We start from the raw sequence: 57671 nt of genomic DNA, 5'->3' as shown, positions 1-57671 counted from the left end.
AGCCCTTGTTGTCCTGAAAGCATATTGCCTAATGAGTAGATAACCAAACAATCGTTTATGCTTTCAATAGGTTGAATAACATGTGGATGATTGCCAATCACAATATTTACTCCTAACTCTGCTAATAAAGTGGCTATTTCTTTTTGTTCTTGTGTGGGAGTAAAGGTATATTCTATGCCCCAATGCATAGAAACAATCAATAAATCCACTTTTTCGCGAATGCTAGCAATATCTTGTCGCAGCATCTCTTTAGTGTATACATTAACGAGATGTTCTTTGCCTTTCGGAATGGGTATGCCATTTATGCCGTAAGTATAAGCGAGGAGGGTATAGGTAATCCCATTTCTTTCTAAGATTCTAGGGGTGTTTCTGTCTTCAAAAGATTCATAGCTTCCAGCGGTTAAGATGGGGTTGTCTTGTGATTGTTTTTTCCAATATTGCAATGAAGCACGTACGCCCTTTTCGCCTTTATCAAGCGTATGGTTGTTGGCTAATGAGATGAGATTAAAGCCTGCTTGCAACATAGAATCCCCAAACTCTTGCGGAGAATTAAATGTCGGGTAGCTACTTAATCCAAGCTCAATGCCGCCTAATGAGCTTTCTTGATTATAGAATGCTAAATCGTGCGCATGGATAATTGGCGTTAATAGAGCCAGCATATTACTGAAGTCATAAGTGAGTTTAGGCTTATTGGTTTGCCTAGAATCTTTTTTAGAATCTTCTAATATCGGCTCTGACTTTTGAGCATCTAAATATACTGGCGTATGCAGCAAGGCATCGCCACCCATAATGAGACTTAATTGTTTTAATGGTTCTTGTTGCGTTATAGTGCTATGGGATTCTGTTGGCAAAGCCTCGATTTGATTGATTGTTACTTGCTGCTTGTGGGTATTTTCCCATATAAATGGCAGAAACGTTATACCAATACATACAACACAACACCAAAGGAGTATGGCGTAGCGCAAATATATTCCTTAATAAATAATTGTTATCATTGTATCACGGTTTGTGTTAAATAGTTTTTAAGCTTTTAATATGGCTTGACTAACTCAATCAAAATATTTATTAGAAAAAACAAAGAACTAAAATAAATATATTACAATTACAGCATTCTGCTTTGTGAAACCCAAATTAAGGACATAAAATGCCCCAAACTATCACTGAAAAAATATTTAGCTACCATATAGGACGTAAGGTATATGCTGATGAAATTGTAGAATCTGATATTGATATGGTTATTGGAAATGATATTACAACCCCTATTTCTATTAGAGAATTTGAAAATGTTGGCGCAAAGAAGCTTGCAAAACCGAATAATTTTTCTATTGTCATGGATCATTTTATTCCAGCTAAAGATATTGCTTCTGCCAATCAGGCGCGTATTAGTCGAGATTTTGCATTAAAGCATGATTTGCAATACTTTTTTGATGAACGTGATATGGGAATCGAACATGCGCTCATGCCTGAAAAGGGATTAGTGGTAAGCGGTGATGTTATCATCGGAGCAGATTCTCATACTTGCACTCATGGTGCACTTGGCGCATTTAGCACAGGCATGGGAAGTACTGACTTGGCGTATGCAATGATTACGGGGAAAAATTGGTTTAAAGTTCCCCAAAGTATTAAAGTTGAATTTACTGGTAAGTTACAAAAAATGGTTAGCGGCAAAGATTTGATTCTCGAAGTAATACGTATCTTAGGTGTAGATGGTGCTTTGTATAGGGCATTAGAATTTTGTGGAGAAGGCATAGAATCTCTTAGTATGGACGATAGATTCTCACTTTGTAATATGGCAATTGAAGCTGGCGCAAAGAATGGCATTATTGCTGCAGATTCTATTACAAAGGCATTTTTAGAAGAAATGCGAACACTCAATAACGGATTGCGAAGTGAGCCTATTTTCCATTATAGCGATGCGCTTGCCCATTATATCAAGCATATTATTATTGATTTACATACGCTTGAACCTGTGGTTGCTTATCCTTTTCTTCCTAGTAATGGGAAAAGTATTTCAGAGTCGAGTAGAGACAAAATCGCTATACAACAGGCATTTATCGGATCTTGCACAAATGGACGTTTGAGCGATTTGAAAATTGCAAGCGAGATTCTAAAAGGTAAAAAGATTGATAAGCGTGTGCGACTAATTGTAACTCCGGGTACACAAAGAATCTATAAACTTGCCTACGAAGCAGGTTATATTCAGACGATTTTAGATGCTGGCGCGCTTGTGAGCAATCCGACTTGTGGAGCTTGTCTTGGCGGATATATGGGAATTTTGGGGGATAATGAAAGGTGCATTTCTACCACAAATCGAAATTTTGTCGGTAGAATGGGTGCGAGAAGCTCGGAAGTTTATCTAGCCAATGCCGCCGTGGTTGCTCAAAGTGCCATTGAAGGGGTAATTGCAGATCCAAGAAAATGATTGCTATTTGGAATCTTTTAGAGATTCATAAAAGTGAATATTTGTGGGTCAAAATTATAGTTCGTATAAAGTGTGTTTGTTGTTTGGTTGTGTCATTCGTAGAGATTAAGAGGTCATGAATAAAGATTTGTTGTTGAGTTCTTATTGTTTTTCTCTTCCTAAGAATCTTATTGCAACAACGCCTGTGTATCCTAAGGAATCAGCTAGGCTTCTCGTCTATCATAAGGATACACAAAAGATAACGCATACGTATTTTGAATATTTGTTTGATTTTGTTCCACGTGATTATTTGATTGTGTTGAATAATACGAAAGTTATTCATGCAAGATTCTATGCGTCTAAGCTCGCTAATCAATCTACAATTCAAATGCAAAACACATCAAAAGAGTTTCTTTATCACAAATCGCTTGGAAATACTAAACACTTAGTACAGATAAGGGGTAGGGCGAGTGTTCAGAATCTCTTTCTTGCTAACGATTTGCAAACTCTCATAGAATTATCACGGGTATGCGATGATGGATATAGGGAAGTAGTGTTCTATAAAATGCCTGCCCATGTTACCACATTACGTGTTGATTCTCGGGAGTTTTTAACTAATTTGCAGAATAAAACCATTATGCAAGATTCTGAAGTGATGGCATTTTTACAGCGATATGGGAAAATTCCTCTCCCTCCTTATATCAAGCGAAAAGTAACAAGGCAGGATTATAAAGATTATCAAAGTATCTTTGCGGATATAAATGGCTCTATTGCTGCGCCAACCGCAAGTTTGCATTTTTCAGAATCTATGTTGACATTTTTACAGCAGCATTACAATTATACATTTGTTACTTTGCATGTTGGTGCTGGGACATTTGCCCCGCTTCAGGTTTCGTCTATTTTGGAACACAAGATTCACAGTGAATATTGCAATCTCACACAAGAGAGCGCGCAAAAAATTATGCAGCATAACAATATCTTATGTGTCGGCACAACTGCGCTTCGTTGTGTGGAGTGGTTTGCTAATCTCAATGGACTTTCATTGGATAAGAATGTTTTGCATTCAATGAAATATAGCGATTGGCAGTTGTCAGGGGAAAATACATTATTCTTGCATCCTTTTAATCGTCCTCGTGTTGTGAGGGCTTTACTCACAAATTTTCATTTGCCGCAATCTAGTCTCCTCTTGTTGGTGAGTAGTTTGATTGGCAGAGAAGAAATGTTAAGAATTTACGCTGAAGCCATTCAAAAAGAATATAGATTCTATTCTTATGGGGACGGTATGCTGATTGTGTAGATTCTGAACTCGATTGTTCTACTGGTGGCATTACAACGTTACTTGAGATTCCAAGATAAATAAATCGTTCGCGATATTTTGGTGGATTGTACATCGGGACTTGTTAAGCTTTTTATTATTTACGTTGAGGTTATAAGAAATGCAATCAGAGAATAGATAGCTTCACTTCATAAATACAAAATGAATTTTGTTTCGTGCGCGATTTATATTTTAGACTTTTATTGAGAAAGTGTTATATTAGAGGCAGAATAATTATTTAAGTTAGAGCACACATAGCACATAAGGGATTATTGCCATGTTGGATTGATGGAATAAAGAGCTATTCCTATACATCTTAATTACATTAATTGTGCAACTCGAGATTTGCGCGATGAATATTAGAGCGATACTATAACAATTGAGACTAGGATTCAATTGTACCAGTATCGCTTTGTTCTGATTCTTCTTTGTTGCAAATACTTGCAAAGACGACTTTATCCTTACTGCCTAAACTGACGATTTTTACGCCGCTTGTATTTCGCCCAGCCTTTCGAATAGAATCCAATGGTACGCGAATCATTTTGCCAGACGAGGTAAGCACCATTAAATCTTGATTAGAATCATTAATGCTTAATACGCTGACAAGCTTCCCCGTTTTATCGGTAAGTCGCATAGCTATTACGCCTTTGCCTCCTCGATTGACGATGCTGTAACTTCCAGCCATTGTTTGTTTACCAATACCTAGCTCGCTAATGCTAAGCAATTTGTCTTCATCGTTTTTAATTGTTGTTGCCGCAATCACGCTATCATTTGGCATTTTAAAACGAATACCAGTAACACCTTTGGCAGCCCTCCCAATATCGCGGATAGAATCAGCACTGAAACGAATACATTGTCCTTCTTTTGTCGCAATAAAGAGCTCGCGTACATTGAAATCAACAATATTCGCCCCTATGAGCTCATCATTTTCTAAGAGATTAATCGCTCGTACGCCATTATTGCGTATATTTTTATATTCGCTAAGATTCGTACGTTTGACAATACCGTTTTTTGTGAAAAAGACAAGCGATTTATCTTCATTGAAATCGCTTGTTGTGATGGTTGTCATAATCTTCTCCCCTTCTTGCAAATCAATCAGATTGACAATAGCCTTTCCGATAGCTGTCCTCCCTGCCTCTGGGATTTTATAGACTTTTAACCAATAAAGCTGCCCTCTGTTGGTGATGAACATAATAGTATCATGAGTGTTTGCAACGAAAAAAGATTGTATGAAGTCATCATCATGAGTGTTTCCACTAATTTTACCTTTGCCACCACGATTCTGTTTTTCATAGGTTTTTAGCAAAACACGTTTTACATAACCTCTATGGCTTATGGTGACTACAACCGATTCATTGGGGATTAAGTCTTCCATATCAATGGAATCATAATTTTCTTCTATGGCTGTTCTGCGCGGACTTGTGAATTGTTTCTTTATTTCGAGTAATTCTTCTTTAATAATATTATTGAGTTTTGTTTCGCTCTTTAGAATGGATTCAAGCTCAATAATAAGTTGCATAAGCTCGCGATATTCTTTTTCGATTTTCTCACGTTCCAAGCCAGTTAATCTTTGTAGCGGCATTTCAAGGATTGCTTTGCTTTGAATCTCAGATAAATTATATTGTGTAATGAGCTCCTTTTGGGCAATGCTAGGGCTTTCACTCCCGCGTATTAGTTTGATAATCGCCTCAATGTGTTCAAGTGCAATTTTATAGCCTTCTAGGATATGTGCTCGTGCCCTTGCTTTTTCTAAGTCAAAAATAATGCGTCGTATAACGATTGTTTTGCGATGTGAGATAAAAACATCCAAAAGTTCTAAAAGCGTAAAAATTTTAGGTTCTTTTCCCTCGATAGCAAGGAGTATAATCCCAAAAGTCGTTTCCATAGCACTTGATTTGTAGAGATGGTTTAGTACGATTTCACTCATAGCTTCTTTTTTTAGTTCAATAACCAAGCGCATACCATCTTTATCCGATTCATCGCGCACTTCGGAGATTCCTTCTATAATTTTTTCTTTTGCAAGAGAATCGATTTGTTCAAAGAGACGCGCCTTATTGACTTGATATGGGATTTCATCTATAACGATTATGTCTTTTGTTTTTGTTTTTTCGATATGTACTTTTGCACGGATTCTAATTCTTCCACGTCCTGTTTTGTAAGCTTCTATAATACCCTGCTTGCCATAAATGATACCCCCTGTAGGGAAATCTGGACCATCAACAAACTGCAAGATATTCTGAATCTCCGATTCAGGATTATCAATGCGATAAATAAGAGCATCAATAATTTCATCGATTCGATGCGGTGGAATGGAAGTTGCCATACCAACGGCTATACCGTTGGAGCCGTTAATCAGGAGATTGGGTATTCTTGTTGGCAAAAGCGTAGGCTCTTGTCTTTGTCCGTCATAATTAGGAATAAAATCTACAGTGTCTTTTTCTATATCTGCAAGCATCATATCTGCAGCGAGTGTTGGACGAGCTTCGGTATATCTGTATGCGGCGGCTTTATCGCCATCAACAGAGCCGAAATTGCCCTGTCCATCCACAAGCTCTAAACGCATAGAAAAATCTTGCGCCATGCGCACAAGAGCATCATAGATAGCACTATCTCCATGTGGATGATATTTCCCCATAACCTCGCCTACGATATTGGCACTTTTTATATATTTTTTGTTATGGGTAAGCCCCAAGTTATGTTTCATTGCATATAAAATTCGTCTATGTACTGGCTTTAAGCCGTCTCTTGCATGAGGCAATGCCCTGCCAACAATAACACTCATGGAATAGTCTAAGTAACTCTCTTTTATAGAATCATCAATGCGAACTTGTTTAATGATAGTATTGTCAAACTGGTCCATACACTCTCCTTAAAGAGCAGAATTTTATCTCATAAATCCTTAATTCCCTTTTAAGATTTGAGAGTTAATGTAAAATTACGATTCTGCAAACTCTTATGGATTATTATCCTGCTGTTTTGCTTTGGAATTAAGTTTAGAAGTTTTTGAATGAAATGTTGTATTTGTTAAAGGTAAAGGCGCAATGTTTGTTTAGTGAATTCTGGATAATCCATAATAGAGAGGGGGATTTGTGCTGCTAATTTGGTTTGTGTATTAAAAATAATAGGAAATAAATAATTAATTTCCGAAGATTCTAAAGGATTATTTAAATCAAGCGGGCAATACACTAGAATTTTACTTTTGGTTGTAATGTGGAGAATCATTGTAATGTATTCTGGTATCGTAAAAGAATAATCTCGTAGTTTGTAGGGATTAACAAGGATTAATTCCATGTTTTCTTGTTGTATTGTTTTGCTGGATGCGTGATTGCATTCTATATCTGTGATGATGAAATTACGATGAGATGCCTTTGTGGTATCTGCGACATAAGAAGAGTTTAACCCCAAGGATTCTAGAATCTTTAATGGATTGTTAATGTTTGTTGCAGTGTAATTATCTGTATGAGGGATTTCTTTGGCAAAGTTATTGGCTAGCTTTTTATTTGTAGTGGGATTTTGAATATTTGTGCTTTGATTCTGCTGTTTAATTGCTTCATCGTGGCTATAATTTATAGTGTGGGTTGTTTGATTACAGGAAAGTGGATTCAGATCTGATTCTTTATGTAGCACTAAATCAGGGCTATTTGAATAGAAAAGTTTTGCAAATACAGAATCTACTTTTTCTAAAATTACTTTATTGTTTTGGTGCATGATACGATGACCGTTATTAATATTTGATTTAAGAGAATATAGAGTTTTCATGGTATATCCGTTGCGATAAATTCTTAAGAGCAAGCAAAATATGTGCCTTTTAGAAAAAAATTGTTATGTAGATTCTATTAATTGGAGTTTGTTTTGTTGTTTATTAATTAAAGATTTGAGTATAATAATTTCCATTTGGAATTTAGTATTTTAATAGTAAGGAATATTATGGTGAATAATAAAAAATACAGCTTATTGTCGTTTAGGAATAAGTTGGTAGGGGTATTTATTGTGTTGAGTATGGGCTTTTCAATGAGTTATGCTAAAGGTAAAGCGGAGGACTATATTCGTTACACCATTGAAAACACATTAACAAACAGCGCGCAACTTGAATGTGAAGGCGACAATCGTTCTGCAATTTGCACAACACCATCATATAGTCTTGAGGACATTGCAGACGGTCTTATGCTACGTGATTTACGTTACACTGTGAATTATCTGGATAGCCGCATTATTGAGCATGTAAACGGCAAGTTTGCTTTTTCTTCTGATGAGTCTGATGATAAAACAACAGAATTGTTTTTTCCTCAATCGTTTGAATGTCAAGAAGTAACTAGCCTTAAAACCAACAAAAACATAGTGCATGATTATCTCTCATGTCAAATTATGAATAATAACCTTAACTATGCACTCAAATTTCGATTGCACACTAGCACAACAGATACTATTGATGGCAAGAAAACAACTCTGACTAAAAAGCTCTTAACGACACTTCGAGGACATTTTGCGGATTTAATAGACGATAGAGACAGCTTTGCAGTGCCTATTATTTTGAGTTTCTTGCAAGAAACTGGTTTGACGATGCACAAGCTTGATGTTTCGCTTACATTTGACTACACTAATCTTTGCAATAAAGCGAATACCAACCGTTTAGGCAGTGAAGAATGTCGCGATTTTTATCAATATTTTGATAGCATGATTGTTGGACGGTTGTATGGATTTGCTATTGGCAGTGTTTATGCAAATGACAATCTGAATAAAAGAACAAAAGACTCATTGCTTAAATTGTTGAAGAATATAAAAGATTCTATGTTATTGATACCAGATTCTCGTGTTAAAACACTTATTTTTTCTTTTACAAATAGATATAAAACGGGATTTACTTTGCTTAGGGCTATTAAAGAGTTGCAACAAGGGACTAACGATGAGTTACTTGGAGCATGGTTGAATAATTATCGCATTGAAAGTGGAGTATTGCATAAGCGGTAAGAAAGCTTGTTAAAAAGCTATGAATGAATAGGAAGTTAGATTCTCTATTATTGATTTATTGATTGGAATTTTGGGAGCTCTGGAATTAAAATCAGCTTGGAATCTTGTGGGGAGATTTGAGAGTACTTAAAGTTAAATATCCTTTAGAATGAAATGTTCTTAAGGTATTCTTAGTTTTATTTCATGATTCCTTAGCTTAGATTCGTGCATTATTAAGCATTATTAGGTTTGTGCATTTTAAGATAAAGCAAAAAAGTAAAAGCATCGAGGGAGGAATATTGAATATTAGATACTAAAGAATAGTAAATATTGAAATGTTGATTGAATCTTGATATTAATATTCCAACATATTAAATATTCAATAGGGTTAAAAAACATTTTTTTTCTGATAGAGAGATGGAATACCAGATTGGTTAAGTTCTCTGTATTTATCGCATCCTTGTTGATAACCTAAGTCGCAAGCCTTACCATAAAATTCCTTTGCCAAAGACATATCATGCAATAATCCTTCTCCACTTTCATGCAGTAATCCTAATTGATAGCATGCTTCTGGTTGTCGGTGTTTACAGGCTTTTTTATAAAAATTATTAGTTATTTCGTAGTCCTGTCTCACTCCCTTGCCGTGATGATATAGCCAACCCATTTTAAAGCAGCTATTAATATTGTGTTTATTGCATGCTTTTTGATAAAAAGCTTTCGCCTCTTGATAATCTTTTTGTTTTTCGTAATAGATTCCAATATAGTAGCAACCTTGCATATCTTTATTCTCACAGGCTTTTTCAAAGAAAGGTTTTGAAATTTCGGTGGAACTTGCGTAGAAATATATTTCACCAATCAGAGAGCATTGTTTCTTAGGTGAGCATTCTTGCAATGTTTTTAATCCGTCTTTTATGATGATTTCGCAGGATTTGACTTTTTTTGCGAGACATTCTTCTAGGCTTATTTCCCAGAAATCTTGAGGTATTGAATTTTCTTTATTGATTCTGATGTGATATTTTTCATGTGTTTTTGTTAAGGCTATTTGAATAAAGATACATACGAGAATTGCAAGTATTTTCATAGTCTCACCTAAAAATATTTAAGTATGAAAATTAAGTTACTATATTTTACAATATTTTTAAACGATTTTTTGAGATTCAATAGAACACTAATGCGGGTAGAGTTTGCATATTGACACAATGACGTTTTTTGCAATATCGCTTATGGCACAAGAGTAATATAGGTGTTATTACAAAGTCTGCATGTAAAAAAAGTAACAGGACTTTTATTTTTTTCTTCATTAAATTGATAATTCACATAATCTTTTATAATTCATATTATATTAGTAAGAATTTAATAGTTTAGAAATTGTTTGAAGGAGCAATATTAATGAAAAATATAGATAACGATAAAGAGTTTTCGCAGAAGACTTTTAAGCCTAATCGTGATTTTGCTAAATCTGCACGTATTAAAAATATGTGTGAATACGAAGATTTATGTTATGAGGCGAATCATGACTATGAGAAATTTTGGGGCGATTTAGCCAAACAAAAAATTCATTGGTTTGAACCTTTTAAACGCGTTCTCAATGAGGATAATGTTCCTTTTTATAAGTGGTTTGAGGGGGGCAAGCTTAATGTTTCTTATCAATGTATTGATAGACATTTGAAAGATAAAAAAAATAAAGTGGCTATTATTTTTGAAGGTGAAATGGGAGATTATAAGGTAATTACCTATCGTAAATTACATGCTGAAGTTAATAAGACTGCCAATCTCTTAAAAAACCATTTTGATATTAAGAAAGGCGATAGGGTTGTGCTCTATATGCCAATGATTCCAGAAGTTGCTATTGTTATGCTTGCCTGCGCTAGAGTGGGGGCTATTCATAGCGTGGTTTTTGGTGGTTTTAGCCCAGAGGCTTTAAGGGATAGAATCCAAGATGCGGAGGCAAAATTGGTCATTACTGCCGATGGCGCATTCAGGAAAGGTAAACCTTATATGTTGAAACCAGCTGTAGATAAAGCTTTAGAGAATAATGCTTGTCCAAGTGTGAAAAAGGTGCTTATCGTAACAAGAAACAATGAAGACATAGAATATGTGCGAGGCAGAGATTATTCTTATAATGAGATGGTCGTACATGAGAGCAGTATTTTTGAGCCAGAATTAATGGATTCTGAAGACACTTTGTTCCTTCTTTATACAAGCGGCAGCACAGGCAAACCAAAAGGAGTGCAACACAGCACAGCAGGATATATTTTACATGCTCAACTCACTATGGAATGGGTTTTTGATATTAAAGATTCAGATAATTATTGGTGTACGGCAGATGTAGGTTGGATTACAGGGCATACTTATTTAATTTATGGTCCTTTAGCGTGTGGTGCTACTACGGTGATTTATGAGGGAACGCTTGCTTATCCCAATTATGGTCGTTGGTGGCAAATGATAGAAGAATATAAGATAGATAAATTCTATACTTCCCCAACTGCTATTCGCATGCTGCATTCTCATGCGGAACATGAACCAAAAAACTATGATTTAAGCTCACTTAAAGTTTTGGGCACTGTGGGCGAGCCCATTAATCCGACTGCATGGAAATGGTTTTATGAAGAAATTGGTGGGAGTAGATGCCCGATTGTAGATACTTGGTGGCAGACCGAGACAGGCGGGAATATGATTACCCCATTGCCAGGTGCTACGCCTATTCAACCGGGTTGTGCCACTTTGCCTTTACCCGGGATTATTGCTGAAGTTTTACACGAAGATGGGACTTCTGTAAAAGCGGGAGAACAAGGTTTGCTCTGTATTACAAAGCCCTGGCCTTCTATGATTCGTGGAATCTGGGGAGATTCTAAACGATATGAGGAAAGTTACTTTTCGCAAGTGAAAAGAAATGGAAAACCCGTATATTTTTCTGGAGACGGTGCCATTGTAGATTCTAAAGGTTACATTACTATTACTGGTCGTACAGATGATGTTGTGAATGTAAGCGGGCATAGAATTGGTACTGCAGAGATAGAATCTGCTATTGCAAAACATCCAAGTGTTGCCGAAAGTGCTTGTGTTAGTAGGCTCGATCCTATTACGGGAGAAAGTCTATTTGCTTATATTGTTTTGCACGATGGAGTCTCTGATAGTACTGCAGAAGAGCTTGAAATTATGAAAGAAATTAATAGCATACTTAGCAAGGACATCGGGAATATTGCAAAACTTGGTGCGGCTCTTTTTGTCCCCGGGTTACCCAAAACGCGCAGTGGTAAAATTATGCGCAGAGTCTTGAAATCAATTGCAAGAGACGAACAAGTAACACAGGATATAAGCACATTAGAAGACCCTAATGTTGTGGAGCAAATTATAAAAATTGCAAAAAATGCTAATTAATTTGACGAAGTGAGTGCGATTCTTATGCAAACTATGCAATTATTGATAAATCAGATAGATAATTACCTATTATTTTGCGTGAAATTATTATAAGAATCAATTATAGGGTAGCTACAACGTTATTTTAAGATTCTAAGTTTCTTGTTTTCTAACAACATAATTTTCGTACAATTTTCTGCTAGGCTGTTATCATGCGTTGCTAAAACTAAAGTGGCATTTTGTGTTTGAATGTATTCAAAAAGATACTTCATAATATTCATGGCTGTGTCTTTATCAAGATTCCCCGTTGGTTCATCTGCTAACACAATACGTGGTTGCTTAGTCAGAATCCTTGCAATACTTAATCGTTGTTGTTGTCCCCCACTTAATTGTCCAATTTGTTGTTTGAGAGTATTGGCTATACCAAAATGCTCTAAGAGTTTTTCGTTGTATTGTAGATTGGAGATGAGTTCTGCAATACGTAAATTTTCCAATACATTGAATCCACGAAACAGATAATGCGACTGAAAAATAATACCAAGAATTTTTTGTCGTAAGAAAAGCAAATCTTTTTCTTTGAGTTGGTAAATATCATGATATTGTGCCAATGATATAGAGCCGTGTTGAGGCGGTAAAAGTGTTGAGAGATGATTAAGAATAGTGCTTTTGCCACTACCGCTTGTCCCTAAGATAGCAAGACTTTCTTGTGGGTAGAGCTGAAAATGCACTTCACTATATAATAATGTATCAAATTTATGAGAAAGATTATTGACTTCAAGCAGATAATTGTAAGCTTGCATAAATTTCCTTTTAGTCCGTAACTATGTTTTGGTTTGTAATCAAGCAAAAAGATTTTTATTGCTATGCGCAAAGAAATTCCATGACAGCCATACGTATCTTTACCCCATTACCAACCTGTTGTAATATTTTGCAACGTGGATCGCTTAATGTCTCATCGTCTATGTCAATATTGCGATGTACAGGTCCTGGATGCAAGACGATAATATCTCTATTGCCTAGCAATTCTTTGGTAATACAGAATCTATTTGCATAATCTTTAAGGCTACCATAGATTTGATTATTATGACGTTCTGTTTGCGTTCGTAATGCCATGATAATGTCAATTTGGTCAATTATTTCATGTAAGTTATAGGAAGTTTTAAATCTTGTTTTGTAGAGGAAATGCGGTGGAGATACAAGCGTTATGTCGACTCCTAGACGTGAAAGTAATTCAATATTGCTGTTAGCAACACGTGAATTTTTTATGTCTCCCACAATAGCAATTCGTTTGTTTCTGATAATGTCCAGTGTGTCTGGGATTGTAGTGCGGCGCATATTGTCATGTGTGATTCCAGATTGCTGTTTTTGCCAGAAGTGTTGTCTTATTGTATAGAGGTCTAAAAGAGCTTGAGTGGGATGTGCATGCGCGCCGTCTCCTCCATTGATAATAGGGCATGAAGTAAATTTTGCTAAAAAATTTGAAGCTCCTGCGCTGTTGTGTCTAGTGATGATTCCATGTGGTTGCATTGCATTAAGTGTAGCGGCAGTATCAGCTATGCTTTCTCCTTTTGTAGTGGAGCTTTTTGCAATATCCAACCTTATTACTTCTCCCCCTAAGTTTTTGATAGCAATCTCAAAGCTGCTTAACGTGCGTGTAGAATTTTCAAAGAAAATTGTAATAAAACGTTTGTTTTGCAGGGTTTTATTTGGTGGAGTTGTATTTACACAGAGTGAATCCGCATGCCGAAAAATTTTTTCGATTTCATCAAGTTGTAAGTCAGTGGTTCGTATTAAATGCCTAATGCGCATGTTTGTGTCCTTAATCAGTGTCAAATAAACTTCTTAAAATCAGTGAATTGTTAATAACACTGTCTTTTTCCTCAACCTATTATTGTATCAAATTTGCTAAAATTTATTCATATCTTGTTTGCGAGTTAAGTGATGTATTGTGTCTTACGCGTTATGTTGAGATTATTCGGGGTAATTGTATTTATCACATTTTTGTTGAGTTTTTTCTATGGTTGTTCTTCGTATTTTTCTGAAATAAAACACGTAAAAATATCTCCACAAACTCTTTCACAAAGCAGTCGGATGGCTTTTTTCATATCTGATAAAAATGAGCTTAAAATTGCTGCAAGATTAACTTATCTTAATGATTTGGATAATTTAGCTTATAACAATAGGGAATATTTTTTCTTAGAAATTTTTAATGATTCAGATGAAGTTGTGATTCCAGATTCTTTGCAAATAACGATGTTCGGTAAAAAGCCCGTATGGATACGTTATATATCATCGGAAGAATTAGATGATATATTGGTGCTGGAGAATAACTATGGCAAAGGATATTTGATTGCCTTTCAAAAACCATCTATTTTTTTACAAAAACACATTGTCATTGATCTGTCAATAGCCCATTTTGGCAATGCGAGTTATGATTTTTCCTATAAAGTTATCCCATCGGATCTTTAATTTTTAGTAGTGAGGTTGTATGAAAAAGCACAATATGACATTAGGCAATCTTTTTATTTTGGGAATAGTTCCAAAGCTATGGCTACGTAAGATTCTTGCTAGCCTTGTTGGTTTAGTTGCCGCTTATTTGTTGATACTCTATAATCGCGAGACTACGTTCTTGTTAGCACTCTTTTTTGCAGCTTTTGTGTATAAAACCTTGCAGAAAACAACAAATGCGCAAAATCCTTTCTCTTCACAAGAAGATAATTTTTACGTGGATTCTTCTTCAGATAATGTTCAGTTTAATCGTGCTACGCAGCAAGATTCTCTTGAGTTAGATTCGTTGGTTGTAGGGCAATGTATCGCTGGTTTATTTTGTGCCTGTTTAGTGATATTTACAGATTGGCAAGATTTTCTATTCAAGGCGTTGTTTGCTTGTGTGCTGATTAGGCTATATGATTATTATAAGCCTAGCATTATGTCCAAACTTTATACATTTGAAAAGGATAGAATCTTAGGGTTTGTTTTAGGGAGTGTTCTCAATGGGATTCTTAGCGGATTAAGCGTTGCGATTTGTATGGTGTTGTTAGATAAGGTTTTGCAAATTGTATTATGACGATTGTTTTATGTTGAAAAGTTATTTGTAAATTTTTAGATTGTAAATACTAGAGGCAATAAATACCATATAACGTATTGTGGCAGTAATTTGCATAGAGTAATGTTGGTAGTTAATGACTATCTCTAAATCTTGGTAATGAATGCTAGGCTCTAGGGTTTTATTTGGAACTTGAAAAACAACCAAGAAACCATTAATAAATGCAAGCTTATTAAAGAATCTCTATCTTTAGAATCTTTAGAATCGTGTTCCCATAGTAAATTCAAAAAAGCTTGGGTAGTTAGTAAGAAATCCGCCGCTTGCACGAATATTATTCGCTGTGCTATATGAGAATATTTTGTTGGATCCTGTTCCATTCGGGTCGGTTGGTCCATACCATAACATAGGGAAAACTAAGACTATGGGTCCCATAGGTGATACCCATTCAATAGATATTCCAGCCGCTCCTCTTTGTAGGTAGCTTGTTTGTCCGACAACTGTGCCATATTGTTTGAAATTTGCAGCACCGTTTGCGCCGTGATATGTGAGGATTCCATAATCTACATACAATGAGACTCGCATTTTTGCGCTCGGGATAAGTCCATAGCTAAGTTCAAACGAATTAGTGAAGATTCCATCGCCTCCCACACGTAAATTATCGCTATCAAGAGGGGTAATTGAATAGCTAGAATAGCCGCGAATAGTTCCTACGCCACCCATATAGAACGTATCATTAAGTGGGAGAAAATGATTTTCACCATAGCGGAAGAGATACCCACCCTGTGCTTTATAACGTGCAATGAAATCAAGTTTTATCCATTTACTTAAGTCGAAATAGAATCCTGTTTTTGCGTACACTTTAGTATAAAAAACATCGCCACCAATCCCCGCAATGTTAAGTGATATATTAGTAGAGTTTCCATTCTTAGGGAAATAGTAGTCATCAGTATTGTCAAAGACAAGACTCGGGGTAATGGAGCTTTTCACAGGGGCATTAGCCCATCCTGAATAACTTCTATCCCATAAACCTTGCGTGCGAAGACGTATTTGTCCGTTAGTGGTATCATTTGCGCACGCAGATGGATTGGTAGTAGCATCACAGACTCCATTGGGCATAGCACCGGTTATATTCGACTGAAAGTTGGGATTATCTATCGTGTAGTCAATATTACCTGTATCATAATACTTTTGATATTGGGGTTGTGCCTGTCCCGTATAGAGATTGAAGAATCCAAATGTATCAGTTTTGTTAATATCATAGCCGACATTTAATCGCAAGGTAGGAGCTAATAGTCTGCCGACTGTGAATCCGCCACCAACGGTTTGCTGCGTATAGACATAGTTGAGGTAGCGACTATAATATATGTTAAGAGCTAAACTCCATTTAGAATCTAGAATGCGAGGGTTTGTAAGGCTAAGATTAAAGGCTTGTTGTGTGGCTGTGAAAAAGCTATTGTTGCCACGATAATAAGAAAAATCTCCACCAAAGCTTACATTAGCATACAAGCTTGCTCCAAAGCCACTACCGAAGAGATTACGTTCATTCACGCTACCATTAACCATGAGCCCATAGAAGCTTCCATAGCCAATGCCAAAAGTCAATTCGCCTGTTCGTCCCTCTGTGACGTTTATTATTAAGTCCATAGCGTCATCACCGACACGTTTTTCGTCAATACGGACATTCTCAAAGTACCCGATACGTTTAAGAGCTATCTCGCTATTTTGAATCTTACCTAACGAATAAATATCACCTGGGGCAATCAATATTTCACGTCTGATGATTCTATCACCAGTTCTTGTATTGCCCGAGATGATTACATCATTAATGTGTACCTTTTTTCCGAAGTCTATGTAGTACACAATAACTACTTCTTGTTTTTCTGCATTTTTACGTAAATCTGGATTGACAGCTACATACGCATAACCTAAGTCTGCGATTTTGAGTTTGATAATTTGAGAATCATCGCGCACATTTTGAATATTAAGGAAATTGTCAATCTTTGCCGTGAGATTTTTTTTCAATTCTTTTTCACTGATTAAATCTTTGTGTTCATCATCAATAACAAATTCTATGTCTTTGAGTATATATTGACTGCCTTCTTTAATGTTATAGTAGAGTTCTGCTTTATGGTTGGACATATTCACAGAGAGCAGGGGATTAGAGACATTCGCATCTAAGAATCCATTACGCATATAAGAATCTTGAATCCTCAAAGGGTCTAATTCCAATTCGTTGAGCATTAGCTTGCCATTATTTAGCCCCCACATCCAGCCCATAAAATCCCTCTGTTTATTGGCACTTAAAGATTCTATTTTACGTTTTTTTAGCTTCTGCGCCCCCTCATAATAACTTTTTTCTATAATGATAGAGTTTCCTCTATTGACATTAAGGATGATAGCTAGAGCTTTACCATTGGCTAGCTGTTGGATTTCTGGCTCTACAACACTCCCATAATATCCTTTGTATTCAAGCATTTGCTTTAAAGTATCGAGTGCTTTTTCTAATTTTAATTCATCATAGGTATCGCCCTTTTTTATTCCTAATTGTCCATAGAGTGTATCTCTTTCGCTTTCTGTCCCATATCCTTTAATTTCTACACTTGCTATGGCTGGCTTTTCTTCTACAATAAAAGTCAAGATTCCATCATCTAATGTTGCATATATATCGCTAAAGTACCCTTGTTTATATAAATTTAAAATTGCCTTGTTGAGTTTAGCTTTATCGAGATGTTCACCTTCTTTGATACCAAGTAAATCTTTTGCAAGAGATTCTGACATATAAGTAAGATTTTCTAGTTTAATAGATTGAATAATTGGAGTGTCCGTTTTGTGTGAGCTTCCTAGTGGCGCAGATTCTAATATTTGTAAGAAAAAAAATGATAAGAAAAAAAATGATAGTTTTGTAATTACAGATAGATTCATAATACTCCAAACTACTTAGATGAGGATTCTAAATTATAATCAAATAAAGGTAATATTTCCGAACAATCAGCCCGCCTTTCTTTGTTGGAGCTTAATGGAATGATACGTTATTGTCGTAATGAGTTGAGTACCACAGTGATAGAGCTAAAACTCATAAAGATTGCCGCAAAAAGAGGAATGACAAATCCACACAGAGCAAAAGGAATCGCCAAAACGTTGTAAGCAAGACTTATTGCGAGATTCTGTTTAATGCGAAGTAATGTTGTTTGTGCGATTCTAAAGGCTTTTATTAAAGTATGCAATTTAGAATCAAGAATGATTATGTCGCTATTTGCGATAGCGATTTCGCTTCCATTCCCCATAGCAATGCCAACGTGAGCGCGTTTCAAAGCCAATGAATCATTTAAACCATCGCCTATCATGACGACTTGCTTACCTTCTTGAATCAATTTTTGTATTACCTGCGCCTTTTGTTCTGGAGTTTGATTGGCATGATGAGATTCTATACCTAAACTTGTAGCGATATATGAAACTACACTTTCTCTATCGCCGCTTAGAATCATGCTTTTTTTATTGAGTGAATTGAGTGTTGCAATAAGCTGCTTGGCTTCAGTCTTTAGAGAATCTTGTAAATAAAAGATATAGGCGAGTTGATATTGAGCGGATTCTTTGCATTTATAGGCGAGATAGAATCTTGTACTGCTTGCTTTTAAGTATTCTTCGTTATATGTGGGAGTATCTCTAGGTGATTTTTTCTTATTTATGGAATCTTGTTGCAAAAACTTTGTAATAGCTTCGGATATAGGATGTGGGTTTTGCTGCATAAGTTTGCAAATTATCTTGGAATCATGAGAATCTATGCCTACAAAGTTTGATTGCATTGCATTGAAAGATTGTATAAGTCTTCTGTCTTGGGTATTAGCTTGATGCTTGATACCATGTTCTTCAAAGAATTGTTCACTACCAGCTATTATCTCTATATTGTCTATTTTGGCATGGAATCCTCGTCCAGCAATAAGACGCAAGGCAAGTAAATCCTGCCAAGAGGAATCTTGAAAAAACGATACAGGTAAAGAATCCAATGTGCTAAATTGTTCTACAAGCTGTACTTTCATATTGCCTTGTGTGAGTGTGCCCGTTTTATCAAAAACCACTGTATCCGCGCGCGCTAAAGATTCAAGGAACTTTGCTTGAGTAAAAATACTATGATTCTTGAAACCAACATTTAGTCCAACGATACTAGCAATAGGAGTTGCCAATGCTAAAGCGCAAGGGCAAGCAATCACAATCACTGATACAGCAATCAGCAATGCTTCCTCAAAAGCACTTTTAGCAATAAAAAAATGATAGATAAATCCTAAAAAAGCAATGCTTAACACGATTTTACTAAAGTGTCCGGCAATTTTGAAAGCGGTAGTTGCAATCGGAGGAGTGCTAAATTCGCTTTGTTCTAAGAGCTTTGCTAGCTTGCTAATGCTAGAATCCGCAAATTCTTTTTGTGCTTCATAGAGTAGAGGCTTGTGCAATGCAATAGATCCGGCTATAAGCGATTCTCCTTTTTGCTTATAGACTTCTTCACTTTCTCCTGTAATGTTTTTGCAATCACATAGAGCATGCTCACTAATAAGGATTCCATCGCAGCAAATCATTTCGCCCGGCAACACAAGTAGTTTATCTTGCTTCTTAACATTATGGACGGGAATAGTTTTGCCATTCTCTAGTCTTGCTTCAAGCGGCAATATATTGCTTAATTTATCGAGATTGTCCCTTGCTTTTTTGCGGCTAAGGGATTCTAGAAATTTCGCGCTTAATACAAAGAGAATAATCATGCAGACAGATTCAAAATAGGTATGTCCACTCTGATGAAGCCAAGCAAATATTGAGTAGCAATAAACAAGGGTTGTGCCTGTAATCACTAACATTTCCATGCCGATGATTCTGTTTCTTAGTCCTTTGTAGGCTTGTGTATAAAAATGGCTTGCACAATAGAAAAGTGTGGGGGTAGCAAGAATAAAGCTTGCAAGATTCATAATATTGCTCGAGATATTGTCAATACCCAGAAAATGCCCACTATATTGCCCGACATTAACCCACATGATATTCATTGTACAGAATATTGCTACGATAAGCTTGGCGTACATATTGGAATCTACCGTTGCAAGGAATTTGTTTTGTTTTGCAGGGTCGTAAATAATGGCTTTGTACCCAATTTTTTGGATTGTATCCATTATTTCTTGCAAGTTAGTTTGATTAGGATTAAAGAGGATTTTTGCTTTATAGTTTGTGTAATTAATAGCGACTTCGCGAACGCCTTGTATCTTTTGTAAGATTTTTTCGTTAAGCCATATACATGCCGCGCAAACTACACCCTCGATAATGAAGCATACTTCATGATATTCGCCTTTTTGCTTGATGTATTGCGCTTGGAAACTAGGCGCATTGTAATCAATGTTGCTTTGTTGCTCATGTATGGTTTTGGTTTGTAAGGAATTATTCCCTAGTTTGTGATAAAAAGATTCTAAGTTGTTTTCCTTTAAGAGGCTAAAGGCTAACTTACAGCCGTTACAGCAAAAGTAATATTCTTTGTCGTCTATTAACGTTAATTGTAATGTGTTAGGGGGATATTCTTGTTTGCAATGATTACAACACGAAGGAGGAGAAGCAGATTGCATAGATGACACCAAAACGTTACGGGAGATATTTATTTTATGAAAAGGTTGATTGTAATCTAAAATCTCTAAAAAGAAAATAAAGCTTAATCAAAAAATTATATAATAACAATTTTATTTTGCGAAGATGTAAGGATGGTAATGAAGACATTAAAGATAGATAATGGAGGACAACAAGAAAGCTATACATTCAATAAATATGCACAATCAAGCGACATAAGTGTCATGCAGAAAGTTGGTGGAAGTATGATTTTATGCACGATATGTGTTGATTATTATAATCCACTCAATGAGAGTTTCTTACCGCTTACTGTTCAATATATTGAAAAGATGTACGCGATAGGAAAGATTCCGCAAGGATTTATTAAAAAAGAAGGCAAGCCTAGCGAATCTGAAATTCTTGTTTCACGTTTGATTGACAGAAGTCTACGCCCGTTGTTTCCTAAACATTTTCCTTACCCTGTACAAATCAGTCTTCTAGTATTAAGCTATGATGGCAAGAGTGATATATGCAGAGATGCTTTAAATCTTGCTGGGATAAGCTTATTTTGCTCAAGCATTCCTCTTTCTTGTAATTATGTTCCTATCGGTGTTCGTATAGTGCGCCACAATGATAATGGAAGAGATTCTTTTTCTTTAGGGCATAATCTTATGAGTTTGCAGGATTCTAGCTTGGATTTATTTGTAAGTGGCGTTTATACTGAATCGCAAAAGGATAATATCGATCTTATTGCGCAGCTTACTATGATAGAAATGCATGTGCTTAAGACATTCACACAAGTTCCTGCAACATTTGATTATCAGACACAAGAACAGAGTGCGTGCGATGAATATCATTTAATAGAGCACAGCAATGAAATCCCTCAAGCATTATTGCTCCATTCTTTATTGCTAGCGAGAAAGCATATTGCAACGATTTCTAAGCTTTATACACAGTCTTTTCGGTCTTTTGTGAAACCGAAACATTCCTTAGGAATCGATAGTAACGTGCAACTTAATTTGCAACAGCAAATTGCTAGCGAATTTGGAATGCAAATACAACAATATATGTTAGCAGATTCTAAAAGTGAACGAAAAAGTCATTTTGACACATTACTCAAACAAATTGCAACGCATTATAATCTATCACAGGATCAAGAAACCTATCGCAAAATAGAATCTTGCATAGACAATAGCAAGCGAGAAATGACGCGGCAAATGATTTTAGAACAAAAGATTCGAGTTGATGGGAGAAGTCTTAAACAGATTAGACCCTTATCGATAGAATCTAATCCACTTCCTTTTGCGCATGGCAGCGCATGCTTTAGTCGTGGTGAAACACAAGCTTTGGTTACTTGTACGTTGGGTTCACAAAATGACGCCAAGATTGAAGATACGATTCTTATGCAGAAAAAGAAAAAGATTTTTTTTCATTATAACTTTCCTCCTTTTTGTGTGGGTGAAGTCGCACCTATTGGGGCTAGCAACAGACGAGAGATAGGGCATGGTAACCTCGCATTGAAAGCAATAGAATCTAATGTGCGCGATATTCCTTCTACTCTTCGCATTGTTTCAGAAATTTTGCAATCAAATGGTTCGAGCTCTATGGCAAGTGTATGTGGAGCTACATTAGCAATACTTGGCGCAGACGTTGGGATGCACAATATGGTAGCGGGCATTGCTATGGGGCTTGTTTATAGGGATATTTACAATTATAGTATTCTTAGTGATATTACTGGCGCAGAGGATTATCATGGAGATATGGATTTGAAAGTTGCTGGGAATGAACAGGGTTTTACTGCCTTGCAGCTTGATGTAAAAATAGATTGCATTACTCAAGAAATTCTTGCACAGACTTTGACGCAAGCGCAAGAGGGATTACAAAGTATTTTAGAATCTATGAGGCAAGTTGTTATTACTCCTAACTATGATGTATTGCCACAAAGCTTGGATTTCACTATTAATCCTTTACGTATTGCAGAGATTATTGGGCAAGGCGGAAAAACTATTAAAGAGATTATTGCAAAGTTCAAAATACATATTGATTTCAATAAGGAAAAAGGTATAGTAATCCTTTATGGTGCTTCACAACATGTATTGTGTCAAGCAAAGGATTATATCATTGAGATTCTAAAAAAGAAAGAACGTAAAGAATCCCACAAACTAGATTCATTTCCCAATGAATAGCTACGCGGTATCCTCTAATTCTTCTAGTAAGTAGCAGTAACTTTGTTATGTTTTACATCAGCTTTTGTATTATTTGCGCCTTTCCTAAATAGAATAGCAATTTAGCCCAAAGTGAAATAGTTTGGAATGCTTGACATTTCTTAATCTTATTATGGATTATGGATTGTTACGAATTAAATAGTGAGTCATAACCTTTATAAATACCCTAAGAGTCTAGGAAATGTTAAGTTAATTGGTAGATTTTTTGTTTTTATTTAAATAATTTTGCTTTACTAAAAATAGTAATTTGGTTTTGGGGAGGAGATTTATGAGGTGGAATTGCTACAATCTTAATAATAGAATCATGGGTATATTAAACTTCCGATTTGGCTATAGGACTTTGCTTTTTTGGTTCAGAAATACCCTACTTTTATTGGTGGTTTTATTTAGTGCTTGTGAGAGATTTGATAGTCAAATCGATTCTATGACAAGAGGCAAGGTTGCGCCAGATATTGAGCCCTTTGTGCAGTTTAAACAAGATATTGTGCCTAGCTCTAGTCTTAAGCTTATTCAAGATGTTCCAGCCACATTAAATGGAGAATCCATTAACGTTAGAGTCTCCTTTACAGAGCGCAACAAACTCTTGATTTTCTTTCCCAAGCTACTTACTCCCAATACTTCGTATAAGTTAGAGATTCCCACACAAACTATTAATGATAAGCTTCAAGCGACTATTATGGCAAATCTTTTGAGGCTTAAATTTACGACACAGCCCAACAATGTTAAGATTGCAAATCTTAATTTTTATGCTATCAATCATGACACTACGCGATTAAAAGCGGATATTACTTTGCTCTATCCTGTTGATAAAAAAGTTTTAGTGCAAGCTATTACTCTTAAAGATTCTGACAATAAAGATATAACTTTAAATGTCAAGTCCAAAGACAATGATGCTTTTCTCTTAGAATCTGAAATTCTTACTCTTCCTAAAGATAAGGATAGAGAGTTTAGCCTTGTGTTTGATTCTACCTTTTTAGGTTTAACAGATTCTATAACGACCCCTGTAACCTTACGTAAAAACACAGAGATGAAAGTCATAGATATATTGCCAAAGCAAGGAAACGATCCCGGTATTATTATCAGATTCTCTTCCGAACTTGCTAAAAATGTCAATTTAAAAGACTATATTCAAATTACGCCAAAACTAGATTTTAGTGTAGCGCAGGCGAATAATATGGCTTACTTGAAAGGGAAATTCAACACAAACACTCATTATCAAGTTTCTGTATTAAAAGGAGTCAAAGCAGATAGCAACGCAGTATTGCAAAAGAGCGTTACGCGTGATGTTGTGATAAAAGATTTGCTGCCTAGCATTGCTTTTTCAAGTACGGGTATTTTTCTCCCTCAAAGTGCCAAGAAGAAAATCGCTTTTAAGAGTATAAATGTTAAAAAAGTAAAGCTTAGCCTCTATAAGATTTATCCTAATAATTTGACACAATTTTTTTCTACAAATAATTTAGTCTATGGGAATAATCAGAGTCCTTATAAATCGTATATCTATGATGATGTGCAACGTTTGGGCGATGAAGTATTGCAGCAAGAGTTCACTATTGAGAGTGAGAAAAATACGTGGGTGCAAAATGAGATTGATTTAAGTAATATCAAAGACACAAAAGGCATTTTTATTGTTCAGTTGAGCTTTGACAGGAATGGTATAGATTATGTTTTTGATAGTCCGATTGATAGTTGGGAGGTGAGGAGGTTTTTTAACTATCAAGCAAATATAGCGAAACATTTGGTTTTTTCAAAAATAGCACTCATCGCACAAAGGGGTAGCACAAAAGACAAGGAAAATATCTTGGTTACTGCATTGAATGTAGAGGATAGCACCCCCTTAAGTGGAGTGAATGTAGAGGCTATTGATCGTAAGAATCAAACGATAGTAAAGGCTCGCACGGATGCAGAGGGGAATGCCACTCTTAACGTTGCCAATAAGAATGCGCAAGTTTTTTATATTTTAGCCGAGTCGCATGGTGATATTGCTATGCTGAAATTAGATTCACAAAGGCTCTCTGATGATGGTTTTGATGTAGGCGGGGAAATGCCTAGCTCTGGGGGTAGGACGTTTATTTATACAGATAGAGGAGTGTATAGACCAGGAGACACCTTACATCTTAGCGCAATTGTTCGTAACAACAATATCCCTCTAACCCATCCCATAAAACTTACTTTGACTGATCCTAGAGGCAAGATTACTCTTAATCAGCATGTTTTATACCCAAGTCCGATTCAACAACCACAAACTCAAGCCATCCTCTTAACAAGCGCGAATACAAAAACTAGCTTGTTGGATTCTAACCACACTACAGAAGTAGCATCTAGTCAAAACACTTTAAAATCAGTGAAGCCAAATACTGACGGGTTATATTACTATGCTTTTTCTATTCCTAAGAATGCCCCAACGGGCGTTTGGACTGCTACATTTCAAGTTGGCAACAATACTTTCACGCATAATTTATCGATAGAAACCATTGTCCCAGATAGAATCAAAGTTACTATTAACGCACAAAAAGAAATTGATTTGACTAAATCCAAGAATCTTGCCTTGTCTTTGCAAGGCGATTATTTGTTTGGTGCTCCTGCTAGTGATTTACAATATCAAGTCAGTATGTTTGTTACTACTAAAAAATTTGTAAGTAATAAATATAAAAATTATATATTTTCTAATTATTCTAATTTGTCTTATAATTATAACGATAGAAACAACGGGAAGTTGGATTCTAAGGGATTTATGCAAACACAGTTTGATATTTCCCGCATAATAAATATTAAGCAGAATCTGGAAGCTTCACTTGTAGCGAAAGTTTTTGAGAAGAGCGGTAGAGCGGTTAAAGCCTATAAACGTGTATTGCTAAAAAAATATGATAGTTTTGTAGGAATAGGTGTTGTTGATGATTCTGCTATTGAGCTTCATAAAGAGATTCGTATTCCTGTGATTGTTGTAGCAAGTGATGATTCTAAGTTGCTTGCTGGCAGGAAATTGCAATATAGAATCTATCGCAACAAGTATTCATGGTGGCTTGATTATGATAGTAGAGATGATTTTTTACGTTCAATGAAAACAGATAAATACACAGAGATTATCGCAGAAGGTGAGCTAGTCAGTCAAGATAAGCCTATTTTATTGAAGCATATATTTGAGGATAGTGGAGAGTTCCTTGTTGAAGTTAGCGATTCCTTAAATGGTGCAACAAGTCAGATGATCCTCTATGTAAGAGATTGGGGCGCACCTTTGGATGCAAAAAAGATCACTACATTAAAGATTCAAACCGATAAAAAACAATATCATGTAGGAGAAAGTGCTAAAGTAAGTTTTGAGAGTGCTGCTGGAGCGAAGGCATTAGTTACTGTCAATAAAGATGGCAAGATTCTAAAAAGATTTTGGATTAATACGAAAGATTTGCAAACAAGCATAGAAATACCATTAGACAAGAACTTTCTACCGAATGCTTATGTGAGTGTTTCTCTTTTGCAGGATTATAATAGTACAGATAATGATAGACCATTGCGGCTGTATGGCGTTGTCCCTTTGAATGTGCAAGATGATAGTAATTTTCTTAAATTAGCTATCCAATCTCCTAAGGAAGTTTTGCCGGGCAGTACATTACGTATTCAACTTAGCAATGAAAAGAAACAGCGCGCTACTTACACTTTAGCCATAGTTGATGAGGGGTTACTTAGCCTCAATAGCTTCGAAACTCCTAATCCTTATCAGTATTTCTTTGCTAAATTAGCACTTGCCTTGCAGGTTTTTGATACATACGATTTGATTATCTCTAAAACTTTTGGGAAAGTACATGATGTTTTACGAGCTGGAGGAGACTATGGTATATCCAAGTTCGAGCGTTCAAGGAATAAGGATAATGAACATGCTGAAAGATTTAAGCCTGTTGTGTTTTTTGTCCCTCCTACAAGTACAGATTCTAAAGGCAACGCAACAATAGAGTTCACCATGCCTAGTTACATAGGCAAAGTACGTGTTATGGCAGTTGCGTCCAATCAAGATTCTATAGGTTCAGCGCAAACAGATATTGCAGTTACAGCCCCCGTAGTTATGCTTCCTACTTTACCTAGAAGTTTAAAGAATGGTGATAGTTTTAGCTTGCCTATCGAGGTTTTTCCAGTCAGTCCAAAAGCTAGAAGCGCAACATTATCGCTGCGAGCAAAAAATGATTTCATTCGTTTTGATAAAAAAGAAGTTACAGTGCATTTTAAAGATGCAAAACCGCAAACACTTCTTTTTAATGGCAAAGTTAGCAATGCGATAGGCGTAGAAAATATTGAGATTGTTTTGTCGCACAAGGATTTTCAAATTGTAGATTCTACCCAAATCGATATAAAGCCGATTAATCCCTATATGACTATGACACAAAAATATATTTTACAACCAGATAAAACATTGGAAATTACTGCTCCTACTAATTTTATACGTGGTTCGAATCAGGGATTTATTACCCTTTCAAATATGCCAATTTTCGCTATTGATCATAGATTACGTTGGCTCATTCGTTATCCGTATGGCTGCATTGAGCAAACCACCTCAAGTGTATTACCACAGCTTTTTATTGATAGATTAAGTACCGCAAAGTTCATCAATAAACAACAGCTTGTGTACAATATTAATGCTGCGATTTCGCGCATACAAGGATTCCAAGTTCCAAGTGGCGGTTTTTCGTATTGGCAGGGAGAAGGTAGAGCAGATAGTTATGGCAGTAACTATGCTGGGCATTTTCTTGTGCTTGCCAAACAACAAGGGTATCATATTCCAGATGGCTTATTGAAGCAGTGGATTCAATACCAAATTGCACAAGTGAAATCTAATAGTGAAAATTCCTTTGATAGAGTCTATTCTTTGTATCTTTTGGCACTTGCTAAAGAACCGCAGCTAGGAATCATGAATACTCTGTATGAGGAATATTTGCCTAAACTTTCAGTTACACAGAAGTGGCTTTTAGCCGCCGCTTATCAAATGGCAGGTATGCCAGATGTTGCACAAAAAATCACGCAGAATCTTGCTTTAATAGATCAAGATTCTACTTATTATGAGTCTAGCTACGGCTCTTCTCTTCGCAATAGCGCAATGATATTGCAAGCTTACTATCAAATTTATCAGACAATACCCACAAAGCTTGTTGATTCTTTATTATCGGAATTAGAATCCGATAAATGGTTTTCTACTCAAGAGTTAGGTTATTCTCTTATGGCGTTAGCACAAATTAAGGAAGATTCGCAAGATTCTGTTATTTCTGGAACGATTACTACGTCCAAGATAAAACAGAATTTTTACCAAACTGCTCCATATCTCTCATTTGAATTTGATAATGAAAAGGCAGAGATTGTTTCAAATTCTAAACAGGATTTGTATGTGAGTTATATTTGGGAGGGTATCCCACTTGAAGAGAATTTTCCGAAAATTTCTAAAAATATCATTCTTGAACAACAATTTTTTGATGAAAAAGGGAAAAGCATTGACCCGAGAAGTGTAGTTTCTGGGACTAGTTTTTATCTTAAACTTACACTTTCTGGTATCAATAACGATATTAGTATCAAAAATGTCGCATTAACGCAGGCTTTACCTAGCGGATGGGAAATTGAAAATTTGCGTTTAAATAACGATACCTTACCCGCATTCATTTCACAAAGGCAATTACATAGAATTACCTATACGGATATTCGCGATGATAGAATCATGTGGTTTTTTGATTATAATGCGCGTTCGAATAGAAAACAAGAATTTTTTGTGAAATTGACTGCAGTTACACCCGGAGAATATATTCTACCACCAAGTCTTGCTGAATCTATGTATAGCGATAGGTATCAAGCGACAACTTCTGGTATGAAAGTTGTTGTTAAAGCAAGATGATTGTGATAGCCAGTGAGGATTTCATTAATATTTGGGAATATATGAAACTTTATTAAGTTACTATGTAGTGTTTAGTATCATTTCTCCAACATAAATGGTTTATTTCTCAATAAATGACTATTTTATTATCGGTACTTGCCAATAGATTCAAGCCAATATTTATAAATGTGGAATAATTTGTCTATAAAAGTAACATATTGCATGCAATTCTTCTAATTTCTTTTTATTTATCATTTGTTCATTTTATATTGTGTTATTCTTATTACTAAAGCGTTTAGTGGCGCGGTATTTTAAGTAAAAGGATTGCATTTGAAAGATTTAAATAAACGCAGAGAGGAAGCTACTCCTAAGGGGATTGGGGTATTATGCGATTGGTTTGCTACAAAGGCACAAAATGCGACTTTGTGGGATACGCAAAATAGAGAGTTTATTGATTTTGCCGCAGGCATTGCAGTGCTTAATGTTGGTCATTGTCATCCTAGAGTTTTGCAAGTAGTAGAAAAGCAGCTTCACGCATTCACACATACGGCTTATCAAGTAACACCTTATGAAAGCTATGTTGAATTAGCCGAGCAAATTAATGAGTTAGCACCACTAGATGGCAAGAAAAAGACTTGTTTTTTCACCACAGGTGGCGAAGCTACCGAAAATGCTATCAAATTAGCCAAGGCACACACCAAACGTTATGGCGTTATTGCTTTCGGTGGCTCTTTTCATGGGAGGACGGCTGCAGCAGTGGGTATGACAGGCAAGGTTGTGCCTTATAAAGCAGAGATAGGCATAGGAATGGTAGGAATCTATCATGGGCTTTATCCTAATAAATTACATGGTGTAAGCGTTGAAGATTCTCTAAAAAGCCTAGAGCATATTTGTAGAAGTTCCATTTCGCCTTATGATGTTGCTGCTATTATTTTTGAACCAGTACAAGGTGAGGGCGGATTCAATCCTGCTTGTAAGGAGTTTGTAGAGGGGTTACGCAAATTCGCTGATACTTATGGTATCGTGCTTATTGCTGATGAAGTGCAAACAGGCTTTGGTAGGACAGGTAAGATGTTTGCTATGGAGCATTTTGGAATCTCGCCTGATATTATCTGTATGGCAAAAAGTCTTGGCGGCGGATTCCCTATTTCTGGGATTGTAGGCAAGGCAGAGATTATGGATTCTATAAATCCCGGTGGTATGGGCGGTACTTATGCGGGTAGTCCTCTTGGCACTACTGCTGCGTTAGAAGTATTAAAAATCATTAAAGAAGAGAATCTCTTAGAGAAGGCAAATACACTTGGTAATAGGTTACAAGAATTTCTTAAGGGCTTAGGACATAAGGAGATTGCCGAAGTAAGAGGCTTAGGCTCTATGGTGGCAGTAGAGTTTTTTAGAGACAATAAGCCCGATAGCAATATCACCAAAAAAATCCAAATGCTCGCGATGCAAAAGGGATTATTATTGCTAACTTGTGGTAGCTATGGCAATGTCATTCGCTTTTTATACCCTCTTACTATCCCTGAAACGCAATTTCAAAAAGCTTTGGAGATTCTTAAAGAAGTTATTGCGGAGGCAGTCAAATGAGCCTTTCATCCGCACATTCCTCACTTTTAGAGCATAAGTTTGTTTCTTTAACAAAAAAAGAAGGGTTTATTTCGGTTAATAATCCTGCCACAGGGGAAGATATAGCTTTTGTTTATGATATTTCAGAGCAAGAATTAGAAGAAATGATTCAAAAGTCGCAAGTGGCTTTTAAGCAATGGGCTGCACTTTTGCCACTAGAACGTGCAAATATCCTTTTGCAATGGTATGATTTAATGCTAAAAAATAAGCAGATTCTAGCAGAAATCCTTACTTTAGAAATGGGAAAGCCTCTGAATGAAGCCTTAGGTGAGATTACCTATGCGGCGAATTTTATTCGATGGTTTGCTGAAGAGTGTAGACGTATTGATGGTGATATTCTCCAACCCATACAACATAATCAAAAACTTCTTGTTTTGAAGCAGCCTATTGGCGTGTGCGGTGCGATTACTCCTTGGAATTTTCCCTCTGCCATGATTACGCGTAAAGTCGCTCCCGCTCTAGCTTCTGGCTGCTCTATGATTGTTAAGCCCGCTACTCAAACGCCTCTTAGTGCTTATGCTTTGTTGGTTTTAGCACATAGGGCGGGGATTCCGCAAGATGTGTTGCAGGTCGTTACAGGTAAAGCCTCAATGATTAGCAAAACCTTATGTGAGAGTGATATTGTCCAAAAGATTACTTTCACGGGCTCGACAGAAGTTGGTAGAAAGCTCATGGCACAGAGTGCAAACACCATTAAAAAGCTTTCTTTGGAGCTTGGCGGCAATGCACCTTTTATTGTATTTGATGATGCAAATATTGATGGCGCTGTCAGGGGCATTCTTGCATCGAAGTTTAGAAATAGCGGGCAAACTTGCGTGTGTGCAAATAGAATCTATATCCAAAGTGGAGTCTATGATAAAGTCGCAGAGGCTCTCAAAGCCGAAGTTGAAAAGCTTCAGGTTGGCAATGGTATGCAAGAGGGCATTACACAAGGACCATTAATCGATACAAAGGCGGTAGCAAAAGTGCAAGAGCATATAGCCGATGCGACTTCTAAGGGGGCAAAGATTCTAAGCGGTGGCAATCCACATTCAAAGGGATTTAGCTTTTTTGAACCTACGATTCTTACAGGAGTTACGCAGGATATGGCTGTTGCTAAAGAGGAGACTTTTGGTCCTTTAGCCCCATTATTTCGTTTTGAAAGTGAATGCGATGTGATTGCTATGGCAAACAATACGGAATTTGGCTTGGCAGCTTATGTTTATACTAATAATGCGGCAAGACAATGGAGAATTAGCGAATCGCTTGAATACGGCATTGTGGGCATTAATACAGGAATTATCTCTACGGAAGTCGCTCCATTTGGTGGCGTGAAGCAAAGCGGACTTGGTAGAGAAGGGTCAAAATACGGAATAGAGGATTATCTGGAAATCAAGTATGTCTGTTTAAATCTTAGTGATTAACGAAAATGCAAGTATAAATTCTTGTTAAGGTTATTTTGTAGAGTAAGCATATTCATTGCAATATTAACTCTCTGCAGCGTCAAGGTAATTTAAAAAGGATAAATTATGAAACTCAAAGAAATAGAACAAGAATTTATTTCAGAACTTAAAGGACATCCAAAAACAAAAAAGCTTACATTTGTTGAGGGTGTGGCGATGTTGGTTGGTACGAATATTGGTATTGGAATCTTAAGTATTGCCCATACTGCAAAACATGCAGGATTCTTTCCCTTACTTTTTTGGTTGGTAATTGGCGGGATTCTTTCGACTATTACAATGCTCTATATCGCAGAGGCAAGTTTGCGGACAAAAGATCATCTGCAACTTACGGGCTTATCTGTTAAATATATTGGTCCTATTGCAAAGATTCTTATGTTTATATCTGTCGCAGTTACCGCTATTGGTGCACTTATTGCCTACGAAAAAGCAAGCGGAGAAATTATTTATGCAATATTTGGAATCCCTGACAAATGGGGGAGTATTATCTTTTTTATCCCTGCAGCTGGTGTGCTTTGGCTTGGATTAAAGGCTATTGGTCGAGGTGAGAAGCAAGTCATTGGAATCATGTTTGTCATTCTTATAGTTTTGATTGTTTCGACATTTTTTAAAGCGCATATTGACTTTGCAAATGCTCTTGAGACGCATTGGAATTGGGTAGCTATTATCCCTATTTTTAATACCGTAGTGTTTGTCTATTCTTCGCAATATATCGTGCCAGAGATGGCACGTGGGTTTTCACATAAGCCAGAAATGTTGCCCAAAGCCGTAATTCTAGGCAATGTAATTACTTTTTGTATGTTGGCTCTTGTGCCCTTGTCGGCTATTGTGTTGGAAGGATTACAAAATATTTCCAATGTTGTAACTGTTTCTTGGGGTAGGGCTATTGGAGATTGGGCATTTGTAATCGCTAATCTCTTTGGGTTATTTGCGATTCTTACTTCCTATTGGGGGCTTGGTGGTATGTTTATTACTAATGTTGCTGACCAGATTAATAAAGATGCAGATAATAATCTGCGAATTCGATTTTTGATTCTATTGTTTGTTGCTGTGCCTCCTCTTGTGCTTGTATTGTTTAATTTTGTCGCCACTATTGACGATGCTTTGTATTGGCCGGGTGTTGTGGGTGCATTAATTTTGAGCTTTTTCCCAATTCTTATTTTACAAAACGCACGAAAGTATGGAGACCAGCAAAGTGGTTGGCAAGTTCCGAATATTCTTACAAGCTGGGTTGTAAAACTTACAATTATTTGCGTATATTTACTTGCGACACTTTTTAGTATTGCCGCTAAATATGGATTCTTAGAGAAAATTATTGGTGGATGAGAGTAGGCTGCTTTGTGCTATTTTAGATTTGCAGATATAAATAGGTATAAATTATAGAAGTATAAAATCAAAAATCATATAGTTGCAGCAGTAGACTAGACAGACTAGAATCGTGGTAGGTTGGAATCATTTTAGAATCATTCTCGACGTGTTGTTTTTAAAAATTCCTCTAATTCATTCATATAGACTAATTCATAATGTTGTTTTAGTCTCTTTTTGTATTGCTTTAACACCTGTAAAGTAGCTTGCTTAGGATGACCTATTGCAATTACGAAACCATTTTTATCTGCTAGATGCAATGCTTTTTCTAGTTGGTTGGCGATATACTTCGTATCAGATTGATTGTCTAAAAAAATATCACGTTTCAAGTAGATTTGTTGCCTTGTTGCATAGATATCTTTTATTACTGTGCTAGTTGAAGTTTTAGAATCTACAAAGGTAATGTTATACATATCCAATACGCGAAGCAATTTTTGCATGTCGTTTTTACTTGATGTGTAGCGGCTTCCTGTATGATTGTTGATATATTTTAGACGCGGAAAATCCTGTTTGATTGTAGCAATATAGCTTTGAATTTCCTTTAGAGAATCTCCTGTATGCAGTACTCTTACTTTTTCTTGTTTAAAATTCATTGCTTCTAGCGGGAGATGAATCATGTAGAAATCAAGTGTTTTTGCAATTTCTGGATTATATTGGCTAAAGGTATGTTTGGGAAATAAAGACAGATTTAGTTTTAAGCCTAAGGACCGAAATGATTCTATATCTTTTGGCACTGCCAAATCGTCGATGATAATTGCTACTTTCGGCTTGATAGATTTATTGCCTTGTATGGGTGGCTTGATTTGCGCAGAGTGTTGCGGTTTTGGTGGTAAGTTACGAATGATTGTCTCTTGAGAATCCTTAGAATATATGGAATCTTTCGGGGATTTTGTTGGTTGAGTTTCTTTGTAATCCAAATCAATCAAAGGCTGTGTATGGTTTATTTGCGATAATTCTGATAATAGAAAATTATTGTTTTGTGTATCTTGTTGGTTGTAGAGCCAATAACCAAAGCCTACAATTCCTATCATAACAAATAGGGCACATAGCAGTAGGAGATACTTTGTAAAGTTGTCTTGTTGCATTATCTCCCTTCAAGAAAGAAATTGTGTGAGGCTAAAGAGGTTAAAATTGGCATTGTAATTTTCTTTAGGAAAAACACAGATCATCATGATATATCGGAATTTTATTGTAAGACAAGCATAGCGATTGGATAAGTTGGCATTTCTTTTGCTTTATAAGTGTATTTAAGGATAACAACAAAAGGATTTGTAATGCGAAGTAAACAATCAGGCAAACTATGGCAGTTTATACGTTCTATTTGCAGAGCGATATTTGTGATAGGTTGTTGTAGCTCTATTGTTTGGGCAGAAAAGATAGGAGATTTGAGCAATATAGCAGGCGTGCGAGATAACCAATTAATGGGATATGGCATTGTAATTGGGCTTAACGGGACAGGCGATAAGGGAGGTTCGCAATTCACAGCGCAATCTATGGCGAATATGCTTGAAACAATGAATGTGAAATTAAGCGCGAATGATATTAAGTCCAAAAATGTAGCCGCTGTTATGGTAACCGCGTCATTACCACCATTTGCAAGACAAGGGGATAGAATCGACATAAAAATATCGAGTATAGGCGATGCGAAATCATTGCAGGGCGGCACTTTGATTATGACACCACTTAATGCGGTTGATGGGCAAATATATGCAGTTGCACAAGGCACGATAAGCATAGGTAAGGGAGATAGCCTTGTAAGTGGAACAATCAATGGTGGAGCGACTATTGAGAAAGAAGTAAGCTTTAGTTTAGCAAATCAAAATAGCACAATACTAAGCCTTAAGAAGTCTGATTTTCAAAATGCCATAAAGGTACAAAACAAAATTAATGAAGTATTTGGCGACACAAGTGCACAAGCCCTTGATTCTAGGACTATAAAAATCAACAAGCCAGCTAATCTTAGTATGGTAGAGTTTTTGGCATTAGTGCAAGAAGTGGATATTCCTTACACTTCGAGAGAACGTATTGTGATTGATGAGAAATCCGGCACTATTGTTTCGGGATTAGAAATTAGCGTGCAACCTATCGTGCTTACACACGGTGATTTAACATTGAAAATTACGAGAGATTTTGACACCAATAATGAAAGTACTCCAATAGATTCTATGACACTTGATCCGAAAACAAATACATTAAGTAGTAACGGTAAAACACCAACAGTAGCGAGTGTTGTTCGCGCATTGCAGAGGTTAGGTGCTAGCCCTCAAAGTGTCATTTCCATTCTTGAAACCATGAAGAGAAGCGGTGCTATTGCGGCAGATATTGAAGTATTATGACAGCCCATATTTGCAGGCATTGTTGCTTAGATACTACGTTTTATAATATTGAATTAAGGGACTAAGTTGCTAAAGGTGTTTTTTAAAACTTTTGGTTGTCGTAGTAATTTATATGATACACAGGTGATGATAAGCAGTCTTAAGGGTTATTCTTTAATAGAAGAGCCCTTGGAGGCTGATATTATTGTGATTAATTCTTGCACTGTTACCAATAAGGCAGATAGAGAAGTGCGAAGCTATGCAAGGAAATATAGTCTATTGGGTAAAAAAGTTATTTTTACAGGTTGCGGTGTCAAACATTTAGGCGAATCTCTTTATAAGCAAAACCTTGCTTTTAGTGTTTTTGCACATAGCCATAAAGAAAACATTTCAAATATCCTCTCTACGCAGCAAAGAGTTTTTCTCTCTAAGGAAAGTAAGCATAAACATACAGATTCTGTAATCTTGCCAAATATTGTAGGTAGGGTTCGCGCATTTATTAAGATTCAAGAGGGGTGCAATTTCTCATGTAGTTATTGCATTATCCCAAGCGTGCGTGGGGTAGCAAGAAGTTTTACTCAAGCGCATATTTTAGAGCAAATAAGAATCCTTTCTGAAAATGGGATTAGTGAAGTTATCCTAACGGGCACAAACATTGGTAGCTATGGGCTAGACACGGGTACGCATATAGCAGAGCTTATTGCAAAGATACATGATATTGCGGGCATTAAACGGATTCGGTTGGGTTCGCTTGAGCCTAGCCAAATAGATTCTGTATTCTTGCAGATTCTGTGTCTTCCAAAGTTAGAAAAACATTTACATATAGCTTTGCAGCATACAAGTCCTGTTATGCTAAGAATTATGAATCGCAAAAATACTTTTGAGAGAGACCTTGAGTTGTTTGCACATATTGCGGCTAAGGGCTTTAGTTTGGGTACGGATTATATTGTTGGACATTATGGTGAGAGTGAAGCAATATTTGCGGAGGCTTTATGTAATTTAGAGAAGTTGCCACTTACGCATATTCATCCTTTTATTTATAGTCCTAGAGTTGGGACAAAATCTGCTCAAAATAAAGAACAATTAGAATCTGTTCATGGGGGAGTTGCCAAAAAACGTCTAAAAACTATTCAAAATATTGTGAATCAAAAAAATAAAGATTTTCGAATGCGAATTGCGCAACAAAAAATTCCGTTACAGATTCTTATTGATGGACAAAAGCAAGTATTATTTGATAAGCTGGATTTAGAATCCACACATCAGGAAATATCACATGCAAGTCGCCATCACGACACAATCAAAGACAATGAAATGATAGAATCTTGCTATACAGGATTAGATCAGTATTTTAATCGTGTTTTTATTCCGCATAGAATTATGGAATCATCACATCAGTTATCTAAAGGTGATTGGATAGAAACGAGTGATTACATATTATCTAACTATGTAAATGCCAATATTGTTAAAAGCTTTGTATTGAAGTAATGCTAATGGTATTTGGATTAGATTTTGGTACAAAACGTATCGGGGTAGCCAAGCTTGTTGGAGAAATCGCTTTACCTTTACCTCCAATTATTCGTACAAACAAACATCAAGCAAGTAAAGAGTTGGCTAGAATCTTACAAGAGCACTCCATTCATCAAAAAAACGAAAAAGAAATTTTGTTGGTTGTTGGATTGCCTAATACAGATTCTACTTTGTCAGATTCTTCACATATTACAAAAAACCAAGTTTTACGTTTTTTGAATCTCATAGAATTTAACGGAAAAATCGTTTTTGTCAACGAATCAAATAGCAGTAAAGAGGCACAGGAGAGATTGCAGCATAGGGGCTATAAGGCAAGGAGACAGGCGCGCAAAAATGGACAAATTGATAGTCTTAGTGCTTGTATCATTCTTGAGCGATATAGAGATTCTCTATTGAATAAAACGCAAGTAACACAAGAGATTGCCCATTTCCCCTCTACACAGGAACAACCAATTAATTTATCCCTTTCTTCTATATCGCAGGATAATCCACTTGATTCTACACAATTTGAGGTGCATGTTCCCGTGCTTTTGCAAGAAGTTTTACACACATTTGATTCTGTTTTTTCTGAAATGCAACTTTCTTATCCGTCAAAAATAGCGAACGATAACCTCTCTCTTTCATCGTGTAATGCTCAACATTCCTTTGTTGATTCTATGCAAAGCAATATCAATAAACAGACGATACAACAATTCATCGCAGACTCTACTTCGTGTATTATTGATTGTACATTGGGGTTTGGTGGAATGAGCAGTGCTCTTCTTAGTCGTTATCAAGATATAAGTATTATTGGTATTGATAGAGATAGTGAAGCAATCAATGCCAATCAGTCGTTGCAAGAAACATTTCCTAACAGAATCTATTTACATCAAGGGGATTTTGCTAGCGCATTACCTGAAATATTGGAAATTTGCGACTTGTATCCTAATAAATTCAAAGGTATTCTCGCAGACATAGGAGTAAGCTCTCATCAGTTTGATTGCACTAATCGAGGGTTTAATTTTCAAGCGACAGAGCTCGATATGCGCATGGATACAACACAAAGTTTGCATGCTGCACAAATTCTTCATTCTTATAGTGGCTATGATTTAGAGAGGATTTTTCGTGATTACGGGGAAATTGCTTCTTATAAAAAACTTGCAAGTTTGATTGTCAGCGCGCGACAAAAGGGCAGGATTACAGGCGAAGTTTTGCAAAACATTGCGCTTAAACTTTCTTGCAAAAAAAGGATTCACCCCGCTACTTTGATTTATCAGGCGTTACGTATTGAGGTTAATGATGAATTAGGGCAATTAGCAAAACTATTAGAATCTTGCAGCAAGATTCGTAAAGCTATAGTGTGTTTGATTTCTTTTCATTCATTGGAGGATAGAATGATAAAAGAATCTATGAAAAAGTGGGCTAAAAGCTGTATTTGCGCAGAGGATAGCATGAAATGCGAATGTGGCAACAATCACGCAAAAGGTGTGATTCTCTATAAAAAGCCTTTAGTTGCAAGTCATGAAGAAATACGTAATAACCCAAGGTCAAGAAGTGCAAAATTACGAGCATTTTATTTTTTCTAATTTTTTTAAATACCTGATTAGATAGTGCAAGGTTGTTTCTTCATTTCTTAGGGAAAAGAGGAGAGGAAAAGAAACAAACATGAAAATTGCCATTGTTGAAATTTGTTTGATACAAAGTCAAGCGTGTATTAAAGCGATTATATTTCGTTGCATTCTTGTATCAATCATGCTTTGGAACTAGAATGCGATTCTTCACAATTCTTATAGGAAATTGGATTCTTATATTCTCTTAGAACTTATACTTTCAAGGTAATCTGAAATTTTGCTGCTAGTTTATCTAAAAGTTTCTCTAATACATTTTGCATTTGCGATTCGTTTAATGTGCCAGACATAGACTGGAATACAAAACGAATGCTAAGAGCGCATAAGGAATCATTTTCAGTAAAAGTATCTAAGGGATAAAAGGTTTTTATAATTTCTATTTGTTCTTCTCTTAACGTATGTTCTATTTCAGTGCGAATCGCATTAAAACTGATATTTTTGTCAATTAAAATCGTTATATCGCGCTTATTGGCTTGATACTTTGAGAAGTTTTTTGCTTGTTTGTGTTGGCTTATTTTATGCAGCAAAAGCGAAAGGTTGATTTCGCAAAAAAAGACAGAATCAAGTTTGTAATGTCTAGCGATATTTGGATGAAGCTTAGAGATGATACCAATGGATTCATTGTCTTTAATGACATTACCACTTTGATAAGGGTGAATAAGCTTATTTTTAATAAAAGATTGTGCAATATTACTGCATGTGAAATTTCCAATAATATTGTTGATTTGCTGTGCGAAAGTATAGAAATCTGGTTCTATGCCTTTTGGATATGGATAGCTTGGAGCAGCGGAAAAATCACTTATCATCAACGCTAATTGCAATGAAGGCTTCCTGTCTGAATCATAAACATAACCGATTTCAAAAAGTTTGATTGCCTCATAACCGAGTTGTTTGTTTTTGTGAATCGATTCAAGAAGATGCGGCAAAAGAGAAGGTCGCAATGTGTTAAGCTCTGTCGTGATAGGATTAAGTAGCGCCTTTTCTGGTTTAAGTGTCTCAAACCCAAGATCTTCTAGCTTTGCTAAATCATCAAAAAGATAATGTACGCATTCTATATAACCATGTGCAAGAGCCTTTTTACGCAAATCACGTATTTTAATATAATCTTTATAGGCTTGCGTCCTCTGATTGGTCGGGGAAATTATTAGATTCTTTGGCACAACTTTATCAATGCCATAAAGTCTCAATACTTCTTCTGCTATGTCTTGTCGATTTTTAATGTCATTTCTGAAATTTGGCGGTTGCACAATAAAAAAATTTTCATCATAAGTGGCTTGGATTCTAAAATGCAGACGTTTAAGGATAAAGGCGATTTCCTCTTTAGAAATTGTATTGCCTATACAATCGCAGATATAACTAAAGGTAATATGGATATTTGTAGGTTCGTCGCTTCTGCTTATTTCCTGCGTACCTGAATATAACATAGAATCTAGTTTGTTGAGAGTAGCGCATAAGATATTCATTCCTACTTCTAAGTTCGGGTTACTTCCATGTGTGGAACGTTGCATAGTGTTGTCGTCAAAGCGAGCTTTTTCTTTACCATAAAGTTTAATAGCGATTTCTTCTGCCTCGATGAAGCTTGCTTCAAGAATAAAAGTTCTAGGGTAATTATGTGATTCTATGTGGTAAGGAGCAACGCCTATTACACTAAGTGCATGCAATGCGTGGGAATTATTACCATCTTTGGTTTCGGCATAGACGCTTTCTAGTCCCTCTTCATTATGTTGGATAATCAGTTTTGCTTCCGTTGCGTTATGAGAGATTTGTTTAGAATCCATAGGATACGCGTTAAATAGTACGCCACTCATATAGCTTGCGTATTCAAGTAAATCAGCCATAAAGTCGTTTTTATATTTCCCTATGATAGCAAGTGTGAGTGCGATAAATAGCGGCGTATAAGATTCTTTAATTTCAACAATACGATACATAAGAGAAGAGTGTAAATCACCGTTTGGCACGACTTGCAGAAATCTACCTACGCCCAATGCTATATTGGGTTCTTTGGCAGTAATATTTGTGATGATAAGGTTAAAAACACTCGCTATATCTCTTGCTATGCCCAATACACTTAAGCAGTCCCCGCGATTTGGCGTGATACTTAATTCCATAACAAATTGTTGAAAAATATTATATTCGGATAGTTCTTTTCCTAGAATCAATTCTCCAATGCTCGAATCCAATTCCATGATTCCATCATTGAGTTGAGGTAAGCCTAGTTCTGTGCTAGAGCATAGCATACCGTAGCTCATTACCCCTCGTATTTCATTGTGCGTAATGGTTGTAAAGTTGCTTTTAGGGTCTGTCTTACTAAAAGGCAGCATTGCTCCATCTAGTGCAAGTGCTACAAATTGATTCGTACTGACGTTTTTTGCACCGCAGACAATTTGTAGCACTTCCTTTCCTGTATCCACCTCGCATATACTCAATTTATCGGCGTTTGGATGTTGCGTTTTTTTTACAATCTTTGCTACGATGACTTTTTTAGGAATCTCTATAAAGTATTGTTTTTCAACTTCTAATCCGATAGTATTGAGCGTTTTTGCGAGAATTGTCGTATCAATTTCGTTTATTGCAATAAATTGCGAGAGAACTTCACTTGTAATTATCATTAAAATTGCTCCAAAATTCTTAAGTCTGTTTCATAAAAACTGCGTAAATCATTAATTCCCCATTTCAACATAGTCAATCTTTCGATACCCATGCCAAAAGCATAACCGCTTACTCCTTCTAACCCTACGGCTTTAAAGACATTGCCATCTACAACTCCACATCCCAATACTTCTAAGTATCCTGTATGTGAGCAGACTTTGCAACCTTTTGCTTCACAAAACATACAGCTCACATCAACTTCAGCACTAGGTTCAGTGAAAGGGAAAAATGAGGATCTAAAGCGTACATTGATATTTTCTCCAAAAATATATTTGACAAAATCTTCTAGGATATGTTTCAGATGAGCGAAACTTATGTGATCCCCAGATTCTACTACTAACCCTTCGCATTGGTGAAACATAGGAGAATGTGTTACATCGTAATCTCGTCGAAAAGTAGGTCCTGCACAAATCATACGAATGGGCAGTTCGCTAGTTTGCATAGTGCGAATTTGCGTAGGAGAAGTATGTGTTCTAAGCAACATGGAATCTCGAAAATAAAAAGTATCTTGCATATTCCTTGCAGGGTGAAATTTTGGCATGTTGAGTGCTTCAAAATTATGAAAGTCATCTTCGATAAGAGGACCGTCTTGCAAAGAAAAATTGAGCTCTACGAAATAATCAACTATCATATCGCGCATTTGAGAGAGAGGATGTCCGTTGCTTGTGAATCCGTTGGCTCGAAAGAGACTGCTATCAATTTTCTCTTTTTTAAGCCGTATTTCTAGTTCTTTTAATGTTATTTCTTCTTTTTTTCTTGCAAAATCTTGTTCAAAAGTTTTTCTTAGTTGATTTATTTGTGCGGCAACTTGCTTTTTAGAATCTTTGTCTATGTTTGTTAATTGCGCAAAGGCTTGCGTGATTAAGCCTTTTTTGCCTATAAGCGAAATGCGTAAAGATTCTAAGGATTCTTTATCTTGCACCATGTGAAGTTGTTTCAGAGAATCTTCTATCAATGCTATTTGTTGTTGCATAGTCTTTCCTTATGGATATTTAAAGAGTTAATTTTATCCAAAAACTGCTATTTTTTGATAAAATGGTATAGACACTAGACGATTTGGAAATAATTTATATTAAGAAGGAATATTATGAGAGAGAAAACTATTTTTGAGAAAATTGTAGATAAAGAGATTCCATCAAGAGTTGTTTTAGAAGATTCTGATTTTTTAGCTTTTCATGATATAGCACCAAAAGCACCCGTGCATGTTCTTATCATTCCCAAAAAATGGGTCAAGGATTTTAATGGAGTGGATTCGCAGCTTATGGGTGCGATGAGCGAATTTATTTTGCGCGTTGTTGATGTATTGGGAGTAAGAGAGAGCGGTTATCGACTTGTTACAAATATTGGACCAGATAGCGGACAGGAAGTGCCGCATTTACACTTTCATTTGTTGGCTAAAAAGAAATTAGATGCACACTTTGGTTAAGAATAGTCTTACGACACATATAACCAACCGTTTCTTTTGTCGTTAATGCGTTTGGCTATATTCAATGAGTAGGACTCGCACTTAAACGGAAACCTACAAACTACAATTAAGCGATGATTCTTTGAGCGTCTAAGTTTAATTGGGAATAGGCTAAAGAGTTAAGCGGCGTAAATTGCATTTCTTTCGCATTAAGAAAGAATCTATTACAGATATTATCTTGAATCTACATTTATTGCAACTGCATTGCGACAAAGGGCTATAAAGATTCTAATTCTCGCAAAATAGAATCTTTATCTAGCCATTGCGTGTTTGTATTGCTAGCGTAAGTAAAATGCGGAGGAACTTTTTCACCCTTTTCGCCAAGTAATGTTTGTGAATAATCAATAGCCTTTTGAAACATAATGCTAGGTGAAATGATAAAGAAATCATCAAATTCATAAGAGAGATGAGAATCATCTTCGCTAATCATCACTTCATGTAGCTTTTCCCCAGCCCTTTTGCCGATAATTGTAAAGCTAGCTTTAGGTGCTATGGCATGCGCTAAATCCGTGATTCTAACACTTTTAATCTTGGGAATAAAAATTTCCCCGCCGTGCATTCGCTCGAGATTTTTGATTACGAAGCGTACCCCAGTATCAAGTGAGATAAAAAATCTTGTCATTTCTTTATCTGTAATGGGCAATTGTGTCGCTCCTTCGCTGACTAATTTCCGAAAAAATGGTACAACACTACCTCGACTGCCAATCACATTGCCATATCGAACAACACTAAATTTTGAGGGTTTATCTCCTTTGATATTATTTGCGCTGACAAAAAGCTTGTCGCTGCAAAGCTTTGTAGCACCATAGAGGTTAATCGGACTAGCAGCCTTATCGGTTGAGAGAGCGATGACTTGTTTGACGTCTGTTTTTAAACAGGCTTCGATAACATTGCTTGCACCATAAATATTGGTTTTGATACATTCCATCGGATTATATTCTGCAATAGGAACATGTTTGAGTGCCGCAGCATGAATGCAAATGTCTACATCTCGCAATGCAGATTCTAATCGCGTATAGTCTCTTACATCACCCAAGAAATAACGCATACATTTGTGATTAAAGACTTGTGCCATTTCATATTGTTTGAGCTCGTCGCGGCTATAAACTATGAGTCTTTTAGGCTTATAGTTCTTTAGCGCAATTTCTACAAACTTTTTGCCAAAGCTTCCTGTTCCACCTGTGATAAGAATATTTTTATCATTAAGCATATCTGTCCCTTAGAATCTAAATGAATGAAGAATTATTTTTCTCCTCGTAATTGATAGGTAATATCGCCAGCACCAAGTCCGATGATAATATCACTATCGAGTATATCCATCAAGGAATCTTGATTGTTAATTAGCGCGATTTGTTTGCCTATACGTTGGATTCTCTTTGCAAAAATAGGCTGATAATGGCTAAAGAGTTTTGCAAAATCAAAATCGATTTTTTCTTCTCCTGCCGCCCATACGGGTAAAATCACAAGAGAATCACAATCAGTAAAACATGTTCTAAAGTCTTCTAGGTTATCTCGCAATCGTGAATATTTGTGCGGTTGAAAAATAGCAGTGATTCGCAAACGATGTTTGTTATTGTGGGTATCATAGTTGTGATAAATAGTATCCTTTGTTTGCGGTATGATATGCGCATGAGCTTGTTTGTAGAGTAAATCCGCATAGATTCTCGCGGCACTTAAGGTAGCCTTAATCTCTGTGGGATGGTGCGCATAATCATCGATAATGCAAGGTTGTTGTGTAGAAAAGTCAAGTTCTTTTTGTGTGGCATTTTGTGCTGGCTGTTGTATGTTTTGAAGAGTGAAAGTATCAGAATCTGAAACATTCATATCTCGCATGAAATATTGCAAAACATCAAATCTCTTTTTAATTCCTGTGAAGTTCAATAAATTTTCTTTGATGGTTGCAAGAGGTATAATATCAAGCGCGCTAAGAATTGCTAGACTTGCGTTAATTGCATTGTGTAAGCCTATACCATAGACTTGGAATCTTCCCAAATCACGCAAACTGAAATTTGTATAGGGGAGATTGTCTTGCAAACTATAAGAAATATCACGAATATCTTTGCTAGGGTAGAATTTTATAATGTCTGTACTATGGGAATCTTGCGCAGAGGTTTGCGTGCTATTTTGTGTGGATTCTATACTTTTTATGATTTCTTGCAAAGTTTCACATTCCATATTGACAATCGCTTGCTTAGCTAAACAAATAAATTCTTTATAGGCGTTTTTTAGATTCTCAAAATTATATTCATAACTTTCTAAATGTTCAGCTTCCGCGTTTATGACTATGCTTTTGTAGGGGTTAGAATTCAGGAAACTTTTATCGCTTTCATCTGCCTCAAAAACAAGTAATTTATCGGTACTCACTCGGACGTTAGAATGAAATTCCTTGCTAATTGCTCCAATAATTGCGCCGCTGTTTTTCATGATTGCGCTAAGAATTGCGCTTGTGCTTGATTTCCCATGTGCAGCGCAGATACTTAATACTTGTTTGTTTTTCAAGAGGATTTTTAGAGCCTCTTTTCTGGAGAGAATCATTTTGCCAAGTCTTTTGGATTCTTGAATCTCAATATTAGAATCTTTAATGATAGCGGAATGGATAATGATGTCTTTATCAGCAATAATTTCTTTTGCATGGGGAATATTAATGGTTATTCCTTCTTGTTCTAGTCCTTTCGTAATGGTTGTGTGGGCAATATCAGAGCCACTAAGAATCGCACCTTGTGCTTTAAGGAATCTCGCTAAACCGCTTACGCCGATACCGCCGATACCTATAACATGCACTTTGATATTTATGAAATCCATTGATAACCCTTTATTGAATCTAAAAGCTTAGTTGTTTATGAATTGGTTTGTGAAAAACAAGCAAAAGAAGTACACAGCTCATACCAACAAAGACGATTTCACCAAAGGAGTTGAGAGCCTTTGTTTGTGAAACAATCAAAATACCAAAAGACAAACCTGTGGTAATGCTAGAGAAAAATATAGCATGTGCGGTGCGAGGATTATTGCCTTCTTTGACAGAATAGATTCCATAATCTACACTTACAACAACTAGAATAAGCAAAGCAAATAAGTGCATAAGATTAAGCGTTCCGTGCGTTGATACAACAAAAAGAGCACTCGATAGCGGAAAGAGAATAAATATATATGAATCAAGAAACGCGCCTTTAGCCGTCCAGAGTAAAGTCAAAGTCATAAGACAGAAGGCAACTGCTAAGATGATAAGCATAGGTTCATAGATTTTCTCTGTGATAGAATTTATAATACTTTGCAAGGAACGTGTTTCGATATTAGCATGTTGTGTTGTTAATAATTCTTTTTCTTGTAAGGTAAGAGAATCTGTTGATGTAAATTCTGATTCTTGGATATTTTTACGTATTTCTTGAATAAATGGGAGATATGTTTTAGGAATTGATACTAAATAGTGATATGTTGTAGAATCTTGCGAAGATTGTGTTTCATTCGCGCGTGTCGCAATGTCGTCTTTGGTATCTGCAACGATATTGAATCCTAAATCTGTTAAGAAGTTTTTATCGAGAGTTGGAATCTCTTTTACTTCATAGCTTGTAGCGATGAGGTTGAGGAGAACGTTTATATCATTTGTGTTGTTGCGCTTTTGTAGGGTTTTTTGCATTTGTGGAATAATTTGTTGCAAGATAGCTTTGTTTTGTTGCATTTCCTTAGATTGTAAGAAAGCTACATTCTGCGTAATTTGCCTTTGTGTAGGGAGTATTGATAAAGGAATGAAGTCGCGCATAGAATCTTGTTTATGGAATTTGGAATGATGCAAATCTAATGTTTTTTGTAGGATTTTGCTTAAAGTAATCAGCCCGTCAACGCTACTACTGCTCAAGAGAATATCAAGATTGTCCTGTCTCAAGGCTCTATCAAAGAAAGCTTGTTCTTGTAGCATTTCTTTATTTTGATAATCTAATTTGGAGAGGTCAAAATCAAGCTTGAGATTTGTTATTCCGATAGTAAAAAAAATCAATGAGATGACTAAAAATACATAACTAGAAATACTCGGGAATCGTAGATTTGACATTCGCATAAACAATCTAGGTTCGCTAAAGCCTATTCTCGGATAAACAAACGCAAAGAATACATAACTTATACTAAGAGAAATGATGGCATATAAAGCAAGCTGTGAGAGTAGCGGGAAGGGGATAAATAAACACACTCCAAAACCTACAAGTGTCGTTATATAGCCATAGAATACGGGTTTATTAAATACAGGCTTTTTTTGTGCATAGAGGCTAAAGAAATTATGATGCATCATGTAATCAATGGCAATGTTGCTAATACCCATACCAAAGCTAAGTGCCATAATTGTTACTTTAGGATAGACATAGGAAACAATCAATATAGCAATGGTGTTTGAGAAAATTAAAGTACAAATAGTGTTAATGGTTAAGAGCGGGATACGGATGATAAGGAAATAGAACACTACGAAGATTAATGACGAAAAACTTAAGAGATAGTTTACTTCTGAAAGAATCAATGAAAGATTTTTGACACTCATAAAATGAGATGAGAAGAAACGTATCTCTGGATATTGCTTATTGATTCGTTCAAATTCTTCTAGGGTTGCTGTAATTGCCTTGCTATCGAGACTTTTTAGCTCTACTAGTGCCATATAGACGTAATCTTGAATTATGAGATTTTTGAGAGAATCTTGCTGTAAGGTAAAAAAATTAAGAGGGTCTAAAGGATTGAACGGTAAATTAGAATCTTCGCTTGATTGTGCGGGATGTGAAGTTGTAGAATTGGTTTGAGTGTTTATGAGGCTTGTTATGCCTGTTTGCAGTTTGTTGGTTATCTGTGCTTGTGTGAGTAGTTTTGGCGTATAAAAATCTTGAGAATCTTGATTGGATTCTGCAGAGTTGGGTGTGGCGATAAGATAGTAATATTCATTGATAAAATTTTGTAGTTTGTTGCTAGGTTTTCTTTCTCTTTCAACATACGCGACATTATCGAGCTTAGAGATTTCTGTTAAAAAAGAATCTAATTTTTCGCTTGCTTCTTGTGAGAATCCTTTGATAGCAACCATAACAAAGCGAGAGTGGGAAAATTTCTGATAAACATCAACGATTTTTCTCTCTTCTGTTACGGGAAATAAATCAAGGACTTCTTGGGTAATTGTGATTTTTCCTTTGTAAAAAAAAAGAAAAATTATACTAAGTCCCAAAAACAAGCATAGCACGTTGACAAAACGAATCATCACTTCCCTTTTTGTGAAAATTACATTATATAGTATTTGGACTTATTGTTTTGTTAAACTTCAAATATTTAATATCAGTGTTACCTTACTGGGCTTTTTAGAATATAGTGAGAAATAAGAACACAAAACAATAAGCTTTTGAGTTTGAAGGTTGCTGTGCAGTAACGTACAAGATAATAATGTGTGAGTTGCTGCATAATTCGAGCCGTATGATTTTATTTGTTTGATAACTGATTTGGCAATGTTTTACATTGAATCAAATCAGTTATTCATTGAGATTCTTTCATAGTTGTATCATTATGGGTAAAATAATCTGAAAAGACATAATGCGTTATGTTCAAGACTACGTGATAATATATCACTGTGTAACATCAAAAGGAATATTATGAAATTTGCTTATAAATTGCTTATTCATGTCGCTAAAATTTTTACCTGCTGTATTCCAGTGAAGACAGTAAGGCGGCAAGCCAGAGATCGCATTATCAATATCCTTGCTCCATTGCCTTTGTTGTTTATAAGGCGCACTGTTTTGTATAAACGTCTGTTAGCTATTGTGCAGCTTTCACGAGCCTATCAATATTCAGAATATGAGATATATAGGTTGCCTGATACAAAGGAAAATATTTTTCAAGGTATAAATGAAGCACGTAATGTTACGGGGGGGGGGGGCAGCAAGTCCTCTTGGAATTTTATGTGCGATACGACGTGCAAAAGATTAATAAAACTTTAGAATTTCTATCTGATGAATATAGTAAAATGATTCTATTAAGCTCTCTTTTAAAGAGACATTCAAGCTTTCAGGGGCTTTATTTTATTCACTTTTATGAACATATTTGGAAGTATTATTATTTACTTGCTTCTTGTGTGGATACAACAAAAACTCTTACTTCGGATAGTGGAACTCTGTATTATATTGACTTATCACATAGCAAAATTTGTAATTTAGGAACATATAAATTCTATTATAGCTTATACGGTGTATTTGTTAATTGCATTTTAGAGCAGTATGCTTATAGGCATTTAATCTACGCAGAAGAGGGCGATTTTGTGATTGATGGCGGAGCTTGTTATGGGGATACAGCATTGTATTTTGCTCAAAAAGTAGGGCAGAGCGGCAAAGTGTTTTCTTTTGAATTTAATCCAAGAAATCTCAAGGTATTACATCAGAATCTCGCGCTGAATCCAGACATTGCGAATATTACCTTATTCGAAAACGCGCTATATTCTAATTCTGAGACAAAAGTCTATCATACAGGTAGCGGTGGTGGCTCTAGAGTCAGTATGGATTCTCAACCAAATCAAGACTACGCATTGACTGCGAGCATTGACGACTTGGTCAATACAGGCAAAATAGAAAGAGTGGATTTTATCAAAATGGATATTGAGGGTAGTGAGTTGGAAGCACTAAAAGGGGCAGAAAAAACATTAAAAAAATATCATCCCAAAATAGCTATTTGTCTTTATCATAGCGATACTGATTACTATGAGATTCCGCTGTATCTTAAAACGATTCTACCGCATTATGAATTTTATTGTGATCATTTCTCGTTGGGAATTTGTGAAACCGTGTTGTTTGGACGGGCAATTGATTCTTAGGAAAATGCTTGATATTACTACATTCTCTCCAAAATTCTCTTAAAAAGTTCTCAAGATAAGTATTTCAAACATTTCTACTATATAATTAGGGTTATATCAAAGATGCTTTATTAAGGAGAATTCATGAAAAAATTATTTTTAATTATTGGCGCACCAGGTAGCGGTAAAACAACTGATGCAGAGAGAATTGCCACAGCAAACAACCATATCGCGCATTATTCTACGGGTGATTTACTTCGCGCTGAAATAGCTAGCGGCAGCGAGCAGGGCAAAATCATTGAAGGTTTTACAAGTGCTGGTAATCTCGTGCCTTTAGAGATTGTTGTAAAAACAATTGTTAAGGCGATTAATAATTCCCCAAAAGATATAATCCTTATTGATGGATACCCTCGAAGTGTAGAACAAATGCTCGAGTTACATAAAGTTTTGCAGCAAGATTCCAAAGTACAGCTTGTTAACGTGATTGAAGTGCAAGTCAGTGAGGAAGTCGCTAAAGACAGAGTGTTAGGACGCGCAAGAGGTGCTGATGATAATGCGGAAGTTTTTAAGAATCGTATGAATGTTTATCTTACTCCGTTAAAAGAGATTCAGGAATTTTATACAAAAGCTGGAATCTTGCATGTTATTAATGGTGAAAGAAGTATTGAAGAGATTGTTACTGAAATGCAGACTTTTATTCAATCTAAGCTTGCAATATAGAATTTATTTTATACCACTAAAGATTGCTTTTTATAATTTAGTTAGTACCACGTTTAATTATTGAAACATACATATCGCAGGTTTTCAAAAACCTACTTTTATTGCAAATAGAATGAATTTTACTTTTAGTTGCTTGGTAGCGTTAGTTTGAGCATTATTAAAACAAGTAAAGACAATGGTAGATATACATAGATATATACATGGGACGGGTTATTTATTACTGCATTATCTTAAGAAGTGGACTCTTGTTAGTCTAAGAATTCGCTATTGAAGAATCTCGTATTAGAATCTCATAGTTATGTTCAAAGGGATTCTATAAATGTTGGTTGCGAGTTTTTTGAATATTCTCGGATTCCATGCACTTAAATTGTGCTTGCTCTTTTTGTAATAATCCAATAAGAAAATTTCTATAATACGTTACATATTCCTCTGAATGAGCTTCAAAGCGCGTAACAAGTACGGGAGATGTATTACTAGCGCGTATAAGACCCCAACCATGCGCGAAAATAACGCGTACGCCGTCAATCGTAATAATTTCTTTGATAAATGGGGCAGATGATTCTTTATCATTAGAATCGACTCGTGTTTGTTCTTGTAGTTTTATCAGTGTTTGTTGCAGATTGGCAATAATTTGGAATTTGTTCTCTTCAGTTGCAGCGATTTTCTCTTCAGCGGTGCTGTAACTTTGGGGGAGAGAGGAAATCATCTCTTCGAGTGGCAGCATTGCGTATTGATATGTTGTATGTTGCGTTGCTTTATAAATTAATTCTAAGATTCTAAAACTTGCATAAATCGCATCATCATAACCAAAATATCTATCATTAAAAAATATATGCCCACTCATTTCGCAAGCTAGAGCTGCATTGAGTTCTTTAAGTTTCACTTTTAGGTTGCTGTGTCCCGTCTTATACATTACGGCTTTTCCTATTGTGTTGATATAGTCATACATGATTTGAGAGCATTTTACTTCACCTATTACAATAGGATTCGGTGTCGTTGTCGCAATATCTTTGGCAAAAAGAATAGCTAATTCATCTCCTTTGAAGTTATGTTTCTGTGAGATAAGTCCTACCCTGTCGGCATCTCCGTCATAGGCTATTCCAATATGTAAATTATGTTGTTGTAGTGCTTGTTTGAGAGCAATGAGGTTTTTCTCTTCACTAGGATCCGGGTGATGATTGGGGAAATTACCATCTGGCTCAAAATAGAGGTTAATAGAGTTCAATTGAAGGTTTTGTAGAATCTTTTGTAGAGCCAAACTTGCCACACCATTACCACAATCAAAAACAATTTTTTCTTTCCAACCTTTTAGAAACGCAAATTCATTGCTGATAAATTTTATATAGTCTTGCAACAAGCTAAATCTTTCAATACTTTGTGTAGGCTTGATTGCAAAGGTTGTACTTGTAAGTACTCTAGCGATATGTTGAATATCTTTGCCGTAAAAAGGTGCTTGATTAATAGTGATTTTAAAGCCATTGTATTCTGGGGGATTATGTGAGCCAGTAATCATTATGGAGCTTGTAATATCCGTTGTAAATGTGCAAAAATAAGCAACAGGTGTAGGAATCATACCAAGATTATATACCGTAATATCCGCACTTGTAAAGCCAGAAGCGAGCCAATCAAACAGGATAGGGCTATGCGTCCTTGCATCATAGCCGATTGCTACTTTGTTGTCGTACTGCTTGATAATCTTTCCTAACAGATAGCCTATTTTACAAACTACGTCTTGTGTTAAATCTTGTTGAAAAATACCGCGAATATCATACTCTCGAAATATTGACATGACTAGTCCTTCTATAAACTTGCACGAATTATTGTACCATATAATTACTATGCCATTAGTTGCAGATTTTAGTTATTGGAGTTGGTGCGTTGGGAGTTAGTGCTTTGTATGTCAAAAGATTTTTCTCAACAATGCCATCGATTCCGATTATTGCGTGTTGCAAGTCCTGATAAGAATCTGATATGCTTGGTCTCCATAAATGGAGATTTTGAAGCTCTTGATAAGAATCTACAAGCGCGAGAATCTTTATATCCAATAAATAATGATTAACAAGACTTTGTGCAAACGGCAAAAGAGAAAAGTTTCTGTTGTCTATTAGACAAAAGCTAGCACCCAAATGCGCAAACATTACAATGATGAGATTGAGTGGCAAATGGGAATCCTTGCTTGTGGCTAGATTCTGATAGCTTTGGGAGTTTGGATATTGCCTGCTAGTATGGGAAAGTGTAGTGCTATCAAATTCATTAATCATGAATTTTGCTTCTTTGTCTAGCAGCACCATATAGGCGATTTCTTGTTTTTTCAATTCCGCACCAAGCAGAAAATAAGATTCTAACTTTTGATAATTATCAATACGAATGAAAGCATAGGAATCTGCCATGAGAGTTTTACAATCCGCATAATCAGTAATTTCAATAAATTGCTTTGACGTATCTAAGCTACTAAAAATCAGCATGATCCTCCTTTGTGGTTTTGTATCGTATGATTTGCCGTTTGATTCTATATGATTTCAATTTACAGAACATCAAGAACTATTCATAAAATTCAATTTAATAAAAATTTGCACTACGTTTCTAGGTAGAGATTTGATTTGGAATCCAAATATTGAATTTAGGATAGTTATTACTTTAATCGTCTTGCCTGCTAGAGATTACCTTAGAGACTATTTTTTAGAATTGCTGCCCTAAGTCATGAGTATTGCAAAGAAACTGTATTATGAATGTTTAACAGGTAACTTCAATTCTTATTATTTTATTAATATCTTACATTGATGTGCTTAGAAAACAAGTTTATTATTTGATTATATTTCTAATTGTGTATTTTTGTTGAGGATCGCCAATTTGATTGTTAAATAATAAAGCTCCACCAATACCAAGTGCAGAAAATAGTAACACAAACTATCCCAACGAGACTAAGTATAAATCCAAACCTTACCATATCCCACGTTTTGATTCCACCTTGCGAGAACACTATGGCATTTGGCGGTGTGCTAATTGGAATCATAAATGAGAAACTTGCACAAATCGTTACAACAAGCATGAGTAAAATCTTTTCTGTGTCGTTGAGGAATCCTGAAGTTGCCACATTAATGATAGGCAGCAAAATAGCAATAAGTGCAGTTGTAGAAAGGAATCCTGTCGCAATAATTGCCCCTACACATGAGAGTAAAACGATGAGAATAAACGGTAAGTTAGCAAATTGCTGCAAGAATGATTGGAACGCACCGCCGAGCTCTGCTTGTGAAAAAGCCATTGCAATACAGAATCCAGCACCAAACAAGAAAATAATTTCATAAGGTATTGATTTAGAATCATCCCAGTTTAAAAAGCCAATTTTAGGTAGAAACATCATTAAGCCAAATGCAAGCAGAATAATATTTTCATTCCAACCTAAGCCGTCATAGACAGGTCGAATAGGCGAATTAATCAATAAAATCGCAAGCAACAATGCAATAAAACCAAGCAAACGCTTATGTTCCATAGTAATCGTGATAGATTCAAAGATAGAAAGATTTAATTCATGATTTCTTGTATTAAAAGAGAGAATCTTAATCATGGCATAAAGCATAAGCACAGTCAAAGGCGACATCATAAAAATCCAAGTTGTGAAACTGATACCTGATAATCCTTGAGATTCTAGGAATCCCAGATAAATGAGGTTTGGTGGACTTCCAATAGGTGTTGTGATACCACTAATGCTAGCCCCGAATGCGACTGCTAAAAGGAAGCGCGTTTGTAGAAATTTGTCTTGAGTGATAGACATAGCGACAGGCAGCAACAACAATGCTACTGTGGAATTAGAGAGGGCTGTTCCGAGCACGGTAGCAGCGACTCCTAACGCGGCAATGACTCCTTGTGGATTCTTAGGGAATTTGGAGAGGAAAACCTTAGCAATTACGCGGTGCAATCCTATTTTTTCTGTTGCGGTGGCAATCATGAATCCACCAAGAAATAAAAATATAATAGGATTACCGTAGTTAGAGGTTGTACTCTTTGTATCGAGTATTCCAAAACTTGGAAATAAAATAATAGGGAGCAATGAGACAACACCCATAGGCAATGCCTTATTGGTCCATAAGGTTACAAGAAAAGCGATGATTCCAATAAGCGTGGATATTTTAAGAGAAGCGTGTAAGTAGTAGAGAGCAAACAAGTAAACAAGAATACCAGCAATTATGGCAGTACCTAATCCTATAAAGGTCTTGCCCCATTTGATTGTTTGTTGGCTTGTTGCATTCGCCTCCGAATCATGTTGTAGGTTTGTAGCCGTAGAACAAGTTTGCTTTGTCGTGGTTTCATTATTTTCATGATGTTGCTGCATAGAAATCCCTGATGACTTTGGGTTAATTAAATTTTGGATTATACTCAAATTTAATAATCCTAAAGAGGGATTAAGAGCAATTTGTTGCGAAGCTTGGCTTTGTAGAATCCGTGCTTCATGTCCCTTATGCGATATATTGCCATTTAAAGCAATAGTTGCCATCAATGAGTAAAAATCTCTGTCTGTAACTTTTAAAATGTTTCAAGAAACCATAAGTGCAGGACAATATAATATTAAAGTAATAGTTTTCCAATCTTCTAGTAATATTACATTGCTAAAATACTTAAGCAAATGTAAGAATATTTACTTATTTTATATTTAAGAGCCTATCATGAAACTCAATCCTCTCTATATACTCCCTAATTTATTTACAGCAGCTAGTATTTTTATGGGCATAATGGCTATCTTTATGGCGCATAAAGCCTTAATAGCAGATAATCCTAAACATTTTATTTTTGCTTGCTGGTGTATTCTTTTCTCAATGATTTTAGACGGTTTAGATGGACGAGTGGCTAGATTAACCAATACCGCAAGTAAATTCGGCGTAGAATTTGATTCCTTAGCTGATGTTGTTGCTTTTGGTGTAGCTCCTGCGGTCTTATTGTATTTTTATGTCGGGCATGAATATGGTCGATACGGTATCGCGATTAGTGGACTTTTTGTCGTTTTAGGGGCTGTTAGACTTGCAAGATTCAATATTACAACAAATGTTGAAACTAATTCTTTTGTTGGATTACCAATACCTTCCGCGGCAGCTATCATCTGTTTGTGGATTCTAGTAACTGAATATAATGAATTTGCTGTTTTTGGTTTATTTACATTCTTGCGAACGCATTCTTATTTGTTCCTTGTACTTGCTTTTTGTATCGCCCTTCTTATGGTAAGCAATATTCGTTATCCTAGCTTTAAGAAATTCAAATGGAATCTCAAATATTTCATTGTGATTCTTATTCTCTTGGCTCTTGTTATCGCGCAGACTTCGCTTACGCTCTGTGCCGTCTTTAGTCTTTATATGTTGTATGGAGTATTGCGTTGGTTGTTTATTATCGTCTTTAAAATTCTTTTTAGGAAAAAATCAACGACGGTTACATTACTTACTTATGCAGATTCTGTACACGATAAAGATGTGGCGATGACAAACCTTACTTCAGAGAAAGATTCTAACACTCCTAAATCTTGAGGATTCGTTTATGAATACGCATTCTAGCCAGCTTGATTTGGCAAATGATAGTATTTTTAAGCTTTTCCTTAATTATTTTGTTCCCATGCTTTTAGCGATGCTTGCTATGGCAAGTTATTCCACAGTAGATGGAATCTTTGTGGATAAAAAATTGGGTGATGACGCAATGAAAGCAATTGTTGCGGTATGGCCAATCTTTCCTTTGTTTATGGCTTGTTCTCTTATGCTTGGGCTAGGTGCTTCAAGTATGATTAGTTATTATCTTGCAAAGGATAAAAAACAAGTAGCGCGCGCTATTTTTAGTAGTATTTTTTATTTTATTTTTCCTTTGTCCATTGTATTGGGATTATTACTTGGCATATATCCCGAGAAGTTTCTTCTGTGGTTTGCAAAGGGACTCTCTAGTCATGTAGAGCAAATGAGTATAGAATACTTACGAGGCATAGGATATGGGCTTTTTGGAATACTTATACATCCTATTTTAGATATTTGTGTGATTAATGATAAAAGACCACGTTTCGCGATGTTCGCAATGTTTTTAGGGGCAATTAGCAATATTGTTTTGAATTATTTTTTCCTTTTTATCTGGGAATTTGGAATCATAGGCAGTGCTTATGCCACAGTGCTAGGGCATATCATTGGCACATTGGTACTTTTGGTGCATTATATCCCAAGAGAGTCCTTGCTTCAACGGTTAGAAAAATTTAGGGTTCAATGCAGACATTCTCATTTTCAGTGTTTAGTTCCGTTGTTTGAGTTACTTAGAATCTGTCTTGATAAGAAAGGGGATTTGTATTTTATTACAACCTTTCGTTTGCGATATATTCTACGTTCTTGCAAATTTGGCTCTCCGTATGCGCTAAGTGAAGTGAGTGTGGCTTTTATTATGTGGCTGTATAATCGCACATTGCAACGAATTGGCGGTGAAGATGCGCTTGCAGTGTATAGTGCGATTTTGTATTCCGGCTTTGGATTCTTTACTATTTTACTTGCTTTAGCAGAATCTATTCAGCCAATTGCTAGCTTTAATTATGGCTTACGCAATTTTATTCGCTTAAAAAATCTATTGAGATTCTATATTGTCGTGGAAATTGTACTAGCTCTAAGTGTGTATTTGTTGTTTCTTGTATTTCGGGAACAAATCGCTATGGCGTTTTTGCAAGATTCCTTGCTCAAAGCGCAAAGCATAGAGGCTATGAGTGTTTACTTTTCTGGATTTATTTTCCTTGGTGCGAATCTTATTATCGCTCTTTATCTGCAGTCTTTGCAAAGACCTTTGAGTGCGTTTTTTGTAACTATGTCTTATACGCTTATTTTTTTGGCTCTTTTGCTGCCATTTATGGCGGATTATTACGGGTTGCAAGGAGCGTATATTGCTTATCCAATTTCTCAAATTTTTGCTTTACTTGCAAGTATCGTGATTCTTTTTTATGAAATTAAATTTGGTTTATTTCAATATCAAAAGAAGCATTAATTATGCAGATTTCTCTCTCTCGTGCAAGTCTTAAGGTATTGCAAAATGCAAAGAATCTTTTGGCATTTTCTGGCGGAATAGATTCTAGTGCCTTGTTTTTTATCTTGCAAAACCATACAATTCCTTTTGATGTGGCGATAGTTGATTATGCAAAAAGAACACAAAGCAAGCAAGAAGTGGAATATGCAAAGCAGCTTGCAAGAACTTATAAGAAGGCTTGTTATCTTTTGACGTTAGATTATGTCAAGTCTTATGCTCCCTCTGATTCTTATTGTCTTTTAGAATCTTTTAGCCTTGTTGCTAAGTCTGTGGATTGTTATCGGTATAACCTCATCGTGCAGCCTTTAGATTCTAATTTTGAACATCAAGCAAGGAAAATACGTTATGATTTTTTTGCTTTTCTTATTCAGACTTATTCCTATAATAATTTGATTCTAGCGCATCATTTAGATGACAAAATCGAATGGTTTT

The 57671-nt window shown here is 35.9% G+C and carries 37 protein-coding genes and 1 pseudogene (2 of these 38 running past the window's edge); 21 read left to right on the top strand and 17 right to left on the bottom strand.

The window, feature by feature from the left end:
- On the bottom strand, window positions 1–965 hold the 5' portion of the coding sequence (locus CQA66_RS00720; protein WP_233707681.1) for a CapA family protein. Its footprint begins 280 nt before the window's first position; 965 of the gene's 1245 nt are visible here — the first part of the coding sequence; the start codon lies at window positions 963–965; the stop codon falls past the left edge of the window.
- A gap of 179 nt (window positions 966–1144) precedes the next feature.
- Between CQA66_RS00720 and CQA66_RS00715 the strand changes: the two genes are divergently transcribed.
- Together CQA66_RS00715 and queA are read left to right on the top strand one after the other, a co-directional pair.
- Window positions 1145–2422 carry a 3-isopropylmalate dehydratase large subunit gene (locus CQA66_RS00715; RefSeq protein WP_104762572.1) on the top strand — a complete coding sequence of 426 codons (1278 nt, stop codon included), beginning with the start codon at window positions 1145–1147 and terminating at the stop codon, window positions 2420–2422.
- A 115-nt stretch (window positions 2423–2537) separates the two neighbouring features.
- Window positions 2538–3698: a tRNA preQ1(34) S-adenosylmethionine ribosyltransferase-isomerase QueA gene (gene queA / locus CQA66_RS00710; protein ID WP_104762571.1), complete on the top strand. Its 1161-nt coding sequence runs from the start codon at window positions 2538–2540 to the stop codon at window positions 3696–3698.
- A gap of 403 nt (window positions 3699–4101) precedes the next feature.
- Here the strand turns inward: queA and gyrA are convergent, their stop codons facing one another.
- Both gyrA and fliW read right to left on the bottom strand, forming a co-directional pair.
- Window positions 4102–6576 (bottom strand): DNA gyrase subunit A, encoded by a 2475-nt coding sequence (gene gyrA / locus CQA66_RS00705; protein WP_104762570.1) that lies wholly within the window; start codon window positions 6574–6576, stop codon window positions 4102–4104.
- Between the two features lie 164 nt (window positions 6577–6740).
- Window positions 6741–7475 carry a flagellar assembly protein FliW gene (gene fliW / locus CQA66_RS00700; RefSeq protein WP_104762569.1) on the bottom strand — a complete coding sequence of 245 codons (735 nt, stop codon included), beginning with the start codon at window positions 7473–7475 and terminating at the stop codon, window positions 6741–6743.
- Window positions 7476–7643: 168 nt separating this feature from the next.
- On the opposite strand from fliW, the gene CQA66_RS00695 reads away from it, so the two are divergent.
- A complete protein-coding gene (locus tag CQA66_RS00695; protein WP_104762568.1) occupies window positions 7644–8684 on the top strand; it encodes a hypothetical protein in 1041 nt (346 codons plus the stop codon).
- A gap of 367 nt (window positions 8685–9051) precedes the next feature.
- Here CQA66_RS00695 and CQA66_RS00690 read toward each other — a convergent pair whose 3' ends face one another.
- On the bottom strand, window positions 9052–9744 hold the full coding sequence (locus CQA66_RS00690) for a tetratricopeptide repeat protein (RefSeq protein WP_104762567.1): 693 nt from the start codon (window positions 9742–9744) through the stop codon (window positions 9052–9054).
- Between the two features lie 308 nt (window positions 9745–10052).
- Here CQA66_RS00690 and acs point away from each other — a divergent pair, with 308 nt between their 5' ends.
- Window positions 10053–12044 carry an acetate--CoA ligase gene (gene acs / locus CQA66_RS00685; RefSeq protein ID WP_104762566.1) on the top strand — a complete coding sequence of 664 codons (1992 nt, stop codon included), beginning with the start codon at window positions 10053–10055 and terminating at the stop codon, window positions 12042–12044.
- A gap of 119 nt (window positions 12045–12163) precedes the next feature.
- Here the strand turns inward: acs and CQA66_RS00680 are convergent, their stop codons facing one another.
- Window positions 12164–12823 carry an ABC transporter ATP-binding protein gene (locus CQA66_RS00680; protein WP_104762565.1) on the bottom strand — a complete coding sequence of 220 codons (660 nt, stop codon included), beginning with the start codon at window positions 12821–12823 and terminating at the stop codon, window positions 12164–12166.
- A gap of 61 nt (window positions 12824–12884) precedes the next feature.
- The gene (locus CQA66_RS00675) at window positions 12885–13832 is read right to left on the bottom strand and encodes an aspartate carbamoyltransferase catalytic subunit (protein WP_104762564.1); all 948 of its coding nucleotides are present in this window, start codon (window positions 13830–13832) and stop codon (window positions 12885–12887) included.
- Window positions 13833–14114: 282 nt separating this feature from the next.
- Here CQA66_RS00675 and CQA66_RS00670 point away from each other — a divergent pair, with 282 nt between their 5' ends.
- Together CQA66_RS00670 and CQA66_RS00665 are read left to right on the top strand one after the other, a co-directional pair.
- Complete coding sequence (locus CQA66_RS00670) at window positions 14115–14492, top strand: hypothetical protein (protein ID WP_233707680.1); 378 nt, start codon at window positions 14115–14117, stop codon at window positions 14490–14492.
- A 19-nt stretch (window positions 14493–14511) separates the two neighbouring features.
- Complete coding sequence (locus CQA66_RS00665; RefSeq protein ID WP_147289188.1) at window positions 14512–15090, top strand: hypothetical protein; 579 nt, start codon at window positions 14512–14514, stop codon at window positions 15088–15090.
- A 237-nt stretch (window positions 15091–15327) separates the two neighbouring features.
- Here the strand turns inward: CQA66_RS00665 and bamA are convergent, their stop codons facing one another.
- The gene (gene bamA / locus CQA66_RS00660; RefSeq protein WP_104762561.1) at window positions 15328–17991 is read right to left on the bottom strand and encodes an outer membrane protein assembly factor BamA; all 2664 of its coding nucleotides are present in this window, start codon (window positions 17989–17991) and stop codon (window positions 15328–15330) included.
- A gap of 107 nt (window positions 17992–18098) precedes the next feature.
- A complete protein-coding gene (locus CQA66_RS00655; RefSeq protein WP_104762560.1) occupies window positions 18099–20663 on the bottom strand; it encodes a heavy metal translocating P-type ATPase in 2565 nt (854 codons plus the stop codon).
- Between the two features lie 138 nt (window positions 20664–20801).
- Between CQA66_RS00655 and CQA66_RS00650 the strand changes: the two genes are divergently transcribed.
- From CQA66_RS00650 to CQA66_RS00630, 5 genes are all read left to right on the top strand, one after another.
- Window positions 20802–22826 (top strand): polyribonucleotide nucleotidyltransferase, encoded by a 2025-nt coding sequence (locus CQA66_RS00650; RefSeq protein WP_158656999.1) that lies wholly within the window; start codon window positions 20802–20804, stop codon window positions 22824–22826.
- A gap of 307 nt (window positions 22827–23133) precedes the next feature.
- Window positions 23134–28728 (top strand): alpha-2-macroglobulin family protein, encoded by a 5595-nt coding sequence (locus CQA66_RS00645; RefSeq protein WP_115582517.1) that lies wholly within the window; start codon window positions 23134–23136, stop codon window positions 28726–28728.
- A 309-nt stretch (window positions 28729–29037) separates the two neighbouring features.
- Window positions 29038–30294, top strand: a complete 1257-nt coding sequence (gene gabT, locus CQA66_RS00640; RefSeq protein WP_199770425.1) for a 4-aminobutyrate--2-oxoglutarate transaminase — start codon at window positions 29038–29040, stop codon at window positions 30292–30294.
- Window positions 30291–31736, top strand: a complete 1446-nt coding sequence (locus tag CQA66_RS00635; RefSeq protein WP_104762556.1) for an NAD-dependent succinate-semialdehyde dehydrogenase — start codon at window positions 30291–30293, stop codon at window positions 31734–31736. The genes gabT and CQA66_RS00635 overlap by 4 nt, the downstream gene beginning before the upstream one ends.
- A 105-nt stretch (window positions 31737–31841) precedes the next feature.
- Window positions 31842–33098, top strand: a complete 1257-nt coding sequence (locus CQA66_RS00630; protein ID WP_104762555.1) for an aromatic amino acid transport family protein — start codon at window positions 31842–31844, stop codon at window positions 33096–33098.
- A 137-nt stretch (window positions 33099–33235) separates the two neighbouring features.
- Here the strand turns inward: CQA66_RS00630 and CQA66_RS00625 are convergent, their stop codons facing one another.
- Entirely contained in the window at window positions 33236–34222 is a 987-nt protein-coding gene (locus CQA66_RS00625; protein WP_104762554.1) for a divergent polysaccharide deacetylase family protein, read from the bottom strand.
- 189 nt (window positions 34223–34411) lie between these two features.
- On the opposite strand from CQA66_RS00625, the gene CQA66_RS00620 reads away from it, so the two are divergent.
- The 3 genes from CQA66_RS00620 to rsmH all read left to right on the top strand — a co-directional run bounded on the left by CQA66_RS00620 (window position 34412) and on the right by rsmH (window position 38544).
- Entirely contained in the window at window positions 34412–35473 is a 1062-nt protein-coding gene (locus tag CQA66_RS00620; RefSeq protein ID WP_233707679.1) for a flagellar basal body P-ring protein FlgI, read from the top strand.
- Window positions 35474–35548: 75 nt separating this feature from the next.
- On the top strand, window positions 35549–36937 hold the full coding sequence (locus CQA66_RS00615) for a MiaB/RimO family radical SAM methylthiotransferase (protein WP_233707690.1): 1389 nt from the start codon (window positions 35549–35551) through the stop codon (window positions 36935–36937).
- A 5-nt stretch (window positions 36938–36942) separates the two neighbouring features.
- Window positions 36943–38544 (top strand): 16S rRNA (cytosine(1402)-N(4))-methyltransferase RsmH, encoded by a 1602-nt coding sequence (rsmH, locus tag CQA66_RS00610; protein WP_158656998.1) that lies wholly within the window; start codon window positions 36943–36945, stop codon window positions 38542–38544.
- A gap of 236 nt (window positions 38545–38780) precedes the next feature.
- Here rsmH and pheT read toward each other — a convergent pair whose 3' ends face one another.
- Together pheT and pheS are read right to left on the bottom strand one after the other, a co-directional pair.
- Window positions 38781–41195 (bottom strand): phenylalanine--tRNA ligase subunit beta, encoded by a 2415-nt coding sequence (gene pheT, locus CQA66_RS00605; protein WP_104762551.1) that lies wholly within the window; start codon window positions 41193–41195, stop codon window positions 38781–38783.
- Window positions 41195–42187 carry a phenylalanine--tRNA ligase subunit alpha gene (pheS, locus tag CQA66_RS00600; RefSeq protein WP_459178015.1) on the bottom strand — a complete coding sequence of 331 codons (993 nt, stop codon included), beginning with the start codon at window positions 42185–42187 and terminating at the stop codon, window positions 41195–41197. The genes pheT and pheS overlap by 1 nt, the downstream gene beginning before the upstream one ends.
- Window positions 42188–42322: 135 nt before the next feature.
- On the opposite strand from pheS, the gene CQA66_RS00595 reads away from it, so the two are divergent.
- Window positions 42323–42661, top strand: coding sequence for a histidine triad nucleotide-binding protein (locus CQA66_RS00595; protein ID WP_104762549.1), 339 nt, complete (start codon window positions 42323–42325; stop codon window positions 42659–42661).
- Window positions 42662–42917: 256 nt separating this feature from the next.
- On the opposite strand, the gene pseB is transcribed toward CQA66_RS00595, so the two are convergent.
- From pseB to CQA66_RS00580, 3 genes are read right to left on the bottom strand one after another with little or no spacing between them, the layout of a single operon-like run.
- Window positions 42918–43910 (bottom strand): UDP-N-acetylglucosamine 4,6-dehydratase (inverting), encoded by a 993-nt coding sequence (gene pseB / locus CQA66_RS00590; protein ID WP_104762548.1) that lies wholly within the window; start codon window positions 43908–43910, stop codon window positions 42918–42920.
- 32 nt (window positions 43911–43942) lie between these two features.
- Window positions 43943–45502, bottom strand: a complete 1560-nt coding sequence (locus CQA66_RS00585; protein WP_104762547.1) for a Mur ligase domain-containing protein — start codon at window positions 45500–45502, stop codon at window positions 43943–43945.
- 19 nt (window positions 45503–45521) lie between these two features.
- Window positions 45522–47921, bottom strand: a complete 2400-nt coding sequence (locus tag CQA66_RS00580; protein ID WP_104762546.1) for an MMPL family transporter — start codon at window positions 47919–47921, stop codon at window positions 45522–45524.
- Between the two features lie 385 nt (window positions 47922–48306).
- On the opposite strand from CQA66_RS00580, the gene CQA66_RS00575 reads away from it, so the two are divergent.
- From CQA66_RS00575 to CQA66_RS00565, 3 genes are all read left to right on the top strand, one after another.
- Window positions 48307–48651 (top strand): hypothetical protein, encoded by a 345-nt coding sequence (locus tag CQA66_RS00575; RefSeq protein ID WP_115582516.1) that lies wholly within the window; start codon window positions 48307–48309, stop codon window positions 48649–48651.
- Window positions 48615–49517 (top strand): FkbM family methyltransferase, encoded by a 903-nt coding sequence (locus CQA66_RS00570; RefSeq protein WP_147289187.1) that lies wholly within the window; start codon window positions 48615–48617, stop codon window positions 49515–49517. Before CQA66_RS00575 ends, CQA66_RS00570 begins: the two co-directional genes overlap by 37 nt.
- A gap of 123 nt (window positions 49518–49640) precedes the next feature.
- The gene (locus CQA66_RS00565; RefSeq protein ID WP_104762544.1) at window positions 49641–50216 is read left to right on the top strand and encodes an adenylate kinase; all 576 of its coding nucleotides are present in this window, start codon (window positions 49641–49643) and stop codon (window positions 50214–50216) included.
- Window positions 50217–50529: 313 nt separating this feature from the next.
- Here the strand turns inward: CQA66_RS00565 and CQA66_RS00560 are convergent, their stop codons facing one another.
- The 3 genes from CQA66_RS00560 to CQA66_RS00550 form a co-directional block, all read right to left on the bottom strand.
- Window positions 50530–52005, bottom strand: a complete 1476-nt coding sequence (locus CQA66_RS00560) for a phosphomannomutase/phosphoglucomutase (RefSeq protein WP_104762543.1) — start codon at window positions 52003–52005, stop codon at window positions 50530–50532.
- A gap of 55 nt (window positions 52006–52060) precedes the next feature.
- Entirely contained in the window at window positions 52061–52681 is a 621-nt protein-coding gene (locus tag CQA66_RS00555; RefSeq protein WP_104762542.1) for a hypothetical protein, read from the bottom strand.
- A gap of 392 nt (window positions 52682–53073) precedes the next feature.
- Window positions 53074–54546 carry an SLC13 family permease gene (locus tag CQA66_RS00550; RefSeq protein WP_104762667.1) on the bottom strand — a complete coding sequence of 491 codons (1473 nt, stop codon included), beginning with the start codon at window positions 54544–54546 and terminating at the stop codon, window positions 53074–53076.
- Window positions 54547–54877: 331 nt separating this feature from the next.
- Here CQA66_RS00550 and pssA point away from each other — a divergent pair.
- The 3 genes and pseudogenes from pssA to tilS form a co-directional block, all read left to right on the top strand.
- Window positions 54878–55627: pseudogene (pssA, locus tag CQA66_RS00545) on the top strand (CDP-diacylglycerol--serine O-phosphatidyltransferase); the annotation flags it as partial.
- Between the two features lie 109 nt (window positions 55628–55736).
- Window positions 55737–57200, top strand: a complete 1464-nt coding sequence (locus CQA66_RS00540; protein ID WP_199770424.1) for an MATE family efflux transporter — start codon at window positions 55737–55739, stop codon at window positions 57198–57200.
- Window positions 57201–57202: 2 nt separating this feature from the next.
- Window positions 57203–57671: the start of a tRNA lysidine(34) synthetase TilS gene (gene tilS, locus CQA66_RS00535; protein WP_104762540.1), read on the top strand. Its footprint extends 797 nt past the window's final position; only the first 469 of its 1266 coding nucleotides appear in the window; it begins with the start codon at window positions 57203–57205; its stop codon lies beyond the right edge, outside the window.

Source organism: Helicobacter aurati (assembly GCF_003364265.1).
Taxonomy (GTDB): Bacteria; Campylobacterota; Campylobacteria; order Campylobacterales; family Helicobacteraceae; genus Helicobacter_A; species Helicobacter_A aurati.
Note: the sequence above shows the minus strand (reverse complement) of the source record. Positions and strands in the feature narration are given on the sequence as shown.

What these genes read in the sequence shown, in the direction of transcription:
- CQA66_RS00715 (WP_104762572.1), top strand. Translation starts at nt 1,145, where the DNA reads ATGCCCCAAACTATCACTGAAAAAATATTTAGCTACCATATAGGACGT.
- acs (WP_104762566.1), top strand. Translation starts at nt 10,053, where the DNA reads ATGAAAAATATAGATAACGATAAAGAGTTTTCGCAGAAGACTTTTAAG.
- CQA66_RS00665 (WP_147289188.1), top strand. Translation starts at nt 14,512, where the DNA reads ATGAAAAAGCACAATATGACATTAGGCAATCTTTTTATTTTGGGAATA.
- gyrA (WP_104762570.1), bottom strand. Translation starts at nt 6,576, where the DNA reads ATGGACCAGTTTGACAATACTATCATTAAACAAGTTCGCATTGATGAT.
- CQA66_RS00630 (WP_104762555.1), top strand. Translation starts at nt 31,842, where the DNA reads ATGAAACTCAAAGAAATAGAACAAGAATTTATTTCAGAACTTAAAGGA.
- CQA66_RS00540 (WP_199770424.1), top strand. Translation starts at nt 55,737, where the DNA reads ATGAATACGCATTCTAGCCAGCTTGATTTGGCAAATGATAGTATTTTT.
- fliW (WP_104762569.1), bottom strand. Translation starts at nt 7,475, where the DNA reads ATGAAAACTCTATATTCTCTTAAATCAAATATTAATAACGGTCATCGT.
- CQA66_RS00550 (WP_104762667.1), bottom strand. Translation starts at nt 54,546, where the DNA reads ATGCAGCAACATCATGAAAATAATGAAACCACGACAAAGCAAACTTGT.
- pseB (WP_104762548.1), bottom strand. Translation starts at nt 43,910, where the DNA reads ATGCTTAATGATAAAAATATTCTTATCACAGGTGGAACAGGAAGCTTT.
- CQA66_RS00670 (WP_233707680.1), top strand. Translation starts at nt 14,115, where the DNA reads ATGGCTTTTTTCATATCTGATAAAAATGAGCTTAAAATTGCTGCAAGA.
- CQA66_RS00675 (WP_104762564.1), bottom strand. Translation starts at nt 13,832, where the DNA reads ATGCGCATTAGGCATTTAATACGAACCACTGACTTACAACTTGATGAA.
- CQA66_RS00655 (WP_104762560.1), bottom strand. Translation starts at nt 20,663, where the DNA reads ATGCAATCTGCTTCTCCTCCTTCGTGTTGTAATCATTGCAAACAAGAA.
- CQA66_RS00650 (WP_158656999.1), top strand. Translation starts at nt 20,802, where the DNA reads ATGAAGACATTAAAGATAGATAATGGAGGACAACAAGAAAGCTATACA.
- CQA66_RS00580 (WP_104762546.1), bottom strand. Translation starts at nt 47,921, where the DNA reads ATGATTCGTTTTGTCAACGTGCTATGCTTGTTTTTGGGACTTAGTATA.
- CQA66_RS00690 (WP_104762567.1), bottom strand. Translation starts at nt 9,744, where the DNA reads ATGAAAATACTTGCAATTCTCGTATGTATCTTTATTCAAATAGCCTTA.
- CQA66_RS00555 (WP_104762542.1), bottom strand. Translation starts at nt 52,681, where the DNA reads ATGCTGATTTTTAGTAGCTTAGATACGTCAAAGCAATTTATTGAAATT.
- rsmH (WP_158656998.1), top strand. Translation starts at nt 36,943, where the DNA reads ATGGTATTTGGATTAGATTTTGGTACAAAACGTATCGGGGTAGCCAAG.
- CQA66_RS00680 (WP_104762565.1), bottom strand. Translation starts at nt 12,823, where the DNA reads ATGCAAGCTTACAATTATCTGCTTGAAGTCAATAATCTTTCTCATAAA.
- CQA66_RS00635 (WP_104762556.1), top strand. Translation starts at nt 30,291, where the DNA reads ATGAGCCTTTCATCCGCACATTCCTCACTTTTAGAGCATAAGTTTGTT.
- pheT (WP_104762551.1), bottom strand. Translation starts at nt 41,195, where the DNA reads ATGATAATTACAAGTGAAGTTCTCTCGCAATTTATTGCAATAAACGAA.
- CQA66_RS00625 (WP_104762554.1), bottom strand. Translation starts at nt 34,222, where the DNA reads ATGCAACAAGACAACTTTACAAAGTATCTCCTACTGCTATGTGCCCTA.
- CQA66_RS00560 (WP_104762543.1), bottom strand. Translation starts at nt 52,005, where the DNA reads ATGTCAATATTTCGAGAGTATGATATTCGCGGTATTTTTCAACAAGAT.
- CQA66_RS00565 (WP_104762544.1), top strand. Translation starts at nt 49,641, where the DNA reads ATGAAAAAATTATTTTTAATTATTGGCGCACCAGGTAGCGGTAAAACA.
- CQA66_RS00595 (WP_104762549.1), top strand. Translation starts at nt 42,323, where the DNA reads ATGAGAGAGAAAACTATTTTTGAGAAAATTGTAGATAAAGAGATTCCA.
- queA (WP_104762571.1), top strand. Translation starts at nt 2,538, where the DNA reads ATGAATAAAGATTTGTTGTTGAGTTCTTATTGTTTTTCTCTTCCTAAG.
- CQA66_RS00620 (WP_233707679.1), top strand. Translation starts at nt 34,412, where the DNA reads ATGCGAAGTAAACAATCAGGCAAACTATGGCAGTTTATACGTTCTATT.
- CQA66_RS00575 (WP_115582516.1), top strand. Translation starts at nt 48,307, where the DNA reads ATGAAATTTGCTTATAAATTGCTTATTCATGTCGCTAAAATTTTTACC.
- CQA66_RS00695 (WP_104762568.1), top strand. Translation starts at nt 7,644, where the DNA reads ATGGTGAATAATAAAAAATACAGCTTATTGTCGTTTAGGAATAAGTTG.
- CQA66_RS00645 (WP_115582517.1), top strand. Translation starts at nt 23,134, where the DNA reads ATGAGGTGGAATTGCTACAATCTTAATAATAGAATCATGGGTATATTA.
- bamA (WP_104762561.1), bottom strand. Translation starts at nt 17,991, where the DNA reads ATGAATCTATCTGTAATTACAAAACTATCATTTTTTTTCTTATCATTT.
- CQA66_RS00585 (WP_104762547.1), bottom strand. Translation starts at nt 45,502, where the DNA reads ATGGATTTCATAAATATCAAAGTGCATGTTATAGGTATCGGCGGTATC.